Source organism: Streptomyces sp. NPDC003379 (assembly GCF_053589195.1).
This window is the reverse complement of sequence record NZ_JBSFRK010000032.1, coordinates 55,846-96,817: the sequence shown is the minus strand read 5'-3', so window position 1 is coordinate 96,817 and position 40,972 is coordinate 55,846. Positions and strand designations below refer to the sequence as shown.

Annotated in this window: 27 protein-coding genes and 1 pseudogene (1 of these 28 cut by a window edge); 18 read left to right on the top strand and 10 right to left on the bottom strand. The window is 68.8% G+C overall.

The features are described 5' to 3' along the window. Nucleotides 1-86 precede the first annotated feature (86 nt). Nucleotides 87-632, bottom strand: a pseudogene (locus ACWDVB_RS27855) (ATP-binding protein); the annotation flags it as partial. Beyond that, nucleotides 629-2,284 carry an IS21 family transposase gene (gene istA, locus ACWDVB_RS27850; protein ID WP_451517283.1) on the bottom strand — a complete coding sequence of 552 codons (1,656 nt, stop codon included), beginning with the start codon at nt 2,282-2,284 and terminating at the stop codon, nt 629-631. The pseudogene ACWDVB_RS27855 and the gene istA, both read right to left, overlap by 4 nt. Nucleotides 2,285-2,402: 118 nt before the next feature. On the opposite strand from istA, the gene ACWDVB_RS27845 reads away from it, so the two are divergent. Continuing rightward, a complete protein-coding gene (locus tag ACWDVB_RS27845; protein ID WP_451517284.1) occupies nt 2,403-5,060 on the top strand; it encodes an NB-ARC domain-containing protein in 2,658 nt (885 codons plus the stop codon). Nucleotides 5,061-5,345: 285 nt separating this feature from the next. Here the strand turns inward: ACWDVB_RS27845 and ACWDVB_RS27840 are convergent, their stop codons facing one another. The 4 genes from ACWDVB_RS27840 to ACWDVB_RS27825 all read right to left on the bottom strand — a co-directional run bounded on the left by ACWDVB_RS27840 (nt 5,346) and on the right by ACWDVB_RS27825 (nt 11,523). Continuing rightward, nucleotides 5,346-7,133 (bottom strand): TniQ family protein, encoded by a 1,788-nt coding sequence (locus tag ACWDVB_RS27840; protein WP_451517285.1) that lies wholly within the window; start codon nt 7,131-7,133, stop codon nt 5,346-5,348. Nucleotides 7,134-7,141: 8 nt separating this feature from the next. Then, nucleotides 7,142-8,251, bottom strand: coding sequence for a TniB family NTP-binding protein (locus ACWDVB_RS27835; RefSeq protein WP_451517286.1), 1,110 nt, complete (start codon nt 8,249-8,251; stop codon nt 7,142-7,144). Between the two features lie 249 nt (nt 8,252-8,500). Beyond that, complete coding sequence (locus ACWDVB_RS27830) at nt 8,501-10,594, bottom strand: transposase (RefSeq protein WP_451517287.1); 2,094 nt, start codon at nt 10,592-10,594, stop codon at nt 8,501-8,503. A 107-nt stretch (nt 10,595-10,701) separates the two neighbouring features. After that, a complete protein-coding gene (locus tag ACWDVB_RS27825) occupies nt 10,702-11,523 on the bottom strand; it encodes a TnsA-like heteromeric transposase endonuclease subunit (protein WP_451517288.1) in 822 nt (273 codons plus the stop codon). 210 nt (nt 11,524-11,733) lie between these two features. On the opposite strand from ACWDVB_RS27825, the gene argC reads away from it, so the two are divergent. Genes argC through ACWDVB_RS27800 form a run of 5 tightly spaced genes read left to right on the top strand, consistent with a single transcriptional unit; the run spans nt 11,734 to nt 16,600 of the window. Continuing rightward, nucleotides 11,734-12,762 carry an N-acetyl-gamma-glutamyl-phosphate reductase gene (gene argC, locus ACWDVB_RS27820; RefSeq protein WP_451517289.1) on the top strand — a complete coding sequence of 343 codons (1,029 nt, stop codon included), beginning with the start codon at nt 11,734-11,736 and terminating at the stop codon, nt 12,760-12,762. Further along, a complete protein-coding gene (argJ, locus tag ACWDVB_RS27815) occupies nt 12,759-13,910 on the top strand; it encodes a bifunctional glutamate N-acetyltransferase/amino-acid acetyltransferase ArgJ (RefSeq protein ID WP_451517290.1) in 1,152 nt (383 codons plus the stop codon). Before argC ends, argJ begins: the two co-directional genes overlap by 4 nt. Further along, nucleotides 13,907-14,848: an acetylglutamate kinase gene (gene argB / locus ACWDVB_RS27810; protein WP_451517291.1), complete on the top strand. Its 942-nt coding sequence runs from the start codon at nt 13,907-13,909 to the stop codon at nt 14,846-14,848. The genes argJ and argB overlap by 4 nt, the downstream gene beginning before the upstream one ends. Further along, complete coding sequence (locus tag ACWDVB_RS27805; RefSeq protein WP_451517292.1) at nt 14,845-16,050, top strand: acetylornithine transaminase; 1,206 nt, start codon at nt 14,845-14,847, stop codon at nt 16,048-16,050. Before argB ends, ACWDVB_RS27805 begins: the two co-directional genes overlap by 4 nt. A 7-nt stretch (nt 16,051-16,057) precedes the next feature. Further along, nucleotides 16,058-16,600: an arginine repressor gene (locus ACWDVB_RS27800; RefSeq protein ID WP_055530059.1), complete on the top strand. Its 543-nt coding sequence runs from the start codon at nt 16,058-16,060 to the stop codon at nt 16,598-16,600. 22 nt (nt 16,601-16,622) lie between these two features. On the opposite strand, the gene ACWDVB_RS27795 is transcribed toward ACWDVB_RS27800, so the two are convergent. From ACWDVB_RS27795 to ACWDVB_RS27785, 3 genes are all read right to left on the bottom strand, one after another. Next, nucleotides 16,623-17,606 (bottom strand): bile acid:sodium symporter family protein, encoded by a 984-nt coding sequence (locus tag ACWDVB_RS27795; RefSeq protein WP_451517293.1) that lies wholly within the window; start codon nt 17,604-17,606, stop codon nt 16,623-16,625. Between the two features lie 96 nt (nt 17,607-17,702). After that, a complete protein-coding gene (locus tag ACWDVB_RS27790) occupies nt 17,703-18,422 on the bottom strand; it encodes a L,D-transpeptidase family protein (protein WP_451517294.1) in 720 nt (239 codons plus the stop codon). 3 nt (nt 18,423-18,425) lie between these two features. Further along, entirely contained in the window at nt 18,426-19,013 is a 588-nt protein-coding gene (locus ACWDVB_RS27785; protein WP_451517295.1) for a pyridoxamine 5'-phosphate oxidase family protein, read from the bottom strand. Between the two features lie 153 nt (nt 19,014-19,166). Here ACWDVB_RS27785 and argH point away from each other — a divergent pair, with 153 nt between their 5' ends. The 4 genes from argH (at nt 19,167) to ACWDVB_RS27765 (ending at nt 23,864) form a co-directional block, all read left to right on the top strand. Then, nucleotides 19,167-20,597: an argininosuccinate lyase gene (gene argH, locus ACWDVB_RS27780; RefSeq protein WP_451517296.1), complete on the top strand. Its 1,431-nt coding sequence runs from the start codon at nt 19,167-19,169 to the stop codon at nt 20,595-20,597. Nucleotides 20,598-20,737: 140 nt separating this feature from the next. Continuing rightward, a complete protein-coding gene (locus ACWDVB_RS27775) occupies nt 20,738-21,712 on the top strand; it encodes an aldo/keto reductase (protein WP_451517353.1) in 975 nt (324 codons plus the stop codon). A 59-nt stretch (nt 21,713-21,771) separates the two neighbouring features. Next, complete coding sequence (locus ACWDVB_RS27770) at nt 21,772-22,323, top strand: TetR/AcrR family transcriptional regulator (RefSeq protein WP_451517297.1); 552 nt, start codon at nt 21,772-21,774, stop codon at nt 22,321-22,323. Further along, on the top strand, nt 22,320-23,864 hold the full coding sequence (locus ACWDVB_RS27765) for an MFS transporter (RefSeq protein WP_451517298.1): 1,545 nt from the start codon (nt 22,320-22,322) through the stop codon (nt 23,862-23,864). Before ACWDVB_RS27770 ends, ACWDVB_RS27765 begins: the two co-directional genes overlap by 4 nt. 160 nt (nt 23,865-24,024) lie before the next feature. On the opposite strand, the gene ACWDVB_RS27760 is transcribed toward ACWDVB_RS27765, so the two are convergent. Further along, nucleotides 24,025-24,645: a lysophospholipid acyltransferase family protein gene (locus ACWDVB_RS27760; RefSeq protein WP_451517299.1), complete on the bottom strand. Its 621-nt coding sequence runs from the start codon at nt 24,643-24,645 to the stop codon at nt 24,025-24,027. A 467-nt stretch (nt 24,646-25,112) separates the two neighbouring features. Here ACWDVB_RS27760 and ACWDVB_RS27755 point away from each other — a divergent pair, with 467 nt between their 5' ends. The 8 genes from ACWDVB_RS27755 to ACWDVB_RS27720 form a co-directional block, all read left to right on the top strand. Next, complete coding sequence (locus ACWDVB_RS27755; protein WP_451517300.1) at nt 25,113-26,306, top strand: glycerophosphodiester phosphodiesterase; 1,194 nt, start codon at nt 25,113-25,115, stop codon at nt 26,304-26,306. 95 nt (nt 26,307-26,401) lie between these two features. Beyond that, entirely contained in the window at nt 26,402-26,929 is a 528-nt protein-coding gene (locus ACWDVB_RS27750; RefSeq protein WP_451517301.1) for an RNA polymerase sigma factor, read from the top strand. Between the two features lie 37 nt (nt 26,930-26,966). Further along, on the top strand, nt 26,967-27,470 hold the full coding sequence (locus ACWDVB_RS27745; RefSeq protein ID WP_451517302.1) for a GNAT family N-acetyltransferase: 504 nt from the start codon (nt 26,967-26,969) through the stop codon (nt 27,468-27,470). A 462-nt stretch (nt 27,471-27,932) separates the two neighbouring features. Beyond that, nucleotides 27,933-29,438 (top strand): VCBS repeat-containing protein, encoded by a 1,506-nt coding sequence (locus tag ACWDVB_RS27740; protein WP_451517303.1) that lies wholly within the window; start codon nt 27,933-27,935, stop codon nt 29,436-29,438. A gap of 90 nt (nt 29,439-29,528) precedes the next feature. Then, the gene (locus tag ACWDVB_RS27735; protein WP_451517304.1) at nt 29,529-33,197 is read left to right on the top strand and encodes a LamG-like jellyroll fold domain-containing protein; all 3,669 of its coding nucleotides are present in this window, start codon (nt 29,529-29,531) and stop codon (nt 33,195-33,197) included. A 96-nt stretch (nt 33,198-33,293) separates the two neighbouring features. After that, nucleotides 33,294-40,190: a polymorphic toxin-type HINT domain-containing protein gene (locus ACWDVB_RS27730; protein WP_451517305.1), complete on the top strand. Its 6,897-nt coding sequence runs from the start codon at nt 33,294-33,296 to the stop codon at nt 40,188-40,190. A 5-nt stretch (nt 40,191-40,195) separates the two neighbouring features. Continuing rightward, nucleotides 40,196-40,699 (top strand): SUKH-3 domain-containing protein, encoded by a 504-nt coding sequence (locus ACWDVB_RS27725; RefSeq protein WP_451517306.1) that lies wholly within the window; start codon nt 40,196-40,198, stop codon nt 40,697-40,699. Between the two features lie 71 nt (nt 40,700-40,770). Then, nucleotides 40,771-40,972, top strand: the 5' end (the start) of a protein-coding gene (locus tag ACWDVB_RS27720; RefSeq protein ID WP_451517307.1) for a hypothetical protein. Its footprint extends 563 nt past the window's final position; the window shows 202 of its 765 coding nt (coding positions 1-202); it begins with the start codon at nt 40,771-40,773; the stop codon falls past the right edge of the window.

Sequence of the window (40,972 nt, the reverse complement as noted above, 5' to 3'; positions counted from 1 at the left end):
GCCTGCCTCCAGCTTCAACCGGTCCCTGCGAGGACCGGCGGCGGGCCTCTCATCCCGCGAGATCCATCAGCGCCTCGTGGCGCACAGCCCAGCTCGTCAATACAGAGAAGATCGACGCGTCCGTAGCGGGCGATGGTCTTGGTCAGCAGCTTCTCGTCGGCGGCCTCGACGAGTTCGTTGACCAGCTTGGTCGCCAGGACGTACTTGACCCGGAAGCCGGCCATCGCGGCCTCGGTGCCCAAGGCGATCAGCAGGTGCGACTTTCCGGTCCCCGAGTCGCCGATCAGACACAGCGGCAATCCTTTGCGGACCCAGTCGCACGAGGCCAGGGTATGGACGGCCGCCGGGTCGATGGCGGAGTTCGCGTCGAAGTCGAAGGTGCGAAGCGCCTTCTCGCGAGGGAAGCCCGCAGCCTTGATCCGGCGCTCGGAGCGGCGGCGGTTACGGTCGTCGCACTCGGACATCAGCAGCTCGGCCAGGAACCCGCGGTAGGTCATCTGGTCGCGCGCGGCGGCGTCGGCGAGTTCGGAGAACTGGCCCCGCATGGTGGGCAGGCGTAGGTTGCGGCAGGCCGCGTCGATGGCCGCGTCGGCGGCAGGCTCGGTCAGACCGCGGGGACGAGTGGCGTTCATGGCAGGGGACTCCCTTGACTGGGGGGACGCCCGGCCAACGGCCGGGTATGGCGAAGGAGCTGGTCGTAGGCGGCCACCGAAGGCAGCGGCCTGGGGTCCGGGGGCAGCGCGGCCAGCCTGCGCGCGGTCAGCGACACCACCGGAGAGGCGATACGGCCCAGCGCCGTGTCCGGGCCCGCCTCGGCGGGAGTTTCACGTTCGGCGGCCAGACGGGCTTCCAGGGCCACCGCATCCGAGGTCAGGGCCCCGGCCCGCAGTGCGGCGGCGATCCCGGCGACGACGTGGTCGTGGCTCATGTGCCGGTGCAGCAACAGGACCTCGATCAGCGCACGGGTGCCGGCCGTGTCCCCGTGGGCCCGACAAGCGGCCTCCCACCAGGCGTCGTGCACCGGGGTGAACTTCCCCGCCGCACGGGCCTGGTCCAGCGCGGTCGCCCCGGGCAGCGCGCCGGGTTTGCGCAGCAGTCCTTCCAGGTAGTGATCCAGGTCCAGGCGACTCCCGCCGCGTGTGACGAGGCGCTCGTGCCGGGCGATTTCGGTGCGGCCGTCGTAGACCACTACCGCGGAGGCGTGCAGCAGGACGCGGACCTGGCGGCCGATCAGCCGTACCGGCACTGAGTAGTGGTTCTGCCGCACGGTGATCTGCGCGTAGCGGTCCACCCGCGGGGTCAGAAGCCGCCCGGTCTCGAAGTGGTCCTCGGGCAGCGGCAGCAGCAGGGGTTTCTCGATGGCGAAGTACTCGCCGACGGTGCGCGGGCGCTCGCCGATCCGGCGCTGGTCATCCTGCCGGTCCCACTCATCGATGCGGGCGTTGAGCTCGGCCAGGGTGTCGACGTCGGGGACGGGGACCAGGTGGTTGCGGCGGAATCGGCCGACTTCGCCCTCGACGCCGCCCTTCTCATGGGCGCCGTCGATGCCCGGTCGGCAGTAGAAGGCGTCCAGGCCGGCCCAGGAACGGAACGCGATCCAGCGGTCTGTCTCTACCCGGGCCCGGGTGAAGCCGAGAACCCGGGCCACCGCGGAGGTGAGGTTGTCGTAGCGGACCTTGCCCCTGGGTACTCCGCCTAGCACCTGGAAGGCGTGGACATGGCCCTCGAAGAAGGCTTCCTGCCCTTGTGAAGCCGATACGTGGTGCACAGCTTTGCCGGAGAAGGAAAGCCGGAAGACGAACAAATAACACAGGGTGCGTCTGCCGTCGAGCGTGATATAGACGTCCCCAAAGTCGACCTCGGCCTCCTCGCCGGGACGGTGTGTCTGCGGGATGAATACGCTGGGTGGTCCGCGGCCTTCCTCGACCCAGATCTCGGGCTTGCGGCGCCTGATGTAGTCGCGGACCCGGCCGTAGGAGACATTGTCCATGCCGTGCTCGTCCACCAGCCGGTCGAAGACCCGCTTGGCGGTGTGGCGCTGCTTGCGCGGAGCATCCAGATCAGCACGCAGAATCGCGTCAATCAGATGCTTGTAGGGGTCGATCACCGACGGGCGCGGAGGCATCAACTTGCGCGGGGGCGGCCACGGGGAAGTCAGAGCTTCCCGCACCAGACGCCGGTGAACTCCGTAGCGGCGGGAGAGTTCATGGATCGACAGCTTCTCGGTACGGGAGTCCCGGCGAATCGCTGCGAAGAGCTCAACCTTGGTTCTCGGCCCGTCCACCCGGGCCCCCTGACTGTCGGAAGCACATCGATGCTCCCACCACAAGGCCACCCCCGGGGCCGCTTCTGATGAACACGCAATCCACGATCAGGCACCTGGGGCCAGAGAACTCGTTCCGATGGGGCCAGAGAAGGTGTTCATAGCCACGCTGGGCATCATCCTGCAGATGCTTAACGGCAGCCAGTCGGCGGGGAGTTACTGCCTGCTGACCAATGCCCGCCCGGGCGCCAAGGGGGACAGGCTTGAAGAAGCCCTGTCCGCGGAGTTCGAGCCGCACGTCCTGCGGGACACCTTGATGGAACTCTTCCACGACGCACCGCAACGCCAAGACCAGCTGGCACGGCTGGACGCCGACGGCCTTTCCCGGCTGGCTCGCTGCCGCCTCGAATTCGACCCGCGCGATGACAGCGAGATCCTCGAAGAGCTGCGCAACTCCCTGCGTTGCATCCGCAATCGTGCACATCAAGGCCTGGGAGAGGAGTCTGCCGGGCTGCTCACCGGGTACCTCATCGCCGAAGTATTCGGCCGCGCCGCCGATGTGACCGGCGCGCGGGCCACCTTCTCCGTAGCCGAGCTGCGCTCGCTGCTGCTGGTCGACGCGGAGACTTTGGCGCAGTCGATCGGTGCACGCGACTGGGGCACCATAGCGGGGAAGATCCCGACCATCCCCGATGTGCGCCGGCCCAGTCTTATCGATCCGCTGCTCGCCGCCTTCCCCACGACCCGGACGCACCCGACGCGCCGAGCCACCCTCGTGGGACCGTCAGGAATCGGCAAGTCCAGCGCCGCTGCCCTCTACATCGCGGAGAGGGCCGATGCCTACGACTTCATCGGCTGGATCGACTGCGAGACCACGTACTCGACCCATAACTCGTTCCAACGGGTACTGGACGTCCTGGAACCGAGCGTAGCCAGCCCAGAAGCCCGGCCCGATGAAACGCAACAGGCGGTGCAGCGAGCCCTCGGCCGGCTGCCCGGCCGCTGGCTGCTGGTTCTCGATAACGTGGCCGCAATGCGGCAGACCGAGGCTTGGGTACCCACGGCGAGCCGGGGCGACGTCATCATCACCACGCTGAACGCCGCCACGCATCTGGGCACGGGTGAGGTGGTGCAGGTCTCCGCCATGGAACGTCCCGAATCTGTCCAGCTGTTGACCCGGCGCCTGCACCTGGGCGAGTTGGAACAAGTCCAGTGGCAGGGCGCGCTGGACCGGCTGGCACGCGAACTGGGCGACTGGCCCCTGGCCTTGGAGCTCGGCGCCAGTTACCTCTATACGTGCGGGCTGGGGCTCGACCAGGTCGACCACTACCTCAAGGCCCTCAAGCTCCGCTCCTACGCGGACGAGGAGATGGTGCCCGTCGGCTATCCCCGTACGCTCGCCGCCGCCCACGCTATGTGCATCGAACAGATCGAGGTACGGATCCAGCCGGACACGGTTCTCGATGCCGCCGCCGTTGCGCTGCAGATGTTCTACGCGGCTGGCTATCTCGCATCCCAGCAGATACCCGCGCACCTTCTGCTGGCCGCGGCGATTACCAGGGTCGAGGACTTCGACGCCGAGCACCGTGGCCCTGTACTCGTTCCCCCGGAGACGGTCAACATCGGCGAATCGCTGCGTGAGCTCGCCCGCTTCTCACTCATCAAGAACGATCTCCCTCTGCCGCCCTCGTACGGGGAGACCATGCCCGGGGCCGACCGCTCCCTGGCCATCAACACGGTCAGTCAGGAGCTGATGCGTGAACGCCTGGCCAGGCACCCGGCGCAGTCGACAGCGATCGATCAACTGGCCGGCCATGTGGAGCGCTGGCTCACCGGGCCCACACAGCTGGGCGAGTTGGAGCGGGTGCGGGTCATGCAGTCGCACGCCGAGATGCTCCTGACCCACATCGACCGCCTCCGCCTGCCGACCGAACGCGCAGCCCTCATCTGCGGAAATCTCGCCGGCTCCTACTACAGTCAGGGAGACGTTGTGCGGGCCGAGGAACTCTATCTGCAGGAGCTTGACTACCTGGCGAGAGCCGGCTCGGACAACGACGCACTCGTCGTACAGACACGATTTGCTCTGGCGGCGATGCCCATCCAGGTGCACGAGCTCGGTCGTGACAGACGGCCGATGCTCGAGACCACACTGGACGACGCGGTCGGCCATCTGGAATTCGTACTTCAGCAGGCGCGTGCATGGCTGTTCGACTACCCCAAGGCTGCCATGAAACTGGCCATCGATTCGCGCCTGCTGATCCACGGAACGAGCCTCTCGGGGGACATCTCGACAAGGCTCGCGATGCTCGCCGATGCCTTCAGGGACGTCGAGTCGCGCATCGAGCCGACTTCGTACGCCGACAATTACGCAGTACTGGAAAGGGCAGAAGCCTGCTTGCAGAACCATCGTTACGCCGAAGCGGAAGCGCACTGTCGAGGGCTGCTGGAGTCGGGGGTGTCCGGGCCAGTCGAAGTGGAAACCCGCCGCCGCCTCGTCGAAGCCCTGGCCGGGCAGGCAGAGTGGGAGGAAGCGATCGGAGAGGTTACTCACTGGCAGCAGGACGCCACGGCTCCACGGCTCTTTCGGCACGCCATCGTGGACCTGATCCGGAACGTCTGCGTTGCTTGCGCCGCGGCGCTCAATGAAGGCGACGTCGGCGCTCTGCGCCTGTTGGAGCGCGTGGTCGATTGGCCTGATCTTGATCAGTTCGTCGCCATGGGCTCCGATGCCGACGCCCATGCCATCAGCAGTGCTCGAGCCCTGCGGGACCTGATCCGTAAGGCCAGTGAGGGATAGGCCGGCCGCGTCGGGGGTGTTCCCGACCCCCATGATGGCTGGGCGCGGCGGGCATCGCCCACGCAGGCTCGGTACCGTCTACAGCCGGGGCGCAAGGGCGGTGGTGGAACGCGGCGCAGGCACACAACAGCGGACTCGCCGACGAACAGGGCGGCCGTCAGGACCAGCGCTGCCGCCGGTTTGATGCGCGGGCGGGCACTCACCCTGCCCAGGCTCCGAGAACCCCCACCAGCACTCACCACAAAGGGTCCGTCAGCAAGCTGACGAACCCTCATGAACGATCGATTAGGTAATTGATTCCCCGTTGTCGATACTCAGGGCCAGCTGGGCCGCGCACTCGGCAAGCGCCTTCCGCAGGTCGGCAACGTGGGGGTAAGCGTCGTGCCTGGTCATCTGGAACCAGGTTGTGTTTCGGCGAAGTGCCCAGATCCGTTGAGTGTCCGGTGGCTGCTCGCGTTCGAGCGGGCGGGGAGCGAAAAGGTGCTCGCCCTGTGTGACGTGAGTCCAGACGAAGACGGATGCAACCTGACGCTTCCGGTCGTCCATGATTGGGGCTCCACCCCTGTTGGGTAGCAGCTCATTGGAGATGCGTCTCCAGGTTTCAGGTGGGAGCACCCAATCCTGGAGTACGGTCCTGCGCCGCCGGTAGTCGATCTGGGGAACCGAAGATGTTCGAAGTTCTGCGGCCAATTCGTGAAGAGCCGTCTCGAACTTTGCGAGATTGCGTCGGGTTCCCGCCCAGTATCGAAGGTCGGTGATGGGGGCGTACTGAACCCCGGCGTGGTTGATGCCTAAGAACTGGGCGGCATCACCCATTGATCCACCGTTCACCCACTGGACTAGTTGGACTGCGGCAGTCCGACGGAGAGCCCTGATGCGGATCCCAGTGATGTGGCCGAAGTGCGAGTCGAACCATTTCTGCTCCAGGTATGCAGGAATGTGCTGTGGTTGATAGTCGTCGCGCAGAGGAGCCCGCGGGCCGCTCATTCTGACTCTTCGGTATCTGTGAGCTGCGGGGGTAGCCGCTGCGCGCAGTTTCTCGGAGCAAGAGTCTCTGTGTTTCTCGAATACGTTAGCCCAGGCTTTACGTGGAAATCTTTCTGTCGAGGGTGAGTCAATGAAGCGAGGGAGGGATTCAGGGAGATCGTCGGATAGTAAGAGGGCGTCCGCGGCCTGCATGAGAGCAGCACATGTGCGTGCCTCTCTTGGTGGGTCAGATAGTATGCGATAGCGTTGGGGGCTGCCGAGTGGTCCGTGTCGTGTTTTCGTTTCCGACTGAATGTAGGCGTCCACATCTTTGACGAGCTCGGTGCGAATTAGGGTGCTGGTATGCGGCCAAGCGGAGTTGATCAAAGCCATAATAAGTCGGAGGTCGGTGAAATAGGCGCCTGATTCCTCTGGTGCACTCTGCGGATTTAATCGATACATGATTGCTACTTGAAAATCGAGAAGAACGGGATTAATTTTCAGTCCCGGAATATCTGCTCTGTCGAGTCGATAGCCACAAGCTGTCGACTTCCTTTTGTGGTCGGCGAGGTCGGGCGTTGTTTGTCTGCATTGGGCGGGGTGGAGTGTGTGGTCATTCGGGCGCTGCAGTAACTGCCAGGGGCGCTCGCTCAGGCGAGCGCACTGTGGACAGATTGCGTGCAGGAAAATCTGATGCTCAATACATGCGAAAACGACAGGAAGACTCCACTCCTTTTTCCATGCGCCCCGGTCGAGGCATCGCGGACAGAACCTGGGGGTGCCGGCAAATAGCCATGAGTCAGACCGTGATCCGTTATCTGCAATAATCTTCTTGATTGGCGGATAGTGACTCTTCCAGGATGAAAAAGTTAGCTCTTCGGCTTCTCTGAGGGTGATTCGAGTAAGTCTTGCAAGGTTGGAAAGCTGCTCCCTGTCGAGTTCCAGTGAGATAGCTCGAGCGGGTGCAGAGTTATTCGACCAGCCGTGCAATCCGGCCATTCGGGCTAGGCGCAGCGGCGAAACGTCGATCCTGTAAGTCAGGCGCTGAAGGTAACTAACGAGAGACTCACCGGCGATCGGATCCAAGCTTCGGGGCAACGGGTGCATAGCTTGTTTCAACTCCCGGTTGCGCCGGCAGGGCCGTGGTCATCGAAAGTAGTGTTCCGGGGCCGTGCCGATTTGGTCTGCGGGGACGGTTTATCGGCGCTCCGTGGGTCGGCCGGGATTATGGGCTCGTCCGGCGCCTGTTCAGGCACGTCCCGCCGGAGCACGATCTCGTCCAGCAGGCTCTCGTCGATCAGTTCCTTCCCGCCTATAGCCTCGTGGGCTCCGTCCTCGAGGAGGCGTCCCAGCAGGCCGATGACGCCGCCGGTGCGACGCATCAGGTACTCCGGCATGGTGCCGCCGGTGAGCATTCCCACCTTCGCGTTCAGCAGCCGCAGATGCTGCTCGATTCCCGTCAGGTGGTCGACGAAGGCCCCGATCTGCTTCGGGGTGACGTAGCGGAAGCGGTCGATCTCGATGAGCTCGAAGCGGTGCTCAGTCTGTGTGATCTCCAAACCGTGGATGCGAGTCGACTCGAGCGGCGGCAGCTCCCACTGCCGGGTCGTCTTGTTCCACATGGCCTCGCGCAGCAGCCCGATGCCGGGGATGTTGACGCCGGTCAGGATCAGGGTGACGTCCAGGCTCATGAAGGCGCGCATCAGGTCGAGGACGTCCTGATCGTCGGCTCGGTGCATCCGTAGGCGGCTGATGTCGTCCAGGATCAGCGCTTTTACGCCGTGGTCGTGAAGGGAGTCGGCGACCAGCCGGACCAGTTCCGGCAGTGTGGCCGACTTGCGGGTCGGGGCACGGAAGAACCCCAGGATCGACGCGCAAAGGCTCTTCGGGGTCGCTGTTACCGGGGTCGAGACGTAGACAACCGGCGCGTGAAGATCCCGTGCGCCTGGAAGAGCTGCTGGGTTGAGGCATCTGTGCAGTGCCAGCCATTGCTCTTCGAAGACGGCCCCGGCTGAGCAGACAGACGCGGTCTTTCCGTAGTTGCCCCAGCCGCTGATCATGACGCCGGCGCGCGTCGGGTCGTCCTTCTTCCTCGTATTGCTGCTCAACCGGCGCCGGATCAGTTTCCCGACCTTGTCGTGCATGGGGGTGTCCTGCAGCGGGAGGTTCGCGTTCGTCAGCTCTCGGTAGAGGTCGTAGTCGTACCGGCGGCTCTCGGAGAGCATTGACCATTGCTGCGGCGAGATCGTCGGAGCGGGACAAGCAGGCCGCAATGGGTGCGGTAGTGCTGCCAGCCGACGTAGGTGTCGAGGGGTGGGCGGCTGCTCAGGATCAACTCGGCGATCCTGGCTCGGGAAGGTAGGCCCTCCAGCGGATCACCGTGAGAGAGGGCTCGGGTCACGTGTCGTCCTCTCGGACGGTTGTATCGGCTTCCGAGCCATCGGCGGGCGGAAGCCGGAACATGGGGCGCCGCTTCAGGGCTTCGTGCAGCGTTGCCGGGGCGACGGGCTTGGAGTCGGAGAGTGCTTCTTCGCGGCGCCGACGGCGGTCGGCATCGACCGCGTGGTCGATCGTGCGAGCGTGCTCGGCCCAGGCCACGGGCATCTCGGCCGGAACCTGCTCGTCTGCGGGAGCCGGGGCTGCGGGGCGGTCGGCCGCTGCGGCCTGTGCTCGGGTGATCTCGCGGGCCTTGGCGACGCGCCGCTTCTTCCCGGCCATCTTCTTGGCCTGGCTGGGCCACTGGTCGACGGGCCGAGGATCCCCAGCAGATGTTCCAAGAGCTCGCTCTCGGAGTGGATCCTGATGTTGTTCGCCTTCACGTGTGCCAGAAGGGCGCCAGCAGTCTTGTCCGAGAACGCGGGGATCTCGCTCTCGGGCGGCAGCCCCCGCCAGCGCAGGACGTGCCAGGTCTCCTGATCGGCATCGTCCTGGAAGAACACCTGCCGACGGTCCCTTCGGTCACTGCGGATCACCCACTGGCGCGTGTGCTTGCCGCCTCGGGCGGAGGGCTGCTGGAAGCGTGGCTCGTCGAGGACCGGATGGTGATACCAAAGCCCGAGGATCTTCACCCCGCGACGCGGATGGATCTTCACATGGTGTTTGCGCAGGACCTTGTAGTAGAAGCACGGTTCGGGGAAGTCGAGGTCGAAGCCGCCCTGTTCCATCGCCGCGGCGAACAGGGTGTTGGGGCTGTGGTCCTCACCGGGCGCCCAACTGGGGGCGTATTCGCCTAGTTTGCGGTTCTGCCAGATCCGGACGATCCAGGTCGCGATGATGTGCTCGGCCTGCGCTAGCGTCAGGCTCGCATCGCGTTCCGGGTCGGCCCCGCGGTCCGCGACGTCACCGCCGGTGAAGCCCAGCAGGTGCTCGAAGAGCATGGTCTGGACGGTGAGAAATTGACGCTCGACCGCAAACTTGTCGGTCTGCCGCAGGACGCGGGCAGGAAGGATCCGGCACCCGATCTCCCCTTCGGCCTCCACCACGTCGTGGTTCTTGTAGGCGCCGCCGTGGTCGGTGGTGACCGTCTCCGGGGCGAAGAACGGCAGAGCGGCGATCCGGTGCTCGGTGAACTCGGCGATCACGTCGGCCGGGACCCCCGCGTACGGCCATTCCATGTCCTCGCCCCAGCCGTCCCGCATCGGGAGCGGTAGCATCACGTCCCGCAGGAGCATCGCGATGTCGACCGAGGTGTCGGACTGGAGCGTGAGCCGGAAGGCCGGCAGTCCGTGCGTGTAGAGATCGAGTGCGAGGGTCAGCGTCGCGGTGATTGCGTCGCCGAACACGGTCTCGCGTAGCTTCACCGGCATCGGGGTCGAGTCCAGCACCAGAACTTGGCCTGGCCGGTGGACCACCACCCGGCCGGAGACGCCGGCCTCCGCGGCGGCCTCGGCCGTCCGCCCGTAACGCGGCCGGGCTCCGCCGGGCCCGAACCACTCCTCCCAGACGTCCGCGAACGTCCAGCGGGAAGGGATCTTCTTGGTGGGAAACGTCGGGAACCGCTCACGCATGTACTGGTGCATCAGTCGGTGCCTGGCGGCCAGACTCAGGCGGGCGCGTGGGCCGCACTCGGCCTTGACTGCGAAGATCGCCTCCCGGACCTCCTCGGTGATGCAGCGGTGTCCACTGCGTCGCCGTGTCCAGCGCCCGTCCGCGCAGGCCAGCAGGAGACTGTCGCCCGCCAGTCCCGACAGACGCACCAGCGTCCGGTAGCTGAGGTGCTGCAGACCGCACCGGACCGCCTCCGGACGGGGCATCGCCTCCATCTCCGCCGTCTTCGCGTACCGACGCTGGGTCAACGTCGTGCGGTCCGGGTCGTACGCCGGCCGGGGCTCACCCGGCAGGGCCCGAGCCAGATGGCCCTCCCGGAACCCCGTCTCAGCTTCCAGCACGTGCGCAGCCCGCAGCCGCGCCCGATCCAACTGGTCCTTGGTCAGATCGGCCAGTGTCCTCGGCTGCCGGGCGACCGGCGACGGTCGCCCCGACGCTTCGACCGTCGGAAGAAGTCGCAGGTCAGCATGGTTGATGAGCCAGCGGAACGAGCGGGTCTCCGCGCGCCCGTCGTCATCCACCAGGCTGAGTCGGCCGAGTTGGCCGTGGACATCTTCAACCGTCCACTCGACGCCATTGAGTGCGACCCGCCTGCCCGGCGCGATCTTCAAGAACCCCCTCGCTGCCATCACACGGCCCAGATCAGCGAGCTGTCCCGCAGAGGACTGCCCAGGTCAACGCCGAGTTCGCGTTGCCAGAGCAGTCGGACGATGTTTGCCCGGCCAACGGCAGGCACGCTGGTCGCGTCCGCCAGGTCGGAGAACGCCATCACCTGCCCCTGCTGCCCGCCGATAATGGTGAGCAGCAGGTCGCGCATGCCGAGCAGGTCCCTCGTCGGCCGCCGACGCGAGGACAGGTGATCAAGGACGCTCCAAACATGCGGGCGCCAGCCTGCGACCACCGAGTACCGCCAGCCGCTGGCGGCCGCCACCTCCCTCGCCGCCGCGAACTTCAGTGCGTCCTCTTCCTTGATCAGCTTCATCGGGCGGACGTCCAGTAGCCACATCCCGCCGCCGATCACGGCCAGAAAGTCCGGGATGTGCCAGGCCTGCCCGCCCGCATGCTCGAAGTCCATCCGAAACGGCTGCGACAGCACCTCCGATGCCCTCAAGAAGTCCAGCGCGACCAGCAGGCGCATCTCCTCCAATGACTCGAAGCCGTGCTTCCTGCCCGTTGAGGCCATCACCTCAAGCCCGGGACGATGCCGCTGCTTCGCCCGCCACGTGAACCCTCGCATCGGGCGGGACGACAGCACCGGTACGTGAGCCATATCCCGGATCGGCCAGTAGACCTTGCCGTCGCCTACCTGCCATGTCGAGCTCCACCGACGTACCCAGTCATCGCCGAGCCGCAACCGATCCCGCAGCCCGGCGTCCCCGTCGTAAGCCGTGACAAGCTGGTCCAGATGACTTGAATCCGACGGGATCTTCGCAAACGTTGCCTCGCCCACTCACTCAGAGCAGCACCACTCCGCCGACGATGGGGGCGCTTCTTCGGTACTGACCGCAACGCAGCGTTACGGGTCCAAGATTTGCCAATTAGCACTCTCCATGTGCCAACTAAAAATCTCGGTCACACCCATAACCGGCTGTGCCCCCGGCCCCTCATTGCATAAAACTGCGGCAATGCGTATAGTCATGCCATCCAAGAGGAGGGTTCCATGGCGGTACGCGCAGCAGTGGCAGGGGCGAGTGGGTACGCGGGCGGCGAGTTGCTGCGTCTGCTGCTCGGTCACCCCGAGGTGGAGATCGGCGCTCTGACCGGGAACTCGAACGCGGGCCGGCGCCTGGGTGCGCTGCAGCCGCAGCTGGTTCCGCTCGTCGACCGCGTCCTGGAGCCGACCACCGCCGAGGTCCTCGCGGGGCACGACGTCGTGTTCCTGGCGCTGCCCCACGGGCAGTCCGCCGCCGTCGCCGAGCAGCTCGGCCCCGACGTCCTCGTCGTCGACATGGGCGCCGACTTCCGGCTGGCGGACGCGGCGGACTGGGAGAAGTTCTACGGAAGTCCGCACGCCGGGACCTGGCCCTACGGCCTTCCCGAACTGCCGGGCGGACGCGCCGCGTTGGCGGGTGCCAAGCGCGTCGCCGTGCCCGGCTGCTATCCGACCGCCGTCTCGCTCGCGCTCTTCCCGGCGTACGCGGCGGACCTCGTCGAGGCCGAGGCGGTGATCGTCGCCGCGTCCGGCACCTCCGGGGCGGGCAAGGCCGCCAAGCCGCACCTCCTCGGCTCCGAGGTCATGGGGAGCATGTCCCCGTACGGAGTGGGGGGCCTCCACCGCCACACCCCCGAGATGATCCAGAACCTCAGCGCCGCCGCGGGCGCCCCCGTCACCGTCTCCTTCACGCCGACCCTGGCCCCGATGTCCCGCGGCATCCTCGCCACGTGCAGCGCGAAGGCGAAGGCGGGCGTCAGCGCCGAGTGCGTGCGGGACGCGTACGCGAAGGCGTTCGCCGACGAGCCGTTCGTGCGGCTGCTCCCCGAGGGGCAGTGGCCCGCGACGGCCTCCGTGTACGGCTCGAACGCCGTACAGATCCAGGTCGCGTACGACGAGGCGGCCGGGCGCGTGATCGTGATCGGCGCCATCGACAACCTGACCAAGGGCACCGCGGGCGGCGCCCTGCAGAGCATGAACATCGCCCTCGGCCTCGACGAGGCCACCGGGCTGACTACGATCGGAGTCGCGCCGTGAGTGTGACGGCAGCCAAGGGATTCACGGCCGCGGGCATCGCCGCCGGGATCAAGGAGAACGGCAACCCGGACCTGGCCCTCGTGGTCAACACCGGGCCCCGACAGGCCGCCGCGGGCGTCTTCACCTCCAACCGCGTCAAGGCCGCCCCCGTCCTCTGGTCGGAGCAGGTCCTCAAGGGCGGCCTCGTCTCCGCCGTCGTCCTCAACTCCGGTGGCGCCAACGCCTGTACGGGGGCCAAGGGCTTCCAGGACACGCACGCCACCGCCGAGAAGGTGGCCGAGGTGCTCTCCCTCAACGCGGGCGAGGTCGCCGTCGCCTCGACCGGGCTCATCGGCGTGACACTCCCCATGGACAAGCTGCTGCCGGGCGTCGAGAAGGCCGCCGCCGAACTCTCCGCGCACGGCGGCGAGAAGGCCGCCATCGCCATCAAGACCACCGACAGCGTGCACAAGACGTCCGTGGTTGCCAAGGACGGTTGGACCGTCGGCGGCATGGCCAAGGGCGCGGGCATGCTCGCCCCCGGCCTCGCCACGATGCTGGTCGTGCTCACCACCGACGCCGACGTCGAAGCCGACGTCCTGGACAAGGCGCTGCGCGACGCCACCCGGCTCACCTTCGACCGGGTCGACTCCGACGGCTGCATGTCCACCAACGACACCGTGCTCCTGCTCGCCTCGGGCGCGTCCGAGGACACCCCGGAGTACGCCGAGTTCGCCGAGGCCGTCCGCGAGGTCTGCGACGACCTGGGCCGCCAGCTCATCGGCGACGCCGAGGGCGCCAGCAAGGACATCAAGGTCGAGGTCGTGAACGCGGCGAGCGAGGCCGACGCCGTCGAGGTCGGCCGGTCCATCGCCCGCAACAACCTCCTCAAGTGCGCCCTGCACGGCGAGGATCCCAACTGGGGCCGGGTGCTCTCCGCGATCGGCACGACGTCCGCCGCCTTCGACCCGGACGAGCTGAACGTCGCCATCAACGGCGTATGGGTCTGCAAGAAGGGTTGTGTCGGCGAGGACCGGGAGCTGGTCGACATGCGCTACCGGGAGATCGTCATCACCGCCGACCTGTCCGCGGGCGACGAGACCGCGACCATTTGGACGAACGACCTCACCGCGGACTACGTCCACGAGAACAGCGCGTACTCGTCATGAGCAAGGACCCCGGCAGTCAGCCCACCGCGCGCAAGCACACCGCGCTGCCCAAGGCGCAGATCCTCATCGAGGCGCTGCCCTGGCTGACCCGGCACCGCGGCAAGACCGTCGTCATCAAGTTCGGCGGCAACGCCATGGTCGACGACGAGCTCAAGGCCGCCTTCGCCCAGGACGTCGTCTTCCTGCACCACGCGGGCCTCAGGCCCGTCGTCGTGCACGGCGGCGGGCCGCAGATCAGCGAGGCCCTCGACCGGCACGGCATCGTCAGCGAGTTCAAGGCGGGGCTCAGAGTCACCACCGAGGACGCGATGGACGTCGTACGCATGGTGCTCGCCGGACAGGTGCAGCGCGAGCTGGTCGGGCTGCTCAACCAGCACGGCCCGCTCGCCGTCGGCATCACCGGCGAGGACGCGCACACCATCACCGCCACCAAGCACCAGCCCCGCATCGAGGGCGAACTGGTCGACATCGGCCGGGTCGGCGAGATCACCAGGATCGACACGGGCGCCATCGAGGCGCTCCTCGCCGACGGCCGCATCCCGGTCGTCTCCTCGATCGCCCGCTCCCAGGACGACCACCATGTCTACAACGTCAATGCTGATACGGCGGCTGCGGCACTCGCTGCGGCTCTTGATGCCGAGACCCTGATGGTCCTGACCGACGTCGAGGGGCTGTACGAGGACTGGCCCCACTCCGACGAGGTCATCAGCAGGCTCACCGCCAAGGAGCTGGAGAAGCTCCTGCCCGAGCTGGCCAGCGGCATGGTCCCCAAGATGGAGGGCTGCCTGCACGCCGTACGCAACGGCGTGGAGACCGCCCGCGTCATCGACGGCCGCGTCCAGCACTCGATCCTGCTGGAGATCTTCACCGACGAGGGCATCGGCACCATGGTCGTGCCGGACGCGTCGAACCACGACAACACCGAGGGGGAGTCATGAGCAACCAGGAGCTGACCGCGCGCTGGCAGGGCGCGCTCATGGACAACTACGGCACGCCGCGGCTGCCCCTCGTGCGCGGCGCGGGCACCAAGCTGTGGGACGCCGACGGCAAGAGCTACGTCGACTTCGTCGGCGGCATCGCGGTCAACGCGCTCGGCCACGCCCACCCGGCGGTCGTCGAGGCCGTGAGCGCGCAGATCGGCTCGCTCGGCCATGTCTCGAACCTCTTCGTCGCCGAGCCGCCCGTCGCGCTCGCCGAACGGCTCCTGGAGCTCTTCGGACGCGAGGGCCGCGTGTACTTCTGCAACTCCGGCGCCGAGGCCAACGAGGGCGCCTTCAAGATCGGCCGCCTCACCGGCCGCTCGCACATGGTCGCCACCGACGGCGGCTTCCACGGCCGGACCATGGGCGCGCTCGCCCTCACCGGCCAGCCCGGCAAGCAGGAGCCGTTCCTGCCGCTGCCCGGCGACGTCACGCATGTCCCGTACGGAGACGTGGAGGCCCTGCGCGCGGCCGTCACCACCGAGACCGCCTTCGTGATCATCGAGCCGATCCAGGGCGAGAACGGCGTCGTCGTGCCGCCCGCCGGCTACCTCGGGGCGGCCAGGGAGATCACCCGGGCCACCGGCACACTCCTCGTCCTGGACGAGGTGCAGACCGGAATCGGCCGGACCGGACACTGGTTCGAGCACCTCGCGCACGAGGGCGTGGAGCCGGACGTCGTCACGCTCGCGAAGGGTCTCGGCGGTGGTCTGCCGCTCGGCGCGACCGTCGCGTTCGGCGCCGCCGCGGAGCTCTTCAAGCCCGGTCACCACGGCACGACGTTCGGTGGGAACCCCGTCGCGTGCGCCGCGGGGCTCGCCGTCGTCGACACCATCGCGGCCGAGGGACTGCTTGAGAACACCAAGCGGGCGGGCGAGAAGCTGCGCGGCGGAATCGAGTCACTCGGACACCGGCTCGTAGGCCATGTCAGGGGCTCGGGCCTGCTGCTGGGTATCGTGCTCACCGAGCCGCTCGCGCCGCGGGCGCAGCAGGCGGCTCAGGACGCCGGCTTCCTGGTGAACGCGCCCGCCCCCGATGTCGTACGGCTGATGCCACCGCTGAACGTGCGCGACGACGAGGTGGACGCGTTCCTCCGGGCGCTGCCCGGCATCCTGGACAAGGCCGCCGAGGCCGACGGGGACGGACGATCCGGAGAATGAGACGACGATGAGCCAGGCGCAAGGCAACGAGCACGGCGACCACGCGGGTCCCGCCGTGCCGCAGACCCGCACCGCACGCCACCGCCGGATCGTGGACATCCTCAACCGGCAGCCGGTCCGCTCCCAGAGCCAGCTGGCGAAGCTGCTCGCCGACGACGGCCTGACCGTCACACAGGCGACGCTCTCCCGGGACCTGGACGAGCTGAACGCGGTCAAGATCCGCAACGCCGAGGGCGACCTCATCTACGCGGTGCCGAGCGAGGGCGGTTTCCGCACGCCGCGCGCGCCGCTGGGGGAGTCGGCCAAGGAGGAGCGGATGCGGCGCCTCTCCGCGGAGCTGCTGATCTCCGCGGAGGCCTCGGCCAACCTCGTCGTGCTGCGTACGCCGCCGGGCGCGGCCCAGTTCCTGGCGTCGGCCATCGACCAGGCCGAACTGCACGACGTCCTCGGGACGATCGCGGGCGACGACACGTTGATGCTGATCAGCAGGGAACCCGCCGGGGGTCAGGCCCTGGCGGACCACTTGCTGCGGCTGGCCTCCAACGACTGACCCGGGTCCTGGGCGCCGCTGCTCACATCCGCCCGTCCGGTGACTTCCGATCGCGCGCCATCCAGGCCGCGACCAGCGCTCCCGACACGTTGTGCCAGACGGAGAACACCGCCGAGGGCAGCGCGGCGAGCGGGCTGAAGTGCGCCGTGGCCAGGGACGCGGCGAGGCCCGAGTTCTGCATGCCCACCTCGAAGGCCATCGCCCGCGAGGCCGGCGGGCCGAGGCGGGCCAGTCTGCCCGCGCCGTAGCCGAGCGCGAGGCCGAGGCCGTTGTGCAGGAACACCGCGAGGAACACCAGCGCCGCGGCCGACTTGATGGCCGCGGCGCTGCCCGCGACGACGATCGCCACGATGGCGGCGATGGTCAGCGCGGACAGCCACGGCAGGGCGCCGAGCACCCGGTCGACGTACCGCCCGAGGAGCAGCCGCACCACCAGCCCGGCGATGACCGGGAGCAGCACGGTCTTCAGGATGTCCGTGACCATCGAGCCCGCGTCCACCGGCAGGTACTCGCCCGCGAGCAGCAGCGTCAGCGGCGGTGTGATCAGCGGCGCGAGAACGGTCGAGACGGTGGCGACGGAGACGGACAGGGCCACGTCGCCGCGCGCCAGATACGTCACCACGTTGGACGCGGTGCCGCTCGGCGCGCAGCCCACCAGGATCACACCGGCCGCCAGCTGGGGCGAGAGGCCGAGCGCGTGGGCGATCAGCCAGCCGAGCCCCGGCATGATCACGTAATGGGCGATGAGCCCCAGCGCGACGGCCCAGGGGCGCTTCACCACGCCCTGGAAGTCCAGCGGGGTCATGGTCAGCCCCATGCAGAACATCACGACACCCAGGAGGTACGGGACGTGCGTGCCCCAGCCCTCGAAGGCGCCGGGCGCGGCGAGGCCGAGGGCGCCCGCGGCCAGGACGAGGACGGGGAAGACGGTGACGGCGCGGCGGGCGGCCTTGTCGGCGCCGCCCCCGGCATCGGTGGGGCTGGGGATCGTCTGTTCGGGTTGCACGGCGCGATGCAACGCCCCGGCCACGCGCGCGTGCAACCCCGTCTCGGTATGTGGTCGCTACACGGAGAACGGGGGCGCGTGAAAAAGGCCGTGGCGTCAGTACCGCCTGAGGGCCGTCGTCCCCGACTCCGTGCCGATCGCGATGTGCGGCCGCCGGTCCGGCTTCGCCCACCGCAGGACCGCGCGCATCGCGTCCGCGGACACCGACACGCAACCCGTCGTCGGGCCACGCCTGTTCACGTGCAGGAAGATCCCGGCGCCGCGCCCGCGCGCGGGGCGCGCGTAGTTGAAGTCGATCACGAGGGCGTGCGCGTACTGCGGGCCGTACGTGATGAGGTGCTCGGACCGGTCGGCCCGGCAGTCGGCGGCGAGCGGCTCGGACCAGCGGTTGTAGGAGCGCGACCTGTTGTCCTGGCACCACCAGGACTCCTTCGTCACGCGGCGGTACGGGTAGTCGGTGTCGGCGGGCTTCGGCTCGATCCCGAAGGCGTACGGCAGTCCGTAGAGCCCCGTGGGTGTCGTGTCCGTCCCCTGCCGGCGTGAGCCGCCCTCCACCAGGCCCTTCGCGCCGAACCGGGCGGGCGCGGAGCCCGACTCCACCCAGCGCCCGTCCTGCCGGTCCCACCAGGTGAGCGTGCCGGTGGTGGAGTCGGTGCCCGACGCCTCGGCGGTGATGAGCTGACTGCCGCCGCCCGTGTCGGCCATCCGCTCCGGAAGCGGTGGCCCCGAGCCGGGCGCCCGCCAGCCACCCGTCCCGAGCATGCCGACGGCGGCGAGCAGGGCGGCGGAGGCGAGGACGGCGGCTCGTGGGCGCATGGCTCAGACGCTAGCGGGCGGCAGCGGCAGCGGCAGCCCGGGCAGGCCGTCGATACTCCGTGCGATGTGCTCCTTCTTGGTGAAGTACGCGTTGAGCGACGCGTCGTCCTCGCGGGCGAAGCGCTTGGCGTGCAGGTCGCGGTCCTCGTCGTACGTCATGAAGGGCACCGCGTACCCGCAGGTGTCACGGACGAGTTCGGCCGTCACGACGACGATGGCGCGCAGGCCGTGCGGTGTGGTGTCGATGCCGGGGAAGTGGCCGAGCAGTTCCTTGAAGCGCGGGTCGTCGCGGAAGACGGGCTCGCCGCGGCCGTGCACCCGCACGATGTTGGGCGGCCCTTCGAAGGCGCACCACATGAGCGTGATGCGGCCGTTCTCGCGCAGGTGGGCGACGGTCTCGGCGTTGCTGCCCGCGAAGTCCAGGTAGGCGACGGTCAGTTCGTCGACGACCACGAAGGAGCCCTTGAGACCCTTGGGGGAGAGGTTGATCGTGCCGTCGCCGGAGAGGGGCGCGGTCGCCGTGAAGAACATCGGCTGCTTCTCGATGAACGTACGGAGTCTGCCGTCTATGCGTTCGTAAGTCTTTCCCATGGCGGTGATTATTGGCCACGATCCTTCGCCTGTCTAACGACTTCGGGTGCCTGCTCCACGGGGCGGCCGATTGACGAATCATGCAGTGTTCTGCATACTCATGCATATCGCGTTTCGGTACACCGGCAAGAGACAGCCTGAGGAGCACGTGCAGTGAGCAGCAACAACGGCGGTGACGTACGGCTCTGGGGCGGACGGTTCGCCGACGGGCCCGCCGAGGCCCTGGCCAAGTTGTCCGCGTCGGTCCACTTCGACTGGCGCCTCGCGCCGTACGACATCGCCGGTTCCCGCGCCCACGCGCGCGTGCTCCACAAGGCGGGCCTGCTGACCGAGGACGAGCTGACCCGCATGCTTGCCGGGCTCGACGAGCTCGAAGCCGATGTGGCCGACGGCTCGTTCGTCGGCACCATCGCCGACGAGGACGTCCACACCGCCCTGGAGCGCGGCCTCCTTGAGCGGCTCGGCCCCGACCTCGGCGGCAAGCTGCGGGCCGGGCGCTCCCGCAACGACCAGGTGGCGACGCTCTTCCGGATGTACCTGCGCGACCACGCGCGGATCATCGGCGGCCTGATCGCCGACCTTCAGGGCGCGCTCGTCGGACTCGCCGAGGCGCATCCGGACGTCGCCATGCCGGGACGTACGCACCTTCAGCACGCCCAGCCGGTCCTCTTCGCCCACCATGTGCTCGCACATGCCCAGGCGCTGTCCCGGGACGCCGAGCGGCTGCGGCAGTGGGACACGCGGACGGCCGTCTCTCCGTACGGCTCGGGCGCGCTCGCCGGGTCGTCCCTCGGCCTCGACCCGGAGGCGGTCGCGGCGGACCTCGGCTTCGAGCACGGCAGCGTGGGCAACTCCATCGACGGGACGGCGTCGCGCGACTTCGTCGCGGAGTTCGCCTTCATCACCGCGATGATCGGCGTGAACCTCTCCCGGATCGCCGAGGAGATCATCATCTGGAACACGAAGGAGTTCTCCTTCGTCACCCTCCACGACGCCTTCTCGACGGGCTCGTCGATCATGCCGCAGAAGAAGAACCCGGACATCGCCGAGCTGGCGCGCGGCAAGTCGGGCCGTCTCATCGGCAACCTCACGGGCCTGCTCGCCACGTTGAAGGCGCTGCCGCTCGCGTACAACCGCGACCTCCAGGAGGACAAGGAGCCGGTCTTCGACTCCTGCGACCAGCTGGAGGTCCTGCTGCCCGCCTTCACCGGCATGATGGCGACGCTCACCGTCAACCGCGAGCGCATGGAGGCGCTGGCCCCGGCCGGCTTCTCGCTCGCCACCGACATCGCCGAGTGGCTGGTCAAGCAGGGTGTGCCGTTCCGCGTCGCGCACGAGGTCGCGGGCGAGTGCGTCAAGGAGTGCGAGCGGCGGGGCATCGAGCTTGACCAGCTCACGGACGAGCAGTTCGCCAGGATCTCCGAGCACCTCACCCCCGAGGTGCGCACCGTCCTGAACGTGCCGGGTGCCCTGGCCTCCCGCGACGGCCGCGGCGGCACGGCCCCCTCCGCCGTCGCCGTCCAGCTCGCCGAGGTCAAGGCGGACCTGGCGGTCCAGGAGGAGTGGGCGGCCGCACGCGGGTGACCGCGGGGCGTCGCGGGTTACGTTGGCGGGGGGGATGCCCCGCGGCGGGGGAGAGGGATCCCCCGCGGCCGGGGGAGATCCCCGCGCACGACGCCTACGACGCCTACGACGACTACGACGACTACGACGAGGAGCCCGCGATGCCCTTCGCCCGGCTGGCCGCAGCCACGACCCCGACCGCGCACATAGGGCTGGGCCTCGCCGCGGTCGGCAGGCCCGGCTACATCACGCTGGGCCGCGAGGCCGACCTGCCGCCGTCCCGCAGCGTCGAGGCCCTGCGCGAGCGCACCTTCGAACTCCTCGACGCGGCGTACGCCTCAGGGGTCCGCTACGTCGACGTGGCGCGCTCGTACGGCCGCTCCGAGGAGTTCCTCGCCGACTGGCTGCACGCCAGGCCCGACAGCCGTGACGTCGTCATCGGCAGCAAGTGGGGCTACACGTACACGGCGGCCTGGCGCACCGACACCGAGGGCCCGCACGAGGTCAAGGACCACAGCGTCGCCGCCTACGACCGGCAGCGCGCGGAGAGCGCCGAACTGCTCGGCGAGCGGCTCGACCTCTACCAGATCCACTCCGTCACGCCCGAGAGCCCGGCGCTCACCGACAAGGAACTCCACGCCCGCCTCGCCGGTCTGGCCGCCGAGGGCGTCACCGTCGGCCTCTCCGTGAGCGGCCCCGAGCAGGCGGCCGCCATTCGCGCCGCCCTCGCGGTCACCGTCGACGGAGAGCCGCTCTTTAGCACCGTCCAGGCGACGTACAACCTCCTGGAGACGTCGGCGGGGCCCGCGCTCGCCGAGGCGCACGACGCGGGTCTGACGGTGCTCGTCAAGGAGGGCATGGCCAACGGCCGGCTCGCCGCCCCGCACGCGCCGGCCGCGCTGCGCGAGGTCGCCGAGGAGACGGGTTTCGGCTGCGACGCGGTGGCGCTCGCCGCGCTGCTGCGCGAGCCGTGGGCGGGCGTGATCCTGTCCGGGGCGGCCACCGCGGTGCAGCTCGTCTCCAACCTGCACGCGGCGGCGGTCGACCTGGACGCGGGCCACGCCGAACGCCTCGCGCGGCTCGTGGAGGAGCCCCGGGCATACTGGGGGCGGCGCGGGGAGCTGCCCTGGCACTGAGCAGCCGCTGAGCCCACCCTGATGAGACAAGCCTGTCTCATCAGGTCTAGACTTGTCTCATGTCAGTCGATCGCGACCAGGTTCTGCGCAGCGCCGCGGCCCTGCTCACCCGCAAAGCCACCTCCACCATGGACGAGGTCGCCCGCGCCTCGGGCATCAGCCGAGCCACCCTGCACCGCCACTTCGCGGGCCGCGACGCGCTCGTACGCGCCCTGGAAGAGCTGGGGCTCCACGAGTGCGAGGCGGCCCTGGGCCGGTCGGGGCTCGATGACGGCAGCGCCCAGGACGCCCTGCGGCGCCTGGTGAAGGAGATCGAGCCCGCCGCCGGGCTCCTCGCGTTCCTCTACACCGAGAGCCAGCTGTTCGAGGGCGACACGCAGCACGAGGGCTGGTCCCGCATCGACGCCCGTCTGGCCGCGCTCTTCCGGCGCGGCCAGGAGAGCGGCGAATTCCGCATCGACCTGACCCCCGCCTGGCTCACGGAGGCGCTCTACGGCCTCATCGGCTCGGGCGCCTGGGCCGTGCAGGACGGCCGACTGGCCGCCAAGGACTTCTCGTACATGATCGCCGAGCTGCTGATCGGCGGCGCGCGGCGGAGAGTGGACTCATGACCAGCACACACCACCGGACCGCCGAGGCGGACGTGGAGCGCGGCCCCGGCCGCTGGCTCGCGCTCGCCGTGCTCGTCCTCGCCGTGCTCCTGGTCGCCGTCGACGCGACCGTGCTCGGCCTGGCGACGCCGTACATCAGCGAGGACCTCAAGCCGTCCGGCACCCAGCTGCTGTGGATCGGCGACGTCTACTCCTTCGTCATCGCCGGTCTGCTCGTCTCCATGGGCAGCCTCGGCGACCGCATCGGCCGCAAGAAGCTGCTGCTCACCGGAGCCGTCGCCTTCGGCGCGGTCTCCGTGCTGAACTCGTACGCCACCACTCCCGAGTTGATGATCCTGGCCCGCGCGCTGCTCGGTGTCGCCGGTGCGACCCTGATGCCGTCGACGCTGGCGCTGATCCGGAACATCTTCCACGACCCGCGCGAGCGCAGCCTCGCGGTCGGCATCTGGGGAGCCATGGCGTCCGCGGGCGCGGCCGTCGGGCCGGTCGTCGGCGGCTTCCTGCTCGAACACTTCTGGTGGGGCTCGGTCTTCCTCATCAACCTGCCGGTGATGGCCGTCCTCGTCGTCGTCGGCATCAAGCTGCTGCCCGAGTCGAAGAACCCCGCGCCCGGCCCCTGGGACCTGATCAGCGTCGTCCTCTCGCTCGTCGGCATAATCGCCGTCGTGTACGCCATCAAGGAGGCGGCGGCGCACGGCATGCGCTGGGACGTCGCGGTCTCCGCGGTGGTGGGCGTGGCGGCCCTCACCTGGTTCGTACGCCGCCAACTGACTCTCCCCGCGCCACTTCTGGACATGCGGCTCTTCCGCAACCGCGGCTTCTCCGGCGCGGTCCTCGCCGACCTGCTGACCGTGCTCGGCCTCTCCGGCCTGGTCTTCTTCCTCTCCCAGTTCCTGCAACTGGTGCAGGGCAGGCAGCCGTTCGAGGCGGGCCTCGCGGAACTCCCCGCCGCCGTCGGCGCGGTGGGGGCGGGCCTGCTCGCGGGCGTGGTCGCGCGACGCTTCTCCGTGCGCATCGTGGTCGCGAGCGGCCTCGCGGCGGTGGGCCTCGCGCTCGCCGCGCTCACGGGCCTGAGCCAGAACACGGGCTACCCGCTGCTCGGCGCCTCGCTCCTGGTCGTCGGCATCGGCGCGGGCTTCTCGTTCACGGTGACCGCCGACGTCATCCTCTCCAGCGTCCCCAAGGAGCAGGCCGGCGCGGCCTCCGCGGTCTCCGAAACGGCGTACGAACTGGGCGCGGCCCTCGGCATCGCCCTGCTGGGCTCCATCGTCACCGGCGTCTACCGCGACTTCACGGCCCCCGCGGGCACCCCGCCCCACGTGGCATCGGCCGCACACGAATCGCTGGGCGGCGCGGTCGAGTCACTCGACGGCCTCCCACCCCACCAAGCGGACGCCCTGCTCTCAGCGGCCCAGACGGCCTTCGTCGACGGCCTGCGCCTGGCGGCGGGCGTTGGCGCGGCAGTCCTCCTGGCGACGGCGACAGTGGCCTGGTTCCTCCTGAAGAACCAGAAACTGGAAGACACAGCCGCCCCCCACTAGGGCGCGGAAAAGCCCCGCCCCCTCAGGGGGGCGGGGAACTGCGAGAGCAACCACAACAACCCCGCGGAAGCCCCGGAAGCCAAGCCCCCTCAGGGGCGCGAGGAACTGCGCGGGCAACCACAACGAACCCGCGGAACGGATCCGCCCAAGCCCCGCAGGGCTACGCCGCCTTGGCCTTGGTCGCGTACATGTCCACATACTCCTGCCCGGACAACCGCATGACCTCCGTCATCACGGAGTCCGTCACCGCTCGCAGCACATAGCGATCGCGGTCCATGCCGTCGTACCGCGAGAACTCCATCGGCTCGCCGAAGCGGACCGCCACCTTGCCGGGCCGCGGCAGCCCCTTGCCGCCGGGCTGGAGCTTGTCCGTGCCGATCATGGCGAAGGGCACGACGGGCGCCCCGGTCATCAGGGTGAGGCGGGCGATGCCCGTACGCCCCCGGTACAGCCGCCCGTCAGGCGAACGCGTGCCCTCGGGGTAGATGCCGAAGACCTTGCCGTCGTCGAGAATGCGCCGCCCGGTCATCAGCGCGGCCACACCGCCACGGCCCCCGTCGCGGTCCACCGGGATCATGCCGACGCCCGTGAAGAACCACGCCATCAGACGGCCCTTGAGGCCCTTGCCGGTGACGTAGTCGTCCTTGCCGATGAAGAACACCGGACGGTTGGTCACCAGCGGCAGGATCATCGAGTCGATGAACGTCAGGTGGTTTCCGGCCAGAATGACGGGCCCGGTCCCCGGGATGTTCTCGGCGCCTTCTACCCGTGGGCGGAACATCAGGCGCAAGATCGGTCCGAGCACTGCCTTGATGAGCGCTAGACGGGACAACAGGCCCTCCGGTGTCAACGGGTCGACGACGAGTAAGTGCAGGTGAGTACGGTACTCGCGGGCCGCTGCCGTTCGCACATCGGGTTCACGACTCGATACGCAGAGTTGACATGGCCCGGCGCGGTCCTCCCCTGGGTCGCCGCCCTTGGGACGACGGTATCCCCGTGGGGACGGTGTGGCCCGAAGTAGTGGTCCTTGTCACGCACACACTTCTCTCTCCGTAGCGACTCCGTAGCGGCGCCCCCGTACGGCCCTCGGCACGGACCGCCACCCCCATGGTGCGCCCACGGCGCGGCCACTCGCCATGCCGCGTCATCCTCCCGTTCCGTCCAGGGTCTCCCACTCGTCACTCGCGGCCACCTACGATCATCCCGCTTTGTCAGGTGCAGGGCGGTAGTACATCGGGAGGAGCGCCAATGGCGACGCAGGAGTCGGGTCAGCAGGAGTCGGGTCAGCAGCAGCCGGGGACGAGCCGGGGACGTCGAGCGGTACTGGGGGCGGCGATCCTCGGCGCGGGCACGGCCGTGGTCGGGCTGCCCGGCGTGGCGAGAGCCGACCAGAGACATGAGCACGGGCACGGGCACGGCGGATACAAGACCCTGCCGAAGCCGACCGTCGTCGCGCACCGAGGAGCCAGCGGTTACCGGCCCGAGCACACGCTCGGCTCGTACCAGCTCGCCCTGGACATGGGTGCGCACGTCATCGAGCAGGACGTCGTGCCCACCAAGGACGGCCATCTCGTATGCCGCCACGAGAACGACATCACCGGGACGACGGATGTCGCGGCGCACCCCGAGTTCGCGTCCCGCAGGACCACGAAGTCCGTGGACGGCGCCAAGCTCACCGGCTGGTTCACCGAGGACTTCACGCTCGCCGAGCTGAAGACGCTGCGCGCCAAGGAGCGCATCCCGGGCACCCGTCAGCACAACACCCTCTACGACGGCCGCTGGGACGTGCCCACCCTCGAAGAGGTCTTCCAGTGGGCCGAGAAGGAGGGCCGCAGGCGCGGCAAGCAGGTCTGGCTGCACATCGAGACCAAGCACCCCACCTACTTCCGCAAGCTGGGCCTCAGCCTCGAAGAACCGCTGGCCAAGCTCCTGCGCCGGTACGGCCGCCACAAGAAGCACTCGCCCAACTTCCTCCAGTCCTTCGAGCCCGGCAGCATCCAGCGCCTGGCCAAGCTGGTCCCCGCGCCCCGCGTCGTGCTCCTGTCCGGCGCGAGCTCGCGCCCCTGGGACTTCGTCGAGGCGGGCGACCCGCGCACCGTCGCCGACCTGATCAAGCCCGAGGGCCTGGAGTGGATGGCACGCTTCGCGCAGGGCATCGGCCCGACCCTCGACCTGATCATCCCGAGGAAGCCCGACGGCAGCCTCGGCACGCCGACCACGCTCGTCGAGGACGCGCACGCGGCGGACCTGGTCCTGCACCCGTACACGATGCGCAACGAGAACACCTTCCTGCCCGCGAACTTCAGGAAGGGCACCGACCCGGCCGCCTACGGAGACGCCTTCGGCGCCTTCAAGACCTACTTCGAGACGGGCATCGACGGCATCTTCTCCGACAACCCGGACACCGCGCTGCTCGCCGCCGCGGACTTCGCCGACCGCTGAGCAAGACGCGTCAACGGCTGACCGTACGGCCCCGATTGGGGTGAGAGACGGCCGCTCCGGAAACCTCCCGCCGGAGCGGCCGCGTCCCGCCGTGCATGACGTACGAGCTCATCCCCACGCTCATCCCCACCCTGCACCGGCTGCTCGCCGCCGAGGCGTCCGCGGAGGCCCTCGGCTCCGGCGACGACCCCGGTGACCTGGAACAGGCCGTCTGGCTGCGCCTGTTGGAGCGCCTGGAGTCCGACGGGCCGCCCGCCGACCCGGCGCTGTGGCTGCGCGGCGCCGTCCGGTCCGAGGCACGCCGCTCCCGACGCTCCGCCCGGCGCGAGATGGCGTACGCGGCCGAGCCCGCCGCCGACTTCGACGGCGGCCCCGAGCAGCGCGCCCTGACCGCCGACCGGCACCGCACCCTGCACGCCGCGGTACGCAGACTGCCCGGCCGCTGCCCCCGCCTCATGGCCGCACTGCTCTCCCCCAAGGACCTCACCTACCGGGAAATCGCAGGGGAGTTGGGAATGTCACAGGGGAGTCTGGGGCCGGAACGTTCCCGTTGCCTGGGATGCCTGCGCAGAATGCTGGCGGCGGAGGTTGCGGCTCCTGAACCGAGGGCAAAGGAGCGTTAGACAACCGGTGGAGCAGGTGAGCGGGAGGCATGCACACATGGGCATGAGCGTGACCATCTCGGAGGCGGCCGAAGCGGACGCCGAACAGATCCTCAAACTGCAGTACCTCTGCTATCAGAGCGAGGCCGAGCTCTACGGCGACTACTCGATCGAGCCGCTGACCCAGTCCCTCGACTCCATCAAGGCCGAACTGACCGCGGGCACCGTCCTGGTGGCCCGCCTCGGCGACGAGGTGGTGGCCTCCGTACGCGGCACGGTCGACACCGACGGCACCGCGCGGATCGGCAAGCTCATCGTCCACCCCCGCATGCAGCGGCACGGCCTGGGCGGTCGGCTCCTCGACACGATCGAGCGACGGCTCGGCGCGAGCGGCGCCGCCAAGTGCTTCCAACTCTTCACCGGCCACCGCAGCGAACAGAACCTCCAGCTCTACCGCAAGCACGGGTACGTCCCCGTGGGCACCGAGCGCGTGAACGACCGCCTCACCGTCGTGACCCTCTCCAAGGACTCCGACGCGCGCGCGTACGTGACCAGCGCCTAGCGGCACTCCGCCGACGGCGACAGCCGCCGGGACTTGAAATACCGGCCGGCCGACGCGACCCGACCTGATCACGGGTCGCGCGGCCGCCGCACCGGCATCGAACCGGACCGATTTTCCTCGACGCTTCCTCGCGTTCCGTGATTCCACAGAGCCGTCCTGACTCCCGGTGTGGCTGATTTTCGTCGCATCAACCGGCTACGCGACCGGCTGTCTCCCTGGACCAGGCCTGTCGAGCGTGACCGATGGATGATGGCCGAGAATCGTCGTTAATTCATCTGATCGGTCACCGAACGTGGCCACACGTCGCACATGTGTGTCCTGCGTCACATTGACGGCCTGACGGTCCGGAGCCTTAACTCACCCCGCTGTGAACATCTCGTGACGATGTTCTGTAACTCTGGGGTGGGGACTGTGGAGTCGAATCGAAGCCTGCGCGGGTGTGGACGGGCGAGCAAGTGGGGGGTGGCCGCGGCCCTGGTCGTGGCGGCCACGACGTCGTTCTCGGCCGGGGCGTCGCCCGCGGCCGCCGCCTCGTGCGCCGCTGGTCTGGGATCGGACTTCAACGGCGACGGCATCCGTGACATGGCCGTGGCCGATCCCGAAGCCACGGTGGCCGGCAAGGCGAACGCGGGGCTTGTCCGGGTCGTGCTCGGTGGCGACAAGGGCGTCACCGAGATATCCCAGTCGATGAGCGGCATGGCCGCCGACCCCGAGACCGGCGACAAGTTCGGCGCGTCGATCGCCATGTACGACGCCGACAAGGACGGCTGCGACGATCTCGTCGTGGGCGCCCCGTACGAGAACGTCACCACCGCCGACGGCGCCCAGGCGGATGCCGGAGCGGTCTACGTCATCCATGGCAGGCCGACGGGGATCGGTGAAGGCTCCACGGTGAAGAGCTACACCCAGGCCGGCCTCGACGGGGACACCGTCACCGAGGCCGGAGACCTCTTCGGCTACGCCGTCGCGGCCGGCGTCAAGTCGGGAGGCAAGCCGTACCTCGCCATCGGCGTGCCGGGAGAAGCCATCGGCGACGTCTCCGACGCGGGGTGCGTCCACTACGTCCAGGGCACGACCGAGACCACGGTCAACCAGGACGACCCGGACGTGCCGGGGGTGGCGGAGGCCAACGACCGGTTCGGGCACTCCCTCACGGCCACGAGCCGCTTCATCGCGGTAGGGGCGCCCGGCGAGGCGATCGGCGACGAGTCGTTCGCCGGTGCGGTGACGCTGTTCAACCACACCATCGAGGACGGACGTCCGACCCCCCTGGACGGGGTGGACGAGAACCATCCGGCCCTGGTGTCGGGCGCGTCCGCCAAGGACGACCGGTTCGGCGCGGCGCTGTCGATGGTTCCGTACCGACCGTCGGGCGCGGAATCCGAGACGGACGCGCTGCTGGCCATCGGGACGCCCAACGAGAACGTGGGCACGGTCGCGGACGCGGGTGTGGTCACGGTTCTCCGGATCAAACCGTCCGGCGCGCTCACCGAAGTCGGCTTCATCGACCGGCTGGCGTCCGGCGGCAACGAGCGGCCCGCGGCGGCGGACTTCTTCGGCCAGCGGGTGGCTCTGAGCAGCACCGACCCGGGCGCGGTCGGCACCGCCGAGACGATCAAGCTGGCCGTCAGCGTCCCCAACCAGGAGGTGGGGGAGGCGGAGAACGCGGGTGCCGTGCACGTCCTGTCGCCCCTCGGCCCGTCAGGGAAGGCCAAGGTCCTCACCCGCGGCAACGGCCTGCCGGGTACGGCCGAGGCGCGTGACTTCGCGGGACTCGGGCTGTGGTCCACGTACAAGGACCTGTACGTCGGAGTGCCCTACAGCAAGACACCGGCCGACCGGAAGGGCCTGGTGTACGCGATGTCCTGGAAGCACATCGAGAGCGGTACCGGGTCGGTGCGCACGGTGAAGCCGGGCGCCGACGGCATCCCGGACGCGGGCAAGGCGTTCGGCTCGGACATCCGATAGGCGGCGCCGGATGGGCGCGCCGCACGGCGCGCCCACCCGGACCTCGGCCGCGGTGCAGGTACGGCTCACGACGCAGGGGGACCAGGGGACATGGCGAAGAGCGGGACAGTGTGGCGGGCGCGAAGAGCGGCGCTCACGGTGGGGCTGATCACTTCCGTGCTGGCGGCCGGATTCACCGGACCGGCCCCGGCGACCGCGGTGCCGCCCGAGCGGGCGCCCGCGTCCACCAGCACCACGAAGGGCACCGAACTGACCGACGACGCGGCCGCCCGGCGTGCGGACGTGGCTGGGAAGCGCGTCGAAGTCCTCGGCCGGCGCACCGAGCGCGCCCAGACGTTCGCGAACCCGGACGGCACCTTCACCACAAAGGAGTACGCGCAGCCGGTCCGTACCCGCAAGGGCGACCGCTGGGCCGACATCGACACGACACTGGTCGAGCAGCCGAACGGCGCCTTCGCCCCCAAGGCCACGTCCACCGCTGTGACGCTCTCCGGCGGCGGTGAAGGCCCGTTCGCCACGATGGCGCGTGACGGAAAGACGCTCTCCCTCTCCTGGCCCGGCCGGCTCCCCGCACCCGAGGTCGAGGGCCCGACGGCCACGTACCGCGCGGTCCTGCCGGACGTCGACCTGGTCGTGCGCGCCGAGCCCGAGGGTTTCGCGCATCTGCTGGTCGTCAAGTCCGCGAAGGCGGCGGCCAACCCGAAGCTGACCGGCATCGACCTTCCCGTCGCAGCCCACGGCCTCGACGTACGCGAGACGGCCGGCGGCGGACTCGTCGCGAAGGACGCGGGCACGGGCGGCACGGTCTTCGAGGCCCCCCAGCCCGTCATGTGGGACTCCAGCGGCGACAGCGCCGCCGGAGTGCGGTCCAAGCGCGCGTCGGCGGTGGCGCAGGCCGCGCCCGGCGACGGCGCCCGGGTCGCGGACGTCTCCCTCGGCCTGCGGCGCGGCACGATGACCCTGAGACCCGACCTGAGCCTCCTCAGAGGGAAGACCACGCGCTACCCGGTGATCATCGACCCGGTGGCAAGGACGAAGAGCCGCACCTCATGGACCTGGGTGTCGTCCGCGAAGCCGGGCCTCGAAGGCTGGAAGTTCCCCAACTCCGACGACGGCGTCGAGTCCGGCAAGGGCGTCGGCCGCTGCCCGGCGAACTACTCCGTGCGCTGCACCGGTAGCGACGACGTCCAGCGGCAGTACTACGCGCTGCCCACGGGGAGCTTCGAGGGCAAGAGGATCCTCAAGGCCGAGTTCGCGATCACGCTGGTGCACACGTACAACAGCGAGGCGCGCTCGGTGCAGCTGCACCGCGTCAACAGCTCCGGCGGCAGTGCCATCAACTCCCGTACGAACTGGTCCAACCGCCCGTCGAGCAAGGACCACATCACGTCCGAGTCACCGACCAACCCGACCGGGTCCTGTTCGGCGACCAACCAGAACGTGCGCTTCAACGTGCAGGGCACCGTGCAGAAGGCCGCGTCCAGCGGATGGGACACCACCACGTTCGGACTCCAGGCCGCCACCGAGGACTCGTACGTGTCATGGAAGCGGTTCTGCAACAACGCGGCGCTGGAAGTGACGTACAACCGGCCGCCCTATCAGCCGAAGCTGGACGAACTCTCCATGGACCCCGGAGGCAGATGCGCCTATGGGGAAGCCACCAAGCACTACACGAAGAAGACCCCGACGCTCTCCGCGATCGTGTGGGACCCCGACCACGGCGACGTGAAGGGCAACACGGAGAAGCTCCGGGCCCAGTTCGAGATCTTCTGGACGGACAAGGACGGCCGCGAGAAGAAGTACGTCGTCACGACCGGCTACCAGCAGTCGAACACCGACCGGAGCCGTGACAGCGGATTCGAGGAGTTCACCTACAAGGTGGGCGAGGACATCCGCGGTGACGGCACGGCCTCCTTCACACTGCCGCAGAACACCGTGATCGGCTGGTGGGTGCGCGGCGGGGACGACATCGGCGGATCGGACGAGTCCTGGGGCCCGTGGAGCCACGAAGGGGGCGGCACGCGCTGCGAGTTCATCCTCGACTCGACGAAGCCCGACGCGCCGGAAGTGAAGTCCGAGAAGTACCCCAACGACGGGAAGTGGCACGCGGGCGTCGGCGAGTACGGCACCTTCGAGCTGCACTCCGAAGGCACCGACGTGGTCAAGTACCGCTACCAGTTCACGGGCGAGGCGGAGCGGACCGTCGTACCGAGCGCTCCGGGCCGGCCCGCCCTCGTGCGGTGGATGCCGCAGCGGGAACGCCCCGTGACGCTGTACGTGGAGGCGGAGGACCGGGCGGGCAACAACCGCGAGATCACCAAGTCCTACCGGTTCCGGGTCGCCAAGGGGCGCTCGCCGAAGTCGGCGTGGGCGCTGGCGGACCCGGCGGGTTCCAAGCAGGCGGCGGGAAGTGACGGCATCCCGGCGGCGACCGCCGGGCCGGGCGTGACCTTCGGTGACGACGGCCCGCACGGCTCGGTGCGCACGGCGGCGACACTCGACGGCAGCAGCGGTGCCTACCTCAACACCGGCCAGCACGTGGTCGACACGGATCAGACCTTCTCGGTCGCGGCCTGGGTGATGCTCCCCGAACTGCCGAAGACGTCGATGAGCGTGGTCAGCCAGGACGGCTCGGCGCAGTCGGGCTTCTCACTCGGATACGACGCCGCTTCCCGCCGGTGGTCCTTCCTGGCGCCCGACAGCGAGATCGACTCGATGGCGTCCTGGGAAGTGCAGGGACCGAAGGCGGTGCCCGGCGACTGGACGCACCTGGTCGGCGTCTACGACAAGGACGAGGTCCGGGCCGGCAGCTCGGGCACGATGCGCATGTACGTCAACGGCACGCTCATGCACGGCGACATCCAGGAACGCCCGACGACGTGGAACGCCAGCGGCTCCCTCCAGATCGGGCGGGCCCTCGAACCCGCCGGATACACCGCGAACCTCAAGGGAACCGTGGCGGACGTCCAGGTCTTCGACCGTGTCCTGGCCGCGGCCGAGACGCAGAGCCTCGGCGGCATCCCGCCGCTCCAGCGCGCCTACTGGGACATGGACGAGTCCGACGGCGGGACGGTGCCGGACCGCACGAACGGCGCGGGGATGACCCTGCGCGGCGGCGCCTCCGTCCACCAGGCGGACGACACCTGCGACGTCCTCGACCCGAACTGCAAGCCGGCCGAAGAGCCGGTGTGGGGCGACGGCCACCTCGCCCTGAACGGCAAGGACGGCTACGCGAGCCGCGCGCCCGGACTGCTGAAGGCCAAGGCCGGCTTCACGGTCACGGCACGGGCCAGGCTCGCGTCCCCCGACGCCGCGGCCACCCAGGCGGTGTTCTCGCTGCCCGGTACCAAGGGGTCGGTGGCCAGTGTCCGGTTCGACAAGGAGAGCAAGCGGTGGAAGCTCCGGCTCACCGAGAAGGACGCCTCCGACGCGACGGTGACGGAACTGGAGGCCGGCGCCGTCCAGCCGAGCAGCGAGGGGCGGGGTGACCACCTCGCCCTCTCCTACAACGCGCTGTTCGAAGAAGCCCGCCTGTACGTCAACGGTGAATGGACGGGCCAGGTCGTGCGGTGGCCCAACGACTGGGACTTCTCTACCGCCGGCCTCCAGATGGGGCGTGCGGGCCTGACCACCGGATCGCAGTACTTCTCCGGGGCCATCGACGAGGTACGCGTCTTCGAAGGCGCGCTCGACGAGCCCCTCGTGGCCGCCGTCGCGAACCTCAAGTCCGGCGTGAATCTGGACGGCACGGTGACATAGCCGCCGGGAGGCGGGGCGGGCCGGTCTCCACACGGGTCGCCCGCCCCTCTCCGTACCTCTGCCAACCCCCCGCTTCTGCCCTTCCGGAGACGACACGTGTCCACGTCCCAGCGGTTCCGCCTGCCCTCCTGGTCCGCCCGCCCCCGCCTGCGACGCCACGTCGTGGTGACGCTGGGTGTCTCGCTCGCCGTGGGGCTCCTGCCGCAGTACGCCCCGCAGGCGAGGGCCGACGACGACGGCCGCACCCGCCCAGGCGTGCAGAAGGATCTCGGCGCGCCCGTGCCGGGCACCGAGTTGAAGGCCGGCAAGAGCCGTCCCAACCCGGCGGAGAAGGCGCGGGCGAAGGGACCGGCCGAGGTCACGTGGCCCAGGGCGGCGAGCGACACCGTGCCGCTCGGCGGCGCCTCCACGCGGACGGTCAAGGCGAAGGGCCTGCCCGTCGAAGTAGGCCCGCCCCGAAAACGTGCCCGCCACAGACCCGCGGCCCCTGAGGCGGTGAAGGTCGTCATCGCCGGACGGGACAAGGCCCGGGCGGCAGGCGTCGACGGAGTCCTGCTCACGCTCGCCGACGCGGGCAAGGGTGCGGGGGCGGACGGCGCCCGGGAGCGGACGGAGAAGGCGGCAGAGACCGGTACGGCACGCCTCACCCTCGACTACTCCGAGTTCGCCGACGCGTACGGCGCGGGCTACGGCTCCCGCCTCCGCCTCGTGGAGCTCCCGGGGTGCGCTGTCAGCACCCCGGACAAGAAGGGCTGCACGACCCCGCGTGAGCTGCCCGCGACCAACGACGCCGACGCCCGGACGCTCAGCGCCGACGTCCAGGTGGAGGCTCGTGGCGAGCGGTCCTCGGGCCCCGCCACCGTGCTCGCCGCGACCGCCGGCTCCTCCGGTGACCAGGGCAGCTTCGGTGCCACCCCCCTGGCGCCGTCCGCCGAGTGGAGCGTCTCCAACTCCTCGGGCGCGTTCAACTGGTCGTACCCCCTGCGCACGCCGCCCGCTCCGGGCGGACTCGTGCCCTCGGTCGGCCTCTCCTACGACTCCCAGTCCGTGGACGGCCAGACCGCCGCGACCAACAACCAGGGCTCCTGGATCGGGCAGGGCTTCGGCTACGAACCCGGCTTCATCGAGCGGCGCTACAAGCCGTGCGCCGACGACGGCCACGCCAAGACCAACGGCGACCAGTGCTGGGCGTACGACAACGCCACCATGCAGCTGGCCGGCGGCAGCTCCGGTGAGCTCATCAAAGACGACAAGACCGATACGTGGCGGATCAGCGGCGACGACAACAGCAAGGTCGAGAAGCTGGCCGGTGCGAGCAACGGCGACGACAACGGCGAGCACTGGCGCGTCACCACGACCGACGGCACCGAGTACTACTTCGGCCTGGACAACCTGCCCGGCTACGCCTCCGGCAAGGAGCAGACCGGCTCCGCCTGGACCGTTCCCGTCTACGGCGACGACTCGGGTGAACCCTGCTACAGCGCGACGTTCGCCGACGCCCACTGCAAGCAGGCCTGGCGGTGGAACCTCGACTACGTCGTGGACCCGCACGGCAACGCCATGTCGTACTACTACGGCAAGGAGACCAACTACTACACCCAGGGCCTGAAGACCGACGAGAACGGCAAGGCGTACACCCGCGGCGGCTACCTCAAGCGGATCGACTACGGCCAGCAGGACGGCAAGGTCTACAGCACCCCGGCCGCCGCCCGCATGGTCTTCGACACCGATGAGCGGTGCCAGGGCGCGGCGGCGGACTGTGAGACCGGTGACCTGACGGACACGACCGCGGGCCGCTGGCCCGACGTCCCGTGGGACCTCAACTGCAAGTCCGGCACCAAGTGCAAGGGGCAGAACAGCCCCACCTTCTGGACCCGCAAGAAGCTGAGCAAGATCACGACGCAGATCCGCTACGGCGAAGGCTACGCGGACGTCGACTCCTGGTCCCTCGGCCACCTCTTCACGGACAACGGGGACAGCTCGAAGTCGCTCTGGCTCAACACCATCAAGCAGACGGGCCACGCCGGGTCCGGCACGGTGACCACGCCGGCGGTGGAGCTTCTCGGTACCCAGCTGCCCAACAGGGTGGACAAGCCCGGGGACGACATCCAGGCGATGAACCGCTTCCGCCTCGCCGGTGTGGACAACGGCACGGGCGGCCGGATGGACGTCCTCTACCGCGACGCGGAGTGCAAGGCGAGCGATCTGCCGTCGGCGGATTCGCCCAAGACGGCCTGCTATCCGGTCAAGTGGAATCCTCCGGGCGTCGAGAAACCCATCACCGACTGGTTCCACAAGTACGTGGTCGACCGTGTGGTCGAGGACGACGTGACGGCGGACGCGCCCAACAGCGTCAGCGACTACGACTATCTGGGCGACGCGGGCTGGAAGAAGGCCAAGGCCGACGGGATCACCAAGGACGAGTACCGCACGCACAGCGACTGGCGCGGCTACGGCAAGGTCCGTGTGACCAAGTCCGCCGGCACCGTGAGCGCCGCCGATCAGCGGACGGAGCACGTCTTCCTGCGCGGTCTCGGCGGGGAGGTCGAGGACTCGACCGGTAAGAAGCACGCCGACGACGAGGAGCTCTCCGGCCACGAACTGGAGACGATCACCTACGACGGCGCCTACACCGCCGACAAGATCGTGTCGAAGAGCGTCAGCACCGCGTGGTCGCACGTCACGGCGGAGCGCGTGAAGGACTGGGGCACGCGCAAGGCGTACTACGTACGTCCCGAGACCACCCGGACGTACACGGCCCTGGACGGCGGCACATGGCAGGAGACCGCCGCCACCAGCCGCTACGACGCCGAGACCGGCCGAGCCGTCGAGACGGATGACTACGGCAAGGTCGGGGACGGCTCCGACAACCAGTGCACGCGCACCGAGTTCGCGGACAACAAGACCAAGCACATGTACGAGCTGGTCTCCCGGTCCGAGAAGGTCGCCGTCACCTGTGAGACGAAGCCGGACCGCAAGACCCAGGTCATCTCCGACGAACTGACGTTCTACGACGCCAAGGGCCTCGGTGAGGCGCCGGTCAAGGGCGACGTGACCAAGGTGCAGCGCCTGTCGAAGCACGACGGCACCGACGCCACGTACCAGACGGTCACGGAGTCCGCGGTGACGGACTTCGACCGGTTCGGCCGTCCGCTGAAGGTCAAGGACGCCAAGGGCACCGAGACGAAGTTCACGTACGTCGAGACGGACGGACTGACCACCAAGCAGACGGAGACCAACCCGCTGGGCTGGGAGGTCTCCACCGAGTACGTGCGTTCGTGGGGCAGTCCGGCCGCGCAGATCGACATGAACGGCAAGCGCAGCGAGACGGCCCGCGACGCGCTCGGCCGCGTCACCTCCGTCTGGCTGGCCGACCGCTCGAAGACGGGGCCCGCGTCGATCAAGTACACCTACCTGGTCCGCAAGAGCGCACCGACCGTGGTCAAGACGGAGAAGAGCGCGAAGCACGGCGCCTACGGCGTCGAGTACACGCTCTACGACGGTCTGCTGAGGCCCCGCCAGCAGCAGTCCGAAGGCCCGAACGGCGGCCGCGTCCTCGCCGACACCCACTACGACGGTCTCGGCAACGTCGTGGAGACGACCTCGGACTACTACAGCGCCAAGCCTCCCACCGACGAGATCTTCAAGCCGACCGGCGAAGTGGACGGCCAGACCGTCACGCGGTACGACGGCGCGGGACGCAAGACGGCCGAGATCCAGCAAGTGGCCGACGAGGAGAAGTGGCGCACGACGTACTCGTACGGGGGCGACCGCGTCCACGTCGACCCGCCGGCCGGCACGGCGCCCACGACTACGATCACCGACGGCCGTGGCAGGACGACGGAGATCCGCCGTTACAAGGGCGACAAGCCCCTGCCGAACGGTACGTCGACGGATTACGAGAGCACGTCGTACGGCTACACCCCGGCGGGGCAGCTCAAGACCGTCGAGGACGCGGCGGGCAACACCTGGTCGTACGGCTACGACCAGCGCGGACGCAAGACCTCCGCCAGCGACCCCGACACGGGCAAGTCGACGTACGCGTACGACACCTTGGACCGTCTCGTCTCCACGACGGACATGCGGGACAAGACGGTGGCCACGAAGTACGACGTCCTCGGCAGGCCGACGTCCACCTGGGAGGGCGAGCCGGACAAGGGCACGCAGCTCACCGCGACCACCTACGACCAGGTCGCCAAGGGCCAGCCGTACGGCACCTACCGGTACGACAACGGCAAGGTGCAGACGGCGACGATCAACGTCCACCTCGACGACTTCTACCAGCCGGAACTCACCAGGGTCGTGCTGGGCGGTGACGTTGCCGAGGAGCTCAAGGGCACCTACGAGTACAGCACCGAGTACAACGCGGACGGCACCGTCCAGTCCCAGCAGCTCCCGGCGGCCGGGGGCCTCGGCCCCGAGACCCTCACGTACACCTACGACGAGTTGCAGCGCCCGACCCAGCTCCTGTCGAACCTGGACGGCAAGCAGCAGGGCGCGTACGTCGGACAGGCGTCCTATGCCTCCACCTCCCAGCTCCAGCAGCTGGAGCTGGGCACGATCGGCGGTTCCGACGGCAAGAAGACCTGGCTCACCTACGAGCGCGAGCGCGGCACCGACCGCCTGACCAACTCCACGGTGGACGTCTCGGGCGTCGACGCGGTGACGTACGACGCCGACTACACCTACGACGCGTCCGGCAACGTCACGTCGGTCGCCGACACCCCGACGGGCGGCCAGGACGACGTCCAGTGCTTCCGCTACGACTGGCAGCGCCGGCTGACGTCCGCCTGGGCGACGGCCAACGCCTCCGACGAGGCCGCGGGCACCGGCAAGCAGAACAAGGCGTGCGCGAGCGGCCCCAGCGCGCCCACGCTCGGTGGGCCTGGGGCCTACTGGCAGGACTTCGACTACGACGCGTCCGGCAACCGCAGCAAGCAGGTCCTGCACGGGGTGGGCGGCAAGCCCGACGTGACCCGGACGTCCACGTACGGCAAGGACGCCGAGGGCAACGGCGGTCCGCACACCCTCACCAAGGTCGTGACGGACACGCCGGCCAGCGGCAGCGGCCCGGCCGTCAAGTCCCAGGACACCTTCGCCTACGACGCGGCGGGCAACACCCGCCGGCGCGTGCAGAACGGCACGACCCAGGACCTGACCTGGAACGCCGAAGGCAGACTGACGAAGTCGTCGAAGCCGGACACGGAGGCCACGTCCTTCCTGTACGGCACGGCGGGCGAACGCCTTCTCCGCAAGGAACCCGGCAAGCAGACGCTGTACCTGCCGGGCATGGAACTCGCCCTCAACACCGACTCGCGCACGGTGGAGGCGACCCGCTACTACAGCTTCGCCGGCCAGACGGTGGCGATGCGCACCCCGAAGGGCGTGCAGTTCCTGGCGGGGGACCACCACGGGACGTCACTGGCCGCGGTGGACGCGCAGTCGGGCGCCGTCACCCGGCGCCGGATGGACCCGTTCGGCAACGAACGCGGCACAGCGGTGACCGAGCCCTGGGTGGACGACAAGGGCTTCCTCGGCAAGCCGGTCGACGCGTCGACGGGCCTGACCCACATCGGGGCGAGGGAGTACGAACCGGAGAACGGCCGCTTCATCTCCGCCGACCCGCTCATCGACTTCACGGACCCGCAGCAGATCAACGGGTACGCGTACGCCAACAACAGCCCGGTGACGCTGTCCGACCCGACGGGTGAGAAGCCGGACGACTGCATGCTCATGGGCGTGCAGTGCCGGATGAAGAGCAACGGTGGCTGGGAAACCAAGCCCACCAAGACCTATTACAAGTACTACCAACTGGACAAAACCCCGGCCCAGCGGAAGGCCATAACCGCGCGCTCCAGAGCGGACGTCGAGAAGAGCTTCGCGGTCTCGGCCGCCAAGGAACTCGGCCAGATCCTCGCGGACGAACTGGGCATCACGGACGCCCTGGACTGCTTCAGCACCGGCAGCCTCGGCGCTTGCGGCGCCACGATCCTGAATGTCGTCACGAGCGCGATCGGCGCGAAGATCGGCCAGTTGGCCAAGAAGTACCTGTGGAACTGGAAGAAGGGCGTCGCCCTCGCCAAACGGGTCTGGGGACTGCTCGGCAAACTCAAGACCAGCTTCGGCAAGTGGCGCAGTTTGGACAAGAAGGCGGACCGGCTGGAGGACGCGGCGCGCAAGAGCTGCGACGACAGCAACAGCTTCACACCCGGCACAAAAGTCTTGATGGCTGACGGGACCACGAAGTCGATCAGAGATGTCGATGTCGGCGACAAGGTCCTGGCCACCGACCCGAAGACCGGCAAGACGAAGGTCCGCACGGTCACGGCGGAGATCAAGGGCAAGGGCGCCAAGCGCCTGGTCGAGGTCACGATCGACGTCGACGGCAAGAAGGGCCCCAAGAAGGCCGCCGTCACGGCGACGGACGGACACCCCTTCTGGGTCCCGGAGTTGCGCGACTGGATCGACGCGACGGACCTGCGGCCGGGCCAGTGGCTGCGGACGAGTTCGGGCACGTACGTCCAGATCGCGTCGGTGGAGCGCTGGACCCAGTCGGCGACGGTGCACAATCTGACGGTTGCGGATCTGCATACGTACTATGTGGTGGCAGCGGCCGCGCCGGTACTCGTACACAACTGCAACCTCGGAGACTATGCCGACAGTGTTCGCAACGAACCTGGAGTGAAATTTGCCTCTGAGTACACATCTCCCTCAGGTGCGAAGTACTACGGTCGAAATAAGCATGGCCAGCAGGCAGAAGGGCCGTTGGCGGATGCACTCGAGCGGACAGGTCACCATGGAGGGTGCGCGGAGGTGGACTGTCTGATTCAGGCGCAGGCGGCGGAGGGGCCTGAGGCCATCAGGGGCGGAACCATGCGAACGGTGAGGACACGGAACAATTCCATGCCGACATCGAATACAGATGGGCATGGTGAACCGGCTCACCCGTGCGGCCGTTGTAGCCGACTGCTGGAGGATCGGGAAATCAACTGATGTCCATGATTCGTTTCGACTCGCTCAGCGAGGACCTGCTTGGGGCACTTGTTGCGTCCGGGTGGAGCGCAGACAGGAAGGTTGACGCCGGTCAATGGGTGAAGCCCTTGGTAGGCGAAGGGTACCGGGCCCATCCGTTGGCAGAAGAAATCCTCGCGGCGGTAGGAGGGCTTTCGATCGAGCCGGTCAATCGACTTGGCCCAAACTTCAATAATGACGAGCCTTACAATATCGATCCCTTCGCCGCTGGATCAGGGCAGCGTAATTTGGCGGCAGAGGTGGAGGCTGTTCTCGGTGGGGAATATTTCCCTATCGGTGAATGGCTCAGTTATTCAAGCGTATTCGTCGAAGCCGGAGGGAGGGTGGTCGCTGCGGGTATGGGTTGGATTTGGGAGCTTGGTCCCACCTTTGCGGACTCTCTGGAGCTGGCAGTCTGTGCGAATCGCCCTCTGGTCTGTCTGCACTCCGACCCGGGACTCAACCCTTGGCCGAGCCCTGATTCCCTTTAGCAGTAGTGTTTGCCAAAAGAGATGATGCTGCAAGAAAGGCTGATGGCCTGGTGGGTAGAAGCATTGATGGCGTGCGTCGCCGTTCGCAGTACGTAGGTGTCCTCGTGGCGCCGCTGCTGCTGGGCGCCGTGGCATGCGGCGCCGGTTCCGGTGACGGTGAGGAGCGGGCCGGGGACGCGAAGGGGAGCGGTGCCCCGCAGCGTGAGAAGGGTCGGGGAGAGGATCGGGCTGCCCCGCTGAAAGCCATGGAGCTCACCGGCGACGACATCGGGC

What these genes read in the sequence shown, in the direction of transcription:
- ACWDVB_RS27845 (WP_451517284.1), top strand. Translation starts at nt 2,403, where the DNA reads ATGGGGCCAGAGAAGGTGTTCATAGCCACGCTGGGCATCATCCTGCAG.
- ACWDVB_RS27840 (WP_451517285.1), bottom strand. Translation starts at nt 7,133, where the DNA reads ATGCACCCGTTGCCCCGAAGCTTGGATCCGATCGCCGGTGAGTCTCTC.
- ACWDVB_RS27835 (WP_451517286.1), bottom strand. Translation starts at nt 8,251, where the DNA reads ATGCTCTCCGAGAGCCGCCGGTACGACTACGACCTCTACCGAGAGCTG.
- argC (WP_451517289.1), top strand. Translation starts at nt 11,734, where the DNA reads ATGGCGGTACGCGCAGCAGTGGCAGGGGCGAGTGGGTACGCGGGCGGC.
- argB (WP_451517291.1), top strand. Translation starts at nt 13,907, where the DNA reads ATGAGCAAGGACCCCGGCAGTCAGCCCACCGCGCGCAAGCACACCGCG.
- ACWDVB_RS27805 (WP_451517292.1), top strand. Translation starts at nt 14,845, where the DNA reads ATGAGCAACCAGGAGCTGACCGCGCGCTGGCAGGGCGCGCTCATGGAC.
- ACWDVB_RS27800 (WP_055530059.1), top strand. Translation starts at nt 16,058, where the DNA reads ATGAGCCAGGCGCAAGGCAACGAGCACGGCGACCACGCGGGTCCCGCC.
- ACWDVB_RS27790 (WP_451517294.1), bottom strand. Translation starts at nt 18,422, where the DNA reads ATGCGCCCACGAGCCGCCGTCCTCGCCTCCGCCGCCCTGCTCGCCGCC.
- ACWDVB_RS27785 (WP_451517295.1), bottom strand. Translation starts at nt 19,013, where the DNA reads ATGGGAAAGACTTACGAACGCATAGACGGCAGACTCCGTACGTTCATC.
- ACWDVB_RS27775 (WP_451517353.1), top strand. Translation starts at nt 20,738, where the DNA reads ATGCCCTTCGCCCGGCTGGCCGCAGCCACGACCCCGACCGCGCACATA.
- ACWDVB_RS27770 (WP_451517297.1), top strand. Translation starts at nt 21,772, where the DNA reads ATGTCAGTCGATCGCGACCAGGTTCTGCGCAGCGCCGCGGCCCTGCTC.
- ACWDVB_RS27765 (WP_451517298.1), top strand. Translation starts at nt 22,320, where the DNA reads ATGACCAGCACACACCACCGGACCGCCGAGGCGGACGTGGAGCGCGGC.
- ACWDVB_RS27760 (WP_451517299.1), bottom strand. Translation starts at nt 24,645, where the DNA reads ATGTTCCGCCCACGGGTAGAAGGCGCCGAGAACATCCCGGGGACCGGG.
- ACWDVB_RS27755 (WP_451517300.1), top strand. Translation starts at nt 25,113, where the DNA reads ATGGCGACGCAGGAGTCGGGTCAGCAGGAGTCGGGTCAGCAGCAGCCG.
- ACWDVB_RS27750 (WP_451517301.1), top strand. Translation starts at nt 26,402, where the DNA reads ATGACGTACGAGCTCATCCCCACGCTCATCCCCACCCTGCACCGGCTG.
- ACWDVB_RS27745 (WP_451517302.1), top strand. Translation starts at nt 26,967, where the DNA reads ATGGGCATGAGCGTGACCATCTCGGAGGCGGCCGAAGCGGACGCCGAA.
- ACWDVB_RS27735 (WP_451517304.1), top strand. Translation starts at nt 29,529, where the DNA reads ATGGCGAAGAGCGGGACAGTGTGGCGGGCGCGAAGAGCGGCGCTCACG.
- ACWDVB_RS27725 (WP_451517306.1), top strand. Translation starts at nt 40,196, where the DNA reads ATGATTCGTTTCGACTCGCTCAGCGAGGACCTGCTTGGGGCACTTGTT.